This window comes from Pseudomonas sp. URMO17WK12:I11 (assembly GCF_007677725.1).
In the GTDB taxonomy this organism is placed as follows: domain Bacteria; phylum Pseudomonadota; class Gammaproteobacteria; order Pseudomonadales; family Pseudomonadaceae; genus Aquipseudomonas.
In genome coordinates, this window is the sequence record NZ_VEDF01000016.1 from 1 (window position 1) to 56279 (window position 56279).

A 56279-nucleotide genomic window follows, 5' to 3' on the forward strand; every position below is an offset into this window, starting at 1 on the left:
CCATGTGAGAGTAGGTCATCGTCAAGATTCATTTCGCAAAACCCCTATCTGCGCAAGCAGGTAGGGGTTTTGTCTTTCCTGCTCAGAAATCCTGCGATCTCGCTGCTGCCATCAAAGGTGTTTTGCCTGTAACCGCCTGTTCCTGCTGCAGCCGCGGTGCGACAATATTTCTCGCCCGTTGACGTGACTTGTTCGCGCCTAGGCTGCGTCAAGACTTTAGTTCGGGGCAATCCTGGCCCCCGAACCGAGCGATGCCAGCGTACCGTGCTGCGCATTTCTGGACTTCCACTGTCCGATCACTTGAGGTTACAAGCAAGATGGCCAAGGCCGCCGATGTCGTTGTGCAATGCCTGGAAAACGAAGGTGTCGAGTATGTGTTCGGCATTCCCGGTGAGGAAAACCTCGACCTGCTGGAATCCCTGCGCAAGTCGAAGATCAAGCTGGTCCTGACCCGTCACGAGCAATCGGCGGGTTTCATGGCTGCCACCTATGGCCGTCTGACCGGCAAGACCGGCGTCAGCCTGTCGACCTTGGGCCCTGGCGCGACCAACCTGGTGACCGCCAGTGCCTATGCCTATCTCGGCGGCATGCCGATGATGATGATCACCGGCCAGAAACCGATCAAGAAGTCCAAGCAAGGCCGTTTCCAGATCATTGACGTGTGCGGCATGATGGACCCCATCACCAAGTACACCCACCAGTTCGCTTCGGCCGACAACATTCCGGCCCGCATGCGTGAAGCGTTCCGCCTGGCTGAAGAAGAGAAGCCGGGTGCCGTGCACCTGGAGCTGCCAGAAGACATCGCCGCCGAGCAAACCGATGCGCTGCCGATCCCGCGCAGCCTGCACCGTCGCCCGCTGGCCGAGCACGTGGCCATCGAAGCAGCGGTCGAGAAACTGCAAAAGGCCCGCAGCCCGATCCTGGTAATCGGCGCCGGTGCCAACCGCAAGATGACCGCCAAGGTGCTCAAGCAGCTGATCGACAAGACCGGCATCCCGTTCGTCACTACTCAGATGGGTAAAGGGGTGGTCGACGAGCGTCATCCGCGCTTCCTGGGCAACGCTGCACTGTCGTCGGGCGACTTCGTACACCGCGCGATCGAAGCCGCCGACCTGATCATCAACATCGGTCACGACGTGATCGAGAAGCCGCCGTTCTTCATGGTCCGTGGCGGTACCGAAGTCATCCACATCAGCTTCCGCTCCGCCGAAGTCGATGCCGTGTACTTCCCACAGGTCGAAGTGATCGGCGACATCGCCAACGCCGTGTGGCAGATCAGCGAACAACTCGGTGATACCGCGCATTGGGACTTCAGCCGCCTGATGGCGATTCGTGAAGCCAACGAAGCGCAAATCGCCGAAGGCGGCGACGACGATCGCTTCCCGGTCTACCCGCAGCGCATGGTCGCCGACATCCGTCGCGTACTGCCCTCCGAGGGCATCGTTGCCTTGGACAACGGCATCTACAAGATCTGGTTCGCCCGTAACTACAAGGCGCACAAGCCCAACACCGTGCTGTTGGACAACGCCCTGGCGACCATGGGCGCCGGCTTGCCATCGGCCATGGCGGCGCACCTGGTGTACCCGGATCGCCCGGTGATCTCGGTGTGCGGCGACGGCGGCTTCATGATGAACAGCCAGGAGCTGGAAACGGCAGTGCGCCTTGGCATGCACATCACCGTGGTGATCCTGCGTGACGATGGCTACGGCATGATCCGCTGGAAGCAGGCCAACATGGGCTTCACCGATTTCGGCCTGGACTATGGCAACCCGGACTTCGTCAAATACGCCGAAGCCTACGGTGCCAATGGCCACCGCGTAGAAAGCGCCGAAGCTTTCCTGCCGCTGCTCGAGCACTGCATCAGGACCCCAGGCGTGCACGTGATCGACTGCCCGGTCGACTACAGCGAGAACGACCGCATTCTCAACAGCGAGCTGCGTGAGCGCGCGCTGGCCGTTTAACGCCTGACGTCCTGATCGCCGGCCCGTCAGTTCCCAGACATTGCCTGGGAGCTGACGGGCCGGCGATTGTTTTTGCCCAGGCAAAGTATTACCTCAGGCCTGGCATCGCTGTGCTAGGGTGCAGGCAAATCGTCATCCAGGATGCCCGCTCATGCTCCCCGCCCTCAGCGACAAAGAACTCGATCGCCTAGAAGATCTGCTGATCACCTATGGCAACGACTACTCGGTACTCAACCTCGCAGAGTTGCACGGTTTTCTCACGGCCCTGGCGAGCTCCCCGGTCAACGTCATTCCGGAAAAATGGTTGCCCGTGGTCGCCGGCGGCAAGGTGCCCAAATTCAAGCGGCCAGCCCACGCCGAGGCTTACACGGCACTGCTGCTGCGCTTCGCCAACGAGGTCACCGAAGACCTGGCCTACGACCTCGACCAGTTCGAGCCCATCTTCGAGCAGAGCACCAATGACGAGGCTCCGACCATCATCATGGAAGAATGGTGCTTCGGCTACATGCGCGGCACTCAGCTGGCAGGCTGGCAGGCGTTGCCGGCAGAGCAGGACGCGCTGCTCAAGGACATTTCCCTGCATGGGCTGGAGGACAACTTCGAGTTGCTCGATGCGTTGAGCTTCGACGAACACCAGGCTTACGCACCACGCATCGTCAAGGCAGCCCGTGCCTTGTACCGTTTTCACAAACAACCGTCGGCTTGACCTTCAACCCGCAGCATTATTTCGCCTGGCGAAATTATGGTTTCCCCGCTGCGCTGATTCTGCTGCCAGGCGTATCGGCGCACGATGGGCTCCACCCGACACCGCAAGGTGTCACCACCGGAGCCTCAGCCATGATCAAACTCTACACCTTCCCCAAATCCGGCCATGCCCACCGCATCGAACTGATGCTGTCGCTGCTGCAGCTGCCCACCGAACCGATAGTGGTCGACCTGGCCAAGGGTGAACACAAGCAAGCGCAGTTTCTTGCCATCAACCCGTTCGGCCAAGTGCCGGTCATCGATGATGACGGCACCGTGATCGCCGACTCCAATGCCATTCTGGTCTACCTGGCAGGCACTTACGACAAGACCGGCCAGTGGTTGCCGCACGCGCCAATCGCCGCAGCCAGGGTTCAACGTTGGCTCTCGGTTGCCGCCGGGCCGCTGGCCTTTGGCCCCGCCGCAGCGCGCCTGATCACGGTGTTTGGCGCCTCGTTCAACAGTGATGAAGTGATCGGCCGCGCGCACAGCCTGCTCAAGGTGATGGATGCAGCGCTGGCCACCTCCGCCTTTCTGGCCGGCGACCAGCCAACCATCGCCGATGTCGCCAATTACTCGTACACCGCTCACGCACCGGAGGGCAATGTGTCGCTGCAACCTTACCCGAACGTGCGCGCCTGGTTATCGCGGATCGAGGCATTGCCCGGCTTCGTCGCCATGCCACGCACTGTCGTAGGCCTGCAAACCAGTCTCTGAGTTGCCCCACGCGAGGACTGCCGCCATGACCGAACCCCTTGAGCAACGTCCCTCACCCTGGCATGCCGGTGAACGCCGCCTGCAAGCACAGGTGGGTGTTTTGGAGCGCATGCAAGCCTTCGGGCAGAAGGTCATCCGCGACCATATGCCCGAGCAGCACCGGACTTTCTACGCGCAACTGCCGTTCATCGTCGCCGGCGCCGTTGATGCCAGCGGCTCACCCTGGGCGACGCTGCTTGAGGGCGCCGAAGGCTTTGTCAGCTCGCCCGATCCTCGGCACCTGCTGATCGATGCGCGAGCGCGCGACGATGACCCCGCCGGCCCCGGCCTGACGAGCGGGCAGGCCATCGGCCTGCTGGGCATCGAACTGCATACGCGGCGCCGCAATCGCCTCAATGGCCTGATCGGTCAGGCAGCGGATGGTCGGCTCGAGGTCGTGGTCGAGCAGTCATTCGGCAATTGCCCGCAGTACATCCAGCTGCGCGAGTACACCCGCGTCCAGGCGCAGCCGCAGCCGCGAATCGATGCATCGACCCTGGATGCATACACCACCGCGATGATCAGCAATGCCGACACCTTGTTCGTTGCCAGCTATGTGGATCAGCCAGGCGGTCAGCGCGCGGTGGATGTCTCGCACCGCGGCGGCCGGCCGGGCTTCGTCAGGGTCGAGGGCAACCGCCTGAGCATTCCCGACTACGCCGGCAACCTGCACTTCAACACCCTGGGCAATCTGCTGGAGAACCCAGTGGCGGGGCTGCTCTTCGTTGACTTCGCCACCGGCGATGTCCTGCAAGTCAGCGGGCGCACCGAGGTGATTCTGCAAAGCCCGCTGATCAACGCCTTCGAAGGCGCCGAGCGTCTGTGGACGCTGGACATCGAGCAGGTGGTGCTCCGTCGCGCCGCCCTCGGCCTGCGCTGGGCCTTTGAGGAATATGCGCCAACCAGCCTGCACACCGGAACCTGGTCGGAAGCCGAGCTACGGCTGCAACAACGCGACCAACGAGGTCAGTGGCGAGACTGGCGAGTCGAGCGGGTCGAGCAGGAAAGCCGCGATATCCGCTCCTACTACCTGGCTGCCGACGGCCCGGTGACGTTCTTGCCGGGTCAACACATCCCGGTGCGCATCCCTCAGGCGGGCAGCGCACCGCTGATCCGCACCTATAGCTTGTCATCCGCCCCCTCTGACGGGTACCTGCGCATCAGCGTCAAAGCCCAGGGGCCGGCGTCGCGCTACCTGCATGCGCAGATCAAGGTCGGCGACAGCCTGCAAGTACGGGCACCGGTGGGCACTTTCACCCTCGACAGCAGCAGCGAACGGCCCATCGTGCTGATCGGCGCTGGGGTGGGCATTACGCCGTTGATGGCCATGCTGCGTGAACTGCTGGCCAGTGGGCAAGGCCGGCGCATCCATCTGTTCCATGGCGCCCGTAGCCTCGCTGACCTGCCGTTTCAACAGGAATTGGCGAGCCTTCTGCGCAACGCCCAAGGCCAGCTCACCGTGCACCGATCCCTGAGCCAGCCGCAGGCCGACGATGTGCCAGGCCACGACTACCAACACGCAGGGCGCCTCGGCATCGAGCACGTCAAGGCGGCGCTTAGGCTGGATGACTACGATTTCTACCTGTGTGGGCCGGCAAGCTTCACCCAGGACCTGTACGAAGGTTTGCGCGCGGTGCATGTGCCCGATGCCCGTATTCATGCCGAAGCGTTCGGACCGTCGACCTTGCGCCGCCATGGCGATGACCCGCAGCCCACGCTGCAACAGCCGCCAGCGGCCAGTGAAGCCGTAGCGGTAATGTTCGCCGACTCGGCCAAGGAGGCGCGCTGGACCCCCGGTGACGGCAGCCTGCTCGAGCTGGCCGAGGCGCGGGGGCTGTCGCCGCCATTCAGCTGCCGGGGCGGCTCTTGCGGCACCTGCACGACCAAGGTGTTGCAAGGGCAGGTGCATTACCCCAACCCGCCTGCGCAAATGCCCGAGCCGGGCAGCGCATTGATCTGCTGCGCGGTGCCGGCAGAAGCCCTGGTGCTGCAGCTCTGAGGTCGGTCAGCAAAAGCCGGCCAGATAGCCGATACTCCCTGCACCTTGTCGACGGCCTGGAATGCGCATGGATCAGATCCACCTGATGAAGGTTTTCGTTGCGGTTGGCGAGCTGGAGAGCTTTGCCGCCGCAGCGCGCAGCCTGGACCTCTCGCCAGCAGCCGTGACCCGCGCCGTCAGCGCCCTGGAAGCGCAACTGGGGGTCAGGCTGCTGCTGCGCACCACGCGCCACGTCCGCCTGACCGACGCCGGCAGCCGCTACCTCGAAGACACTCGGCACATCCTTGCCCGCATCCATGAGGCCAACGAAGCGGCCGCCGGAATCAACGCCACGCTCAAGGGTGAGTTGGCCGTCACCGCGCCGATCCTGTTCGGCAAGAAGTTCGTCATGCCGTGCATGGTGCGTTACCTGAAGCAGTATCCCGAGGTGGATGTGTCGGCGTACTTCCTCGACCGCGTGGTGAACATGGTCGAGGAGGGCATGGACGTGGCAGTGCGCATCGGTCCGCTGCCGGACTCGGGCCTCAAGGCGCTGCGCGTCGGCCGGGTACGGCGCATGTTGTGCGCAGCGCCCGAGTACCTGGCGCGCAAGGGCGAACCGCAGCACCCCGGCGAGCTGCCGGCCCATGACGTCATCGCCACCAGCAACCTGTCACCGCGTGCCGGCTGGCGCTTCGGCCTGGCCGATGACGCCACTACCGTACGCATGCAGCCGCGGCTGACCGTGACCAGTAACGACGGCGCGATCGCCGCTGCCGTCGGCGGCCTGGGCATCGCCCGGTTGCTGTCGTACCAGGTGGTCGACGAGCTGGCCAGCGGTCAGTTGCAGGTGGTTCTGGCCCAGTACGAGGAGGCGCCCTGGCCGATCCACATCCTGCACCGCGAGAGCAAGCATGGTTCGGCCAAGGTCCGTACCTTCATCGATATGCTGGCGGCAGATCTGCGTGCCCGTCAGCTGGACTGAGCGCCCCGACTCACAGCGCCTGATACTGCATGTGCCAGCTCAAGCCGGTCGCCTGGCCGGTTTCCAGCAAGCGCAGGCCCGGGCGCTGCGGCAGGTGATGGGCATTGACCGGATGACTCACCGGCTCGAAGCAGAAGAACGCCTGCTGCGGTGGGCAGTACAACATGAAGTGCTCGGCGCCGCTGGCGCGACAGCGCAAGCGATAGCCTGCCGTCGGTTGCTCGATCACGCAGTCTCCGGCCCAGCCGCTGAACGCGTGATCGACCAAGGTGCTGGGAAGCGCTGCGCCGTCGCCGAAGTTCCACGGCTCCGGCAGCGCGGCCTGACGGGTTGGCAGGCCATCGTCGTCGGCGAGCCAGACGCTGTCGGCGCCAACACGTAAGCGCGTATCGGGCAAGCGCGGAAAATACGGGTGCAGGCCCAGGCCGTACCAGGTTGGCATGGGCCCTTGGTGGATCACCTGCAGGGCCAAGCTCAGGCAGCCGCCGTGCAACTGCACGTCCAGCGTCGCCTGATAGGCGAAGGGCAGCATGCTGTCCAGGCACAGTCGCGCGCGGTCGACGCTGCACTGCTGCACTTGCCAGGCTTGTTGCCAGGCACTGCCGTGAATCGGGTAGGGATCGTGCGCGCTGTTGGCCTGCAGGGCCAACCAGCCCCCCGGACACTCGAAGCCGCCATGGGCGATTCGGTTCGACCACGGGGCCAGCGGATAACAGCCCAGCTGCCGCGGGTTGCCGCTGGCCAGCGCGGCGGCATCCGTCGGGCGCAGCAATGCCTGGCCGCTGGCCTTGAGCCGCCAGTTGACCAGGCTGGCACCAAGGCTCGGCGCAATGGTCAATTCGCTCAGTTGATCCTGCAGATGCAGCAACGGCACACTCATCACGGCCTCCGATAGGTCAGCAGGACGATAGCGCACACCACCACGGCGCCGCCGAGCAGCTGCAGGCCGCTCAGTTGCTGGCCCAACAGCGCCCAGCCCAGCAGCAGGGTGGCGATGGGCTCGACATTCATCACCGGTGCGTTCTGCGCCATGTTCAGGCGCGGCACGCAGACGAACAGCAAGGTGAAGGCCACGCCATACAACACCACCAGGCTGCCCAGGGCTATCCAGCCGCTGCTGCTGGCCGGCGGCGACAAGCCAGCCGGCATGACCCCGCTCAGGCCTGCCAGCAGCATGCTGACGAAGACGATCAGCAGGGTCAGCAAGCTGCGCACCGGGCCGCGCACCGCTGCCAGCTTGTGATCGGTGATCCACAAGGCGCAGGCGAACACGCACGCCGCGCCAAAGGCCAGGCCGATGCCCAGCGCCCAGTGCGGATTGCCATCGCCACCGTCGCCCAGGCGCGCCGGCACATCCAGTGCGAGCACCAGGCCACACAGGATCAAGCCCATGCACAGCAGGGTACGTGCGCTCGGCCGCGCACCCCCCAGGGCCCAGGTCAGCAGCGCCAGCAGCATCGGGAAGGTATTGCCCACCAACAGGGCCAGGGCCACCGGGATGCGCGCCACGGCCGAGTACAGACACAGGCTCTGGGTGGCGATCAGCAGGCCCAGGAGCAATTGCCAGCCGCCGCTGCCGGCGGGCAGGCCCAACGGTTGGCGTTGCCACAGCACCAGGCTGGCCAACACCAGCAGGGTGATACCGGAGCGGCACAAAATCGCCAGCAGCACGCCTGTGTCATCGTCAAAGGCGATGCGTGCGGCGATGTGGTTGCCGGCGAACGAGCAGGCCAGCAGCGCCAGCAGGGCGATGGCCAGCTGGCGCGGGAACAGGGGGGCAGCAGAAGAGGAAACAGCCATGTGCAGGATCCGTTTGCAGCGCAACGCAGGGCCGCACGGGCGGCCCCGGTCACTGGAATTACAACACCATGCTAGGCAGCCATAGCGAGATCGCCGGGATGTAGGTCACTGCCATCAACACCAGGAACAGCGCCACGTAGAATGGCAGCAGCGCCTTCACCGTGGCCTCGATGCTGACCTTGCCGATGGCCGAGCCGACGAACAGCACCGCGCCCACCGGCGGGGTGATCAGCCCGATGCCCAGGTTGACCAGCATGATCATGCCGAAGTGCACCGGGTCCACGCCGATGCCGGTGATCACCGGTAGCAGGATCGGCGTCAGGATCAGGATCAGCGGCGCCATGTCCATGACCGTGCCCAACAGCAGGAGCATGAAGTTGATGCACATCAGGATCACATAACGGTTGTCCGAGAAGGTCAGGAACGCCGTGGTGATCTTCGACGGGATCTGCATCAGGGTCATGACGTAGCCGAAGCTGGCTGCGAAAGCGATCAGGATCATCACGATCGAGATCGTCCGTACGGTGCGGTGCATCAGTTTGGGCAGGTCGCGCCACTTGTAGTCGCGGTAGATGAACATGGTCACGAAGAACGACCACACCACGGCCACCGCCGCCGATTCAGTCGCCGTGAACACCCCCGAAAGAATGCCGCCGAGGATAATGACCATGGCCATCAGCCCCCACAGCGCCTCCCCGGCGATCTTCAGTGCCTGGCGCAGCGGAATCACCTCGCCCTTGGGGTAGTTGCGCTTCTTGGCGAAGATCAGGCACAGGCCCATCATCACCGCGCTGAGCAACAGCCCTGGCATTACCCCGGCCATGAACAGCGAGGCAATCGATACGGTGCCGCCAGCGGCGAGCGAGTAGAGCACCGAGTTGTGGCTCGGCGGGGTCAGCAACGCCTGTACCGAGCCGCTGACGGTGACCGCCGTGGAAAACTCGCGGGGGTAGCCCTTGCGTTCCATCTCCGGGATCAGCACCGAGCCGACCGACGCCGTGTCAGCGACCGAAGAACCGGAAATCGCCCCGAAGAAGGTCGAAGCGGTGATGTTGACCAGCGACAGGCCACCGCGCACGAAACCCACCAGCACTCCGGCGAAGGCGACCAGGCGCCGCGACATGCCGCCTTCGGCCATGATCGCCCCGGCCAGGACGAAGAACGGGATGGCCAACAACGAGAATTTGTTAACGCCGCTGGCCACCTGGATCATCATCGCCTGCAGCGGGATGTCGATGTACCAGGCGCCAATCAGCGCGGACAGCCCCAGGGCATAGGCCACCGGCATGCCGAGCAGGATCAGGGCGACGAAACTGCCCAACAGAATCAATGCATCCATTTATGCCGCCCCCTCGTTTTCTTCCACCAGATCGAAGCGCACGACCCTGCGCTGGCTCTGATCGCCCAGCAGGAGTTTTTCCAGCACGAAAATCAACGTCAGCAGGCCGCCCACCGGGATGGGCGCGTAGCTCATGCCCACGCGCATGCTCGGCAGCGAGGCCATGTACTGATTCCAGGTGGTGGCGCACAGCTTGAAGCCATACCAGGTCATGAACAGGCACACCCCGACCATCAGCAGTTGGGTCAATACCGCCACCAGGCGCCGGGTGGGTTCGGGCATGCGATCGGTGACCATCGCCACCGCCATGTGCGCGCCGGCGCGGTAACTGGCGGCGGCGCCGATGAAGGTGAACAGCACCATCAGCAGGATCGACACCGGCTCCGGCCAGCTGGAGCCGGTACCCAGGACGTAGCGGGCGAAGATGCCCCAGGGAATGATCAGCGTCATGGTCAGGATCGACAGCCCGGCGACCCAGATACAGGCGCGGTAGAGCGCGTCGTTGACGCGCAGGAACAGCATTTTCATAGGCATCACCAGAGCGGCAGGGCGACGGGCGTCGCGCTGCCGCGGTCTTCTCGGAAGGGGGCCGGTGTTACTGGACGGCGTCGATACGCTTCATCAGGTCGGCGTATTGCGCACCGTATTTCTCGCGCACCGGGGCGGTGGCGTCATAGAAGGGCTTGGTGTCGACGGCGATGAACTCGACGCCGGCCGCCTTGAGCTTCTCTTCACTGGCGGCAGACTTGGCATCCCACAGCGCGCGCTCTTCCATCTGCGCTTCGCGGGCGACCTTCTTCACCAGCGCCTGTTGATCGGCGCTGAGCTTGTTCCAGGTGGTCTTGGACATCACCACAGGCTCAGGCAGGATCAGATGGTTGGTCAAGGTGAAGTACTTGGCGCTCTGGTAGTGGTTATGCTCGAGCAGGGTCGGCGGGTTGTTCTCGGCGCCGTCGATCACCCCGGTCTGCAGGGCGCTGAAGATCTCGCCGGTGTCCATGGCGATACCGTTGCCGCCCATGGCGTTCATCATGTCGATGAACAGCGGGTTGCCCTGTACGCGGATCTTCATGCCCTTGAGGTCTGCGAGGCTGCGCACCGGCTTTTTCGTGTACAGGCTGCGCGAGCCGCCATCCATCCAGGCCAGCGCCACCAGGTTGAATTCGGAATGGGTGATCTTGTCGAGGATCTCCTGGCCGATCTCGCCGTCGATGATCTTGCGCATGTGCGCATGGTCGCGGAACACGAACGGCATGTTGAACACGTTCACATCCGGCACCACCGGGCCGACGATGCCCAGGCTGACCCGGGTCATCTGCACGGCACCGATCTGCGCCTGCTCGATCACCTCTTTTTCCGAGCCCAATACGCCACCGGGGAACATCTTGAAGGTGATGTCACCGTTGCTGGCCTGTTCGAGCTTCTTGCCCATGTTCTGTTCGGCGACAACGGTCGGGTAACCGGCCGGGTGAATTTCGGCGAACTTGATGTCGAGGGCCGAGGCCGGCATCGACAGGCTGAAAGCGAATGGGAGTACGGCAAGAAGCAGCTTGCGTTTGAAGGTCATGGTGAAACTCCGTGGTTTTTATTATCTGGTTTCGCGTGTCAGTGGCAGGTAAAACAGGGCGCTTCAGCCGCGCCAGGCAGGTTCCTCCAGGCCTTGGGCGCCCGGGCGCAGGGCGAACACACCGCCCGCCAGGGGCTGGTCGGCAAGGTCGCTGTCGGCTGGGCGAATGGAGGTGACGAACAAAGTGTCGAGGTTGGCGCCGCCGAAGGCGCACATGGCCGGTTTCTTCACCGGCACCGTGAGCGAGCGGTCCAGGCGTCCATCCGGGGTGAAACGGTGAATCTGCCCGGCATCGTTGCCGCAGATCCAATAGCAGCCGTCGGTGTCGATAGCCGCGCCGTCGGGGCGCCCGGGAAACGCGCGCATGTCGACGAACAGCCGCTGGTTGTGGGGCGTGGCGCTGTCGATGTCATAGTCGAAGGCCCAGATCTTCTGCACAGCAGGGTGCGAGTCGGACAGGTACATGCGCGTGCCGTCAGGGCTGAAGGCCAGGCCATTGGGCACGATCATGTCCTTGAGCTGGCGGTGCAAGCGGCCTTCGCCATCGACCCGATACAGCGCCCCGACATGCGCGCCTTGTTGCATGTCCATGAGCATGCTGCCGGCCCAGAAACGCCCTTGGCGATCACAGCGGCCGTCGTTGAAGCGCATGCCCGGTTGCCCGTGCTCGACTGCCGCAATCAGACGACTGTGCAGGCTGCCATCGGCCTCGGCGCGGACCTGGTAGATGCCATCTTCCATGCCGGCCAACCAGCCGTTCGCAGCGCGCGCGATGCAGGCCAGCATCTGCTCACCCTGCCAGCGCTGGTGCTTGCCGCCGTGCCACCGGTGCAGCTGGCGCGCTGGAATATCGACCCAGTACAGGGCCTGCTCGGCGGGGTGCCACACAGGGCTTTCGCCTGTGCCATTGCGGGCGTCGACGATCAGTTCGCAGTGCATGCTCAGGCCTCCTGGCCGTGCGGGTCAGTTGAACGGGCCAGCTGCGACGAAGGCGCCGCCCTGATAGACCATGCTGGGGTCTTGCGCAGCGGGCGCAGGCTTGGCCTCTACCGCGGCGCGAAACACCTCGGAGGTGTCCTTGGGTTGGTAACCCAAGTGGGCGGCGTAGCGGTTGTCCCACCACACCGTGGCATTGTCGGAAGCGCCGTAGACCACGGTGTGACCGACGTCAGGGGTGAACAGGCTGCGCTCGATCAATTGGCTGAGGTCGTCGTAGCTCAGCCAGGTGCAGAGCATGCGCGGGTTCTGTGGCTGCTCGAAGGATGAGCCAATGCGCAGGCTGACGGTTTCGATGCCATAGCGATCGAAATAGAAGCTGGCGACGTCTTCGCCGTAGCATTTGGATAGGCCGTAATAGCTGTCGGGGCGGCGCAGGGCGTGCGCGTCGATGCGCTGATCCTGACGGTAGAAGCCGATCACATGATTGGAACTGGCGAAGACCACGCGCTTGACGCCATGCTTGCGCGCCGCTTCGTAGATATGGAACACGCCACAGATGTTCGGCCCGAGGATGTCTTCGAAGGCGTGCTCGGTGGACACTCCGCCAAAATGCACGATGGCATCGACACCTTCGACCAAGGCGTGGACTGCCGCTTTATCGGCCAGGTCGCAGCGGACCACTTCTTCGTGAGGGCCGGCAGCAGGGGCCATCGGCGCGATGTCGGAAAGGCGCAGGACTTCGGCACAGTCGCTCAGGCGCTGGCGTAGAACCTTGCCCAGGCCGCCTGCCGCTCCGGTGAGCAGCAGGCGCTTGAAGGGGGTTTTGGTCATGTCGGTCTACTTATTGTTAATTGTTGTAAGTTGTCGTATGACTTGGGCAATTATCGACAGCCTATTCCATGCTTGTCAATGCTGCATGTCGGTAGCGAGCGCTTGCCCAGATTGCCCATCGGCTCACAGCAACGACAGCGGATAGTTGAAGATCAAGCGGTTCTCATCGAACTCGTTGTTGCTGAAGCTGCGGCGAATGCTCGAGTTGCGCCACTTCACACTCAAGTCCTTGAACGCCCCGCTCTGGATGACATAGGCCAACTCCGATTCACGCACCCACTCCTTGCCGTCGCTGACCGCTGCGGTGTGCACATCGCGGCCGCTGATGTAGCGGTTCATCAGGGTCAGGCCGGGGATGCCCAGGGCCACGAAGTTGTAGTCATGGCGCACCTGCCAGGAGCGTTCGTTGGCGTTGTCGAAGCTTGCGTTGTAGCTGTCGTTGGCCAAGGTGCCGCCGCTGGTGCCGTTGACCCGCATCCAGGTGTCGCCGTCGACCTTCTGCAAGCCGATCCAGAACGTGTTGCCGCCGTATTTGGCGGAGAACATTCCGGAGTAGGTCTTGTTGTCCAGCTTGCCGGCGCGCTGCGAGCCGTCGTCATCGCCCTGGAAGTAACCGAGGTTGGCGCCCAAGGTCCAGGCGCCAGCCGGTTGAATGTGGTTCAACTGCAGGTACTGCTGCTGATACACATCCTTGAGCACCGCATTCCACAGGCCCACCAGCGTGCGCTCCTGGTTGAACTTGTACTCGCCGCCCACGAAATTGAACCGATCCGACAAGGCGCCGGCGTAGCTCATGTCGTCCATGCTCGCATCGTTGCGCGGGCTGTTGCCGCGGAACTGGCCGCCATACAAGGTCAGCCCGGCAATCTCGTTGGAGGTGATCTGCCCGCCCCGGAAGGTCTGCGGCAACGAGCGGCCATCGTCAGAGCGCAGGATCGGCAGCACTGGCATCCACTCGCCGATCTTCAGTTCGGTCTTGGAGATGCGCGCCTTGCCGGCGACGGCCAGGCGCCCGTAGTCATCGGCAGGGCGTCCGTCGTCGTGGCGCGGCAGCAGCGCGGTGCCATAGGTGCCGCCACCGCCATCGAGCTTGACCGACCATAAGCCCAGTACATCCACGCCGAACCCGACCGGGCCTTGGGTGAAGCCTGAGCGGGCGTCGAGGATGAAGCTCTGGGTCCATTCCTCGGCTTTGCTTTGCGGGTTGGCGGGGTTGGTGAAGTTGCGATTGATGTAGAAGTTGCGCAGCCCCAGGACGGCTTTGCTGTCTTCGATGAAACCTTGTGCAGCACCAACGCCAGGCACGGCACTGAGCAGGCTGACGCCGAACAGCGCGTAGGGGAGGGAGGTCTGGCAGATTTTCGACATGGGATACGTCCATTTTCTATTGTTTTTGTTATGCGTTGTCGTACAACCTCGGCGTTTTTATCAAGTGCGAAAACCTCTGTCAATGTGAGAAATATCCAGCTAAGCAAGGTGTCAAGTGAATCTTTTCTAGCGAAGGCTCTACTTCGCGCGTTAGCTATAGAGTACGGTCATACGATGACAGCAGCGGATTGTTACGATTAGTGCAAAGGGTTTGACGCGATTACTCAATGAGTCGCGGAATCATTTCGTAATACTATTCTTGGTCTCTGAACGGCTAATCGTTTCAGTCCCATGGATACGGAGATTTCGCGCATGAGCTCTACCCGTGCTTCACAACCCCCGCGCCTGTTACCCAGGCTATTGGGCGTGCTGTTCGCGCTGATGGGCCTGGCCCTGCTGGCGGGCGGCATCAAACTGGCGACCCTGGGTGGTTCGCTGTATTACCTGCTGGCCGGCGTCGGCCTGCTGATCACCGGTGGCCTGCTGTGGGGCCAACGCCGCGAAGCGCTGAGCGTCTATGGCATCGTGCTGCTGCTGAGCTCACTGTGGTCATTGATGGAAGTCGGGTTGGACTGGTGGCAACTGGTGCCGCGCCTGGCCCTGTGGTTCGTCCTGGGTGTGGTGTTGCTGCTGCCCTGGCTGCGCAAGCCACTGACCGTAGGCCAACCTTACCCGCTTGGCACGGGTGTGCTGGCAGCGGGCGTGGCGGTGGCGGGGCTGATGGCCGTGGCCAGCCAGTTCACCAACCACAATACCATTGTGGGTCGCCTGGACCGCGACACCGCAGGGACCGACAGCGCCGCGCCGCCGATGCCCGATGGCGACTGGCAGGCCTATGGCCGCACCGCCTTCGGCGACCGCTACTCGCCGCTCAAGCAGATCACCCCAGAGAACGTCGGCACCCTCAAGCCGGCCTGGACCTACCGCACCGGCGACCTGCCTGGCCCTAACGACCCGGCTGAAACCACAGCGGAGAACACCCCGCTCAAGGTCAACGACAAGTTGTATGTGTGCACCCCGCACAGCCAGGTGATCGCCCTCGATCCGGACAGCGGCAAGGAACTGTGGCGATTCGATCCCAAGTTGAGCACCCAGAACGCCGATAACTTCAAGGGCTGGGCGCACATGACCTGTCGCGGCGTGGCCTATTTCGACACCGCCCAGGCCCAAGCCAGTGCGGCGACCGGACAGGCCTGCGCCAAGCGTATCTACGTACCTACCGCCGACACCCGCCTGATCGCCCTGGATGCCGATACCGGCAAGCAATGTGAAGGTTTCGGCGACAACGGCCAGATCGACCTGACCCGCAACATCGGCACCTTCGCCGCCGGGGGCTACTACTCGACCTCGCCACCGGCGATTGCCGGCGGCCTGGTGATCCTCGGTGGCCACGTCACCGACAACGTCTCGACCGACGAGCCCTCGGGCGTGATTCGTGCCTATGACGCCATCACCGGCAAACTGGTGTGGAACTGGGACAGCGGCAACCCGGACGCCACCGCGCCGATTGCCGAGGGCCAGTTCTACACACGCAACTCGCCGAACATGTGGTCGGTGATCAGCGTCGACGAAAAGCTGGGCATGCTCTACCTGCCGATGGGCAACCAGATGCCTGACCAGTGGGGCGGCAACCGCACGCCAGAATCGGAGAAGTACAGCGCCGGTGTGGTGGCGCTGGACGTCGCCACCGGCCAGGTGCGCTGGAACTACCAATTCACCCACCACGACCTGTGGGACATGGACGTCGGCGGCCAGCCGAGCCTGATCGATATCAAGACCGCCGATGGCGTCAAGCCGGCGCTGATGGCCTCGACCAAGCAGGGCAGCATCTACGTGCTGGACCGCAGCAATGGCCAGCCCCTGGTACCGATCAAGGAGACGCCGGTACCGCAAGGTGCGGTCGAGGGTGACCACACTTCGCCAACCCAGCCGATGTCCGCGCTCAACTTCATGCCGCCGACCTTGCGCGAGCATGACATGTGGGGCGTGACCCCGTTCGATCAGTTGCTCTGCCGTATCGACTTCCGCTCGCTGCGCTATGAGGGCATCTACACGCCGCCGTCGTTGCAGGGCTCGCTGGTGTACCCGGGCAACTTCGGGGTGTTCGACTGGGGCGGTATCTCGGTCGATCCAGTGCGCCAGATCGCTTTCGTCAACCCCAGCTACATGGCTTTCAAGTCGCAGTTGGTACCGGCGGCCAAGATTGCCGGCCAGCCGGCACGCAAGAGCGAAACCGAAGGCATTCAGCCAAACAAGGGCGCGCCGTATGGTGTGATCATGAGCGCCTTCCTGTCGCCGATGGGCTTGCCATGCCAGGCGCCGTCGTGGGGCTATGTGGCCGCCGTGGACCTGACCACGCACAAGGTGATCTGGAAGCACAAGAACGGCACCGTGCGCGACAGCTCGCCAGTGCCGATCCCGCTGACCATGGGCGTGCCAAGCTTGGGCGGCAGCTTCACCACCGCCAGTGGCCTGGCGTTCCTCAGCGGCACCCTGGATCAGTACCTGCGGGCCTATGACGTGCGCGATGGCAAGGTGCTGTGGGAGGGGCGCCTGCCGGCAGGCGCGCAGACCACGCCGATGACCTACACCGGCAAGGACGGCCGCCAGTACGTGCTGGTGATGGCCGGCGGCCACGGCTCGCTCGGCACCAAGATGGGCGACTACGTCATGGCCTTCGCGTTGCCTGAGTAAGCCCCGCGACCTGACGCGGCCCGTGTGGGAGCGGCCGCGTGTCGCGAAAGGGCCGCGTAGCGGCCCCAGCAATTCGAGCTATCAGGCTGGAATCCTGGGGACGCTACGCGCCCCTTCGCCACACGCGGCCGCTCCCACACGTCCATCCTCTCAAGCCCTTCATCAAAGCATTCCTTGGATCCCGGTCAGTACCGACCAGGGTCGGCTTACCTGCTTTCTTCTAGTCCCTATATGTGGGATAGCATTTTACATATTGGAATTGTCCGCTCTTCAGGTTTATAGTCGCCCGCACTCACTGCCAAAAACAAAACAGGTGAAGCGATGCAAGCGCAATTGATCGCGCTCGACTGGGGAACCACCTCCCTGCGTGCCTACAAACTCGCCGCCGCTGGCCAGGTGCTGGAATCTCGCGCCTCGCCGCACGGCATCATGCAACTGCCCAGCACCCCACGGCTGATCAACGGCACGCTGTGCAGCGATGGTTTCGAACTGGCCTTCGCGCAGGCCTGCGCTGACTGGCTGGCGACCGACCCGGCCCTGCCGGTGATCGCCTGCGGCATGGTCGGCAGCGCCCAGGGCTGGCGCGAGGCGACCTACCGCGACACACCGGCCAACGTCGCCAGCCTCGGCGCTGCCCTGCAGACGCTGCGCAGCGTGTGCGGCGTCGACGTACACATCGTGCCTGGGGTGATGCAACGCTCGGCGCTGCCCAACGTCATGCGCGGTGAAGAAACCCAAGTGCTCGGCGCACTTGCCGAGCTGCCCAACGACGATGTGCTGATCGGCCTGCCAGGCAGCCATTCGAAGTGGGTGCAGGTGGCCGACGGGTGCATCGTGCAGTTCGACACCTTCATGACCGGCGAGCTGTTCGCCGTGCTCAGCGAACACAGCATCCTTGGCCGCACCCAGCAGCGCGGCGGCGCGTTCGATGCAGCGGCGTTCGACCGCGGCGTGCAGGTCGCGCAGTCGGCCGAGGGCAACAGCGGCCCGTTGTCGACCCTGTTCAGCGCCCGCACCTTGGGCCTGACGGGCGCACTCAGCGGCGCAGCCCAGGCTGATTACCTCTCTGGGCTGTTGATTGGCCATGAGCTCGCCGCCCTGGCCCAGCTGCAGCGTCAGCGCCGCCCTGGCGCGCCGTTGCCGGCCGTGCTGCTGATCGGCAATGGCCCGCTGTGCACCCGCTACTGCCGTGCCCTGCAGGCCTGCGGCTTCGGCCGTGTCAGCGTGGCCGCGCACGCCACCGAACGTGGCCTGTGGCAACTGGCAGTGGCCGCGGGCCTGATCCAACCCACCTGAAAGGAGTCCCGACATGCTCGAACAAGCACTGGCGCACAATGGCCTGATCGCGATCCTGCGCGGCCTGCAGCCGCACGAAGCGCCGTCGATCGGTCAAGCCCTGTATGACGCAGGTTTTCGCATCATCGAAGTCCCGCTCAATTCCCCCGCGCCCCTGGACAGCATTCGCACGCTGCGCAACTGCTTGCCCGCCGATTGCCTGATCGGCGCCGGCACCGTGCTGAGCGCCGCACAGGTCGGGCAGGTCAAGCAGGCGGGCGGGCAACTGATCGTCATGCCCCATAGCGATGCCCAGGTATTGCGCGCGGCCAAGGCAGCGGGCCTGTACCTGGCGCCGGGTGTCGCCACGCCCACCGAAGCCTTTGCCGCGCTGGCCGAAGGCGCCGACGTGCTCAAGCTATTCCCCGCCGAGCAGATGGGCCCGGCAGTGGTCAAGGCGTGGCTCGCCGTGCTGCCGGCCGGCACCGTGCTGGCGCCGGTGGGCGGCGTGACCCCCGACAACCTCCAGCACTTCCATGCCGCTGGTGCCAGAGGCTTCGGCCTTGGCTCCGGCCTGTACAAGCCAGGCATGACGCCCGAGCAGGTCGCCGCCACTGCCAAGGCGTACGTGACCGCTTGGCATGCCCTGAGCTGATCCCGCCCGACGCTGCACCCCAACAAGAGAGACAAGCAGATGAAAATTACCAAGTTGACCACCTTCATCGTTCCGCCGCGCTGGTGCTTCCTCAAGATCGAAACCGACCAGGGCGTGAGCGGCTGGGGCGAACCGGTGGTCGAAGGGCGGGCGCACACGGTCGCCGCCGCCGTCGAGGAGCTGGCCGACTACCTGATCGGCAAGGACCCGCGCAACATCGAAGACATCTGGACGGTGCTCTACCGCGGCGGCTTCTACCGGGGCGGCGCCGTGCACATGAGCGCCTTGGCCGGCATCGACCAAGCGTTGTGGGATATCAAGGGCAAGGCCCTGGGCGTGTCGGTCAGCGACCTGCTCGGCGGCCAGGTTCGCGACAAGATCCGCGTCTATTCGTGGATCGGTGGTGATCGCCCGGCCGATACCGCCCGGGCCGCGCAAGAGGCGGTAGCGCGGGGGTTCACTGCGGTGAAGATGAACGGCACCGAGGAGCTGCAATTCCTCGACACCTTCGCCAAGGTCGACCAGGCCTTGGCCAATGTCGCGGCGGTACGCGATGCGGTGGGGCCGAACGTCGGCATCGGCGTCGATTTCCACGGCCGGGTGCACAAACCCATGGCCAAGGTGCTGATGAAGGAGCTCGACCCGTTCAAGCTGATGTTCATCGAAGAACCGGTGCTCAGCGAAAACTATGAAGCGCTAAAAGAGCTGGCGCCGCTGACCAGCACGCCGATCGCCCTGGGCGAGCGGCTGTTTTCGCGCTGGGACTTCAAGCGCGTGCTCAGCGAAGGCTACGTGGACATCATCCAACCGGATGCTTCCCACGCTGGCGGCATCACCGAAACCCGCAAGATCGCCAACATGGCCGAGGCCTACGACGTGGCGCTGGCCCTGCATTGCCCCTTGGGGCCGATCGCCCTGGCCGCCTGCCTGCAACTCGACGCGGCTTGCTACAACGCGTTCATCCAGGAGCAGAGCCTGGGTATTCATTACAACGAAAGCAACGACCTGCTCGACTACGTGCGCGACCCCGGCGTGTTCGACTACGAGCAGGGCATGGTGAAGATCCCCAATGGCCCAGGCCTGGGCATCGAGATCAACGAGGACTATGTGATCGAGCGCGCCGCCATCGGCCACCGCTGGCGCAATCCGATCTGGCGGCATGCCGACGGCAGCTTCGCCGAATGGTGATGCCTGCGCCCTGACCGTGTTGCACCGACCTCAATAAACATAACAAGAGGCACGTCCCATGCACCCGCACACCCTCACTGGGCAGGCCGCCCTGGTGGCGCCCAGCCGCAAGCGTTTTTTCATCATGCTGTTGCTGTTCATCACGGTGGTGATCAACTACCTCGACCGCAGCAACCTGTCGATCGCGGCACCGGCGTTGACCAGTGAGCTGGGCATCGACCCGATTCACGTCGGCCTGGTGTTCTCGGCGTTCGGCTGGACCTACGCGGCCATGCAGATTCCAGGCGGCTGGCTGGTCGATCGGGTCCCGCCGCGTATCCTTTACAGCGCAGCGCTGGTGCTGTGGTCGTTGGCCACCGTGATGCTCGGATTCGTCTCGAGCTTCATCGCCCTGTTCGTCCTGCGCATGGCGGTGGGGGCGCTGGAAGCCCCGGCCTACCCGATCAACAGCCGGGTGGTCACCACCTGGTTCCCCGAGCGCGAACGGGCCACGGCCATTGGCTTCTACACCTCCGGCCAGTTCGTCGGCCTGGCTTTTCTAACGCCGGTGCTGGCCTGGCTGCAGCATGCCTTCGGCTGGCACATGGTGTTCGTCTCCACCGGCGCAGTGGGCATCCTGTGGGGTGTGATCTGGTACGCGGTGTACCGCGAGCCGCGTGATTTCAAGGGCGCCAACCCAGCGGAGATCGAGCTGATCCGCGAGGGCGGAGGGCTGGTGGACATGCAGCGCGAGCAGAGCCAGGCCAAGGCCCGCTTCAGCTGGCTGGACCTGGGTATCGTGCTGAGCAAACGCAAGTTGTGGGGCATCTACCTGGGGCAGTTCTGCCTGAACTCGACCTTGTGGTTCTTCCTCACCTGGTTCCCCACCTACCTGGTCAAGTACCGCGGCATGGATTTCATCAAGTCCGGCCTGTTGGCGTCGCTGCCGTTTCTCGCAGCCTTCGTCGGGGTGCTGTGTTCAGGCGTATTTTCCGACTGGTTGATCCGCCGCGGCGCCAGTGTCGGCTTCGCCCGCAAGCTGCCGATCATCAGCGGTTTGTTGATTTCCACCGCGATCATCGGCGCCAACTTCGTCGAATCCACGCCGCTGGTGATCGCGTTCCTGGCGCTCGCATTCTTCGGCAACGGCCTGGCATCGATCACCTGGTCGCTGGTTTCGACCCTGGCGCCTGCGCGCTTGCTCGGCCTGACCGGAGGGGTGTTCAACTTCATCGGCAACCTCTCGGCGATCGTCACGCCCATCGTCATCGGCGTACTCGCCAGCGGCGACTCCTTCGCCCCGGCGATCACCTACATCGCCGCCTTGGCGTTGATCGGCGCGCTGTCCTACATCTTGTTGGTCGGCAAGGTCGAGCGTATCGAGTTGTAGCGGCGCCCTGCGGGCGACCATAATGGCGCCCGCCCATTTTTGCTCAACGGTACAGGCTGCCCATGCAGGAAGACCCCGCAAAAACCGCCCCCACCGGCACCCAGACCCTGCTCCGCGGCCTGGCCGTGATGCAGGCCGTGGCCGCCGGCGCGCGCGACCTCAAGGACATCGCCCGGCACATCGGCACGACCCGCAGCACGACCCACCGGCTGGCCAGCTGCCTGGTCGAAGAGCGCTACCTGCGTGTGGTGCCGCAGGTCGGCTATCTGCTCGGCCCCAAGCTGATCGAACTCGGCTTCCAGGCCCGTGAAGAGCTTGCCCTGGTGACCCTGGCCGGCCCTTATCTGGATGAGCTTTCGGCGATGACCGGTGACACCATCCACCTGGCCATCCGCGAAGGGGACGAGGTGCTGTACCTGCACAAGACCCCCGGGCGCAACGGCCCGGAAATGCGCTCGCGAGTCGGCCATCGCATGCCGCTGGCGCGCACCGGCATCGGCAAGGCGCTGATGCTCGACGATACCGCGGCCGAGTGGCAGCGCTTGTATGAAACCAGCCTGCCGGCGGGCGGCAAGAGCGCGTTCTGGCCGCAGCATACCGAGCAGACCTGGGCGCAGTTCGAGCAACGCATGGCCGAGTATGTGGCGGGCGGCTACGCTTTTGACCTGGAAGACAACGAACCGTCGATCCGCTGCGTGGCCGCGCCGGTGCGCGACGCCAGCCGGCGGATCGTCGCCGGGATCAGTGTGGCCAGTACCGTGCCGTACATGTCGGAAGAAAAGATGCGCGCACTGATCCCGGTGATCCAGGATGTGGCTCTCAGACTGTCGGCAGAACTTGGCCTGAAGACCTGAGCGCCGCTCGCGATGCGTCGTGGGTGGGGCGCTCGATTTCACCTGCGCAAGAAAGTCGCTATGCCGAATGCAAAAAAGGCTGCCATATGGCAGCCTTTTCGATGCTTGGCCCGGACACTCAGTCCCAGCTCAGCGCACCACCGGTCTGATACTCGATCACCCGCGTCTCGAAGAAGTTCTTCTCTTTCTTCAAGTCCATGATCTCGCTCATCCATGGGAACGGGTTGGTGGTCCCTGGATACTCTTCCTTCAAGCCAATCTGGGTCAGACGACGGTTGGCGATGAACTTGAGGTAGTCCTCCATCATTGCCGCGTTCATGCCCAGTACGCCGCGTGGCATGGTGTCGCGGGCGTATTCGATCTCCAGCTGGGTCCCTTGCAGGATCATCTGGGTCGCTTCTTCCTTCATCGCCGCGTCCCACAGGTGCGGGTTCTCGATCTTGATCTGGTTGATCACATCGATGCCGAAGTTCAGGTGCATCGACTCGTCACGCAGGATGTACTGGAACTGCTCGGCAACGCCGGTCATCTTGTTGCGACGGCCCATCGACAGGATCTGGGTGAAGCCGCAGTAGAAGAAGATGCCTTCCAGGACGCAGTAATAGGCGATCAGGTTGCGCAGCAGCTCTTTGTCGGTTTCGACGGTACCGGTGTTGAATTCCGGATCGGAGATGGCGCGGGTGTACTTCAGGCCCCAAGCGGCCTTTTTCGCCACCGACGGGATCTCGTGGTACATGTTGAAAATCTCGCCTTCATCCATGCCCAGCGACTCGATGCAGTACTGGTAGGCGTGGGTGTGGATCGCCTCTTCGAAGGCCTGGCGCAGGATGTACTGGCGGCACTCGGGGTTGGTGATCAGACGGTACACGGCCAGGGCCAGGTTGTTGGCAACCAGCGAGTCGGCGGTGGAGAAGAAGCCGAGGTTGCGCATGACGATGCGGCGCTCGTCTTCGGTCAGGCCGTCCATGCTCTTCCACAGGGCGATGTCGGCGGTCATGTTGACCTCTTGCGGCATCCAGTGGTTGGCGCAGCCGTCCAGGTACTTCTGCCAGGCCCAGTCGTACTTGAACGGGACCAGCTGGTTGAGGTCGGCGCGGCAGTTGATCATGCGCTTTTCATCGACCGCAACGCGCGCGGCGGAGCCTTCCAGCTCGGCCAGGCCCTCGGCGACGTCGAGCGCATCGAGGGCGGCCTTGGCGCGCTTGACGGCTTCGGAGTCAGCAGCGGTAGCCGCACGGGCTTCGAGGGCGGCGGCACCGCCGGCGCTGTCGAGCTTGTCGAGGGTAGCGGCGGCATTGGCCTGCGCAGGGGTGTTGCCTTTGGCGGCGATTTCGCCGTCTTCTTCTTTGTCGAATTCGTCCCAGCTCAGCATGGTGAGATTCTCCTGCTTGAGGGCCATCTATGGAGTATGGCCGGTGGATCTTGGTTGCGGTGCGCTGCACGCAAATCTGGAGTGCCCAGAAGGGCTGGCCGAGGCTTGCAGCCACGGCTTATTGTGTCTGGCTGTGGGGGCGGCGGGCGTACCAGCCTCATTGCGGGTGAGCCCGCTCCCACAGGGTCCGCAGTCATGCGGAAAACGCGTTGAGGCTTCCCGAAGAAAGCCTCGGCCCAGCCTTACTGGCAGGCTTCGCAGTCAGGCTCGTCGATCGCGCAGGCCTTCGGCACTGGCGCGGGGCCCGCTGCCTGGACCGGGGCGCTGTCGCCACCGCTGGAAACGGCGTTGAGCTTGCCGGTGTTGATGGTCGACTTCTCGGTGCTGGTCGCGGCCAGGGCACGGAGGTAGTAGGTGGTCTTCAGACCACGGTACCACGCCATGCGGTAGGTCACGTCCAGCTTCTTGCCCGAGGCGCCAGCGATGTACAGGTTCAGCGACTGCGCCTGGTCGATCCACTTCTGGCGACGCGAGGCGGCGTCGACGATCCACTTGGTCTCGACTTCGAACGCGGTGGCGTACAGGTCCTTCAGCTCTTGCGGGATACGCTCGATCTGCTGCACCGAACCGTCGTAGTACTTCAGGTCGTTGATCATGACCGAGTCCCACAGGCCGCGGGCCTTGAGGTCGCGGACCAGGTACGGGTTGATCACGGTGAATTCGCCCGACAGGTTCGATTTCACGTACAGGTTCTGGTAGGTCGGCTCGATCGACTGCGACACGCCAGTGATGTTGGCGATGGTTGCGGTTGGCGCGATGGCCATGATGTTCGAGTTACGAATACCTTTCTGTACGCGGGCACGGACCGGTGCCCAGTCCAGGCTCTCGTTCAGGTCGACATCGATGTACTTCTGGCCACGGGCTTCGATCAGGATCTGTTGCGAATCCAGCGGCAGGATGCCCTTGGACCACAGCGAACCCTGGAACGTCTCGTAGGCGCCGCGCTCGTCCGCCAGGTCACAGGAGGCCTGGATGGCGAAGTAGCTGACCGCTTCCATCGACTTGTCGGCGAACTCCACGGCGGCGTCGGAGCCGTACGGGATGTGCTGCAGGTACAGCGCGTCCTGGAAGCCCATGATGCCCAGGCCGACAGGGCGGTGCTTGAAGTTCGAGTTGCGGGCCTGCGGCACCGAGTAGTAGTTGATGTCGATCACGTTGTCGAGCATGCGCACGGCAGTGTTGACGGTGCGCTGCAGCTTGGCGGTGTCGAGCTTGCCATCGGTGATGTGGTTCGGCAGGTTGATCGAGCCCAGGTTGCAGACCGCGATCTCGTCCTTGTTGGTGTTCAAGGTGATCTCGGTGCACAGGTTCGAGCTATGCACCACGCCCACGTGCTGCTGCGGCGAACGCAGGTTGCACGGGTCCTTGAAAGTCAGCCACGGGTGGCCGGTCTCGAACAGCATCGACAACATCTTGCGCCACAGGTCTTTGGCCTGGATGGTCTTGAACACCTTGATCTTGTTGTACTCGGTCAGGGCTTCGTAGTACTCGTAGCGTTCTTCGAAGGCCTTGCCGGTCAGGTCGTGCAGATCAGGCACTTCCGATGGCGAGAACAGGGTCCACTTGCCGTCATCGAAGACGCGCTTCATGAACAGGTCAGGGATCCAGTTGGCAGTGTTCATGTCGTGGGTACGACGACGGTCATCACCGGTGTTCTTGCGCAGCTCGATGAACTCTTCGATGTCCAGGTGCCAGGTTTCCAGGTAGGCACACACCGCGCCCTTGCGCTTGCCACCCTGGTTCACGGCAACGGCGGTGTCGTTGACCACTTTCAGGAACGGCACGACGCCCTGGGATTTACCGTTGGTACCCTTGATGTAGGAGCCCAGTGCACGCACAGGCGTCCAGTCGTTGCCCAGGCCACCGGCGAATTTCGACAGCATGGCGTTGTCGTGGATCGCGTGGTAGATGCCAGACAGGTCGTCCGGCACGGTGGTCAGGTAGCAGCTCGACAGCTGCGGGCGCAGGGTGCCGGCGTTGAACAGGGTCGGCGTCGAGGCCATGTAGTCGAACGAGGAGAGCAGGTTGTAGAACTCGATCGCCCGCGCTTCCTTGTCTTTTTCTTCCAGCGCCAGGCCCATGGCCACCCGCATGAAGAACACCTGCGGCAGCTCGAAGCGCACGCCATCCTTGTGGATGAAGTAGCGGTCGTACAGGGTCTGCAGGCCCAGGTAGGTGAATTGCTGGTCGCGCTCGTGGTTGATCGCCTTGCCCAGCTTTTCCAAGTCGAAGTCGGCCAGGGCAGGGTTCAGCAGTTCGAACTCGACACCCTTGGCGACATAGGCGGGCAGGGCCTTGGCGTACAGCTCGGCCATCTCGTGGTGAGTGGCGCTGTCGGCGACGTTGAGGAAACCCAGGCCTTCGGCGCGCAGGGTGTCCATCAGCAGGCGGGCGGTGACGAACGAGTAGTTCGGCTCACGCTCGACCAGGGTACGGGCGGTCATCACCAGGGCGGTGTTGACGTCCTTGATGGCCACGCCGTCGTACAGGTTCTTCAGGGTTTCGCGCTGGATCAGGTCGCCATCGACTTCGGCCAGGCCTTCGCAGGCTTCGCTGATGATGGTGTTCAGGCGCGCCATGTCCAGCGGCGCCAGGCTGCCGTCGGCCAGGGTGATGCGGATGCTTGGGTGCGGCTCGACCACCGAGTCGGTGCTGACCCGGGTGGCGCGCTCCTTGGCGCGCTGCTCGCGGTAGATCACGTAGTCGCGGGCGACTTTCTGCTCGCCGGCACGCATCAGGGCCAGTTCGACCTGGTCCTGGATTTCTTCGATGTGGATGGTGCCACCCGACGGCATGCGGCGCTTGAACGTGGCAGTGACCTGCTCGGTCAGGCGCGCGACGGTGTCGTGGATGCGCGACGAGGCGGCGGCGGTGCCACCTTCAACTGCGAGGAACGCCTTGGTGATGGCCACGGTGATCTTGTCGTCGGTGTAGGCGACGACAGTGCCGTTGCGCTTGATCACACGCAGTTGGCCCGGAGCGGTGGCAGCCAGATCCTGGTTGGACTCAGCGGCCTGCGGCGCCAAAGCCTGCTGGCTCTCGCGAGTTGTGTCGGTTTGCATGGGTGGGTGTCTCCACAGTTTCAATAGTGTTCAGGCGCCACGCTCGGCGCCCACCGTTCCGTCCACTTGCTCGATGACCGTTGCGGGGATGCGGCATGCACGCGCATCCGCCCGCTCGGGCGTACCGACTTCGGGACAGATCAGGAATAAGGGGCAATAACCTGCCGCTCCCTGGCCGAAGTCAAATGCTCAAGGGTTGACCCAAAAGCTGTTGCTCTCAATGCTTCCGCTGGAGCGGTTTGGCTGCTGAAACCACGTTTAGTTCTGCCAGAAAAATCGCTTGAATTTCTCCGCAGGGTGGTGTTGGTGATTGTGAGACAAACCCAACATGTAGTGGTTCGCTGCGATGGGGATACAAGATAATGCGGTCTTGGTGGCTTTGCAAGGCGAGCGCCTGTGGATAACGTGTGCGTACTTTGTGTGTGAAACGTGGCTGTCGGCTGTAGGCCTTATGCCTAGAGGTTTGCGCTATTTTTCACAGACTGATTGCCGCCCGGCAGAAATTTCAGGGGGCGCACCCTACCATAAAAAACCCAGAAGTCCAGGGGCCCTCGAGCGGCTTGGCAGGGTGGGGTGGCAGACGTAGTATCGGCCTGGGCATACCGACAATAACAAGCTCAAGGCAGGCGCCATGGACCCGATCAGCAACCGCATCCTTATCGTCGAGGACGACCAGCGCCTGGCCGAGCTCACCGCCGAATACCTGCAAGGCCAGGGCTTCGAGGTCAGCGTCGAAGGCGACGGCGCGCGCGCCGCGCGGCGCATCGTCGACAGCCAGCCGGACCTGGTGATCCTCGACCTGATGCTGCCCGGCGAAGATGGCCTGAGCATCTGCCGCCGCGTGCGCGGCCAGTACCCTGGCCCGATCCTCATGCTCACCGCGCGCAGCGACGAACTCGACCAGGTTCAGGGCCTGGACCAGGGCGCTGACGACTATGTCTGCAAGCCAGTGCGCCCACGCTTGCTGCTGGCGCGCATTCAAGCGCTGCTGCGGCGCAGTGAAAGCCCGGAGCACAAGCGCCACGACCTGGCCTTCGGCGCCCTGCGCATCGATAACCGCCAGCGCGAGGCCTGGCTCGGGGCGCAGCCGATCGAGCTGACCGGCGCCGAGTTCGACCTGCTCTGGTTGCTCGCCAGCAACGCCGGCCGGGTACTGTCGCGCGAACAGATCTTCACCGCCCTGCGCGGGGTCGGCTATGACGGCCAGGACCGCTCCATCGACGTACGCATTTCACGCATCCGTCCGAAGATCGGCGATGACCCGGTTCATCCGCGGCTGATCAAGACCCTGCGCAGCAAAGGCTACCTGTTCGTCGGCGAAGCGCCATGAAGCACTCGATCTTCCTGCGCATCTATGGCGGGATGCTCGCCGTGCTGGTGCTGGTGGCCCTGCTCGGTGCCCTGAGCCTGCACCTGGTCAACGAAGTGCGCGCCGCCCAGCACCGCGAGCGCCTGGCGCAAGGCACTTTCAGCCTGATGGCCGACAACCTGGCGCAGCAGAACGAAACCGAACGCAAGCGCTCGCTGCTGATGTGGGAACGCCTGCTCGGCGTGCCTCTGGACCTGCAGGCAATGTCGGCGCGGACCCTCGACGGCGGTCAGCGCGCCCGTCTGTATCGGGGCCTGGTGGTGGTGGAGAAAACCGGTCCGCATGCAGCCCAGGTGCTGCGCAAGGTCGGTCAGCAAGACCTGCTGCTGGTGGCCCAGGTCCAGCAGGTCAGTGAACAGTTGGCGCGCGCTACCCTGTATCTGCTGGCCGATGAGCTGGTGCGCTACCCGGTCACCGAACAGCCCCAGCGGCTGGCCGAGTTGCGGCAAAGCAAAGGCTTCGGCTTTGGTATCGCTCTGCAGCGCATCGAACGCGTCGGCTTGGACGACGACCAGCGACGCCGGGTGGAGGAGGGCGACACGGTCATGGCGCTGGGCCGCGACGGTGATTCGATCCGGGTTTTCGCCGGGCTGCCCGGCTCGCCGCTGGTGCTGGAAATCGGCCCGCTGTATCAACTCAACCCCTATCCGCCGCAATTGTTGGTGCTGATCGCCTTGCTCGGTCTGTGCCTGATCGGCCTGGTGGTGTATCTGCTGGTGCGTCAGCTCGAGCGCCGCGTGTCGGGCATGGAGATCGCGGCCACGCGCATCGCCCAGGGCAGCCTCGACACCCGCGTGCCGGCAGGCGACGCCGACTCGGTGGGCCGCCTGGCGGCGGCCTTCAACCGCATGGCCGAGCATCTGCAACGCTCGTTGAACATGCAGCGCGAACTGGTGCGCGCCGTGTCCCATGAGCTGCGCACCCCGGTGGCACGGTTGCGCTTCGGTCTGGAGATGATCGAAAGCGCCAGCACCGAGCAGGCCCGTGCCAAGCACCTGGCCGGCATGGATGACGATATCCAGGACCTGGACAAACTGGTCGACGAGATGCTCACCTACGCCCGCCTGGAGCAGGGCGCGCCAGCGCTGAAGTTCCAGCGCATCGAGCTCGACGCCTTGCTGGCGCGGGTGATCGACGAGTTGGCGCCGCTCAACAGCAAGGTGCGCTTGCTGCGCGGTGTGTGTGTGGCCAGAGACGGTTGCTGGGTCGAGGCCGAGCCGCGCTACCTGCACCGAGCCCTGCAGAATCTGGTCGGCAATGCCCTGCGCCATGCCGGCAGTGAGGTGCGGGTGAGCTATCAGCTCGACCTGCAGCGCTGCCGCATCGATGTCGAAGACGACGGGCCGGGCATTCCCGAGGGGGTCTGGGATCGCATCTTCACGCCGTTCACCCGCCTGGACGACAGCCGCACCCGCGCCTCGGGTGGGCACGGCCTGGGTCTGTCGATCGTGCGGCGGATCATCTATTGGCATGCCGGGCGCGCCACGGTGGGGCGCAGCGAGGCGCTCGGCGGCGCCTGTTTCAGCCTGGCGTGGCCGCGTGAGCAAGCAGCCCAGTAGCGGCTATACGCAGACCAGGCTCAACAGCTGGCCATCCTCGAGGCAAAACTGGCCCTGCAACTCGGCGCCGTGGCGCCACTGCGCCGACAGGTCGGTCAGCAGGCGCAGGCGCGCCAGGCCATCGGCCGACCACTGCAGCACTTCGGCGTGTTCGAAATAGAAACGCTGCAAGGTCAATGGGTACAACGCCTTGAACAGGCTTTCCTTGAGCGAAAAGGTCAAGGTCACGCTCAAGCCCAGCTCGCTGCGGTCCAGGCGCTCACGCTCGGCAGGGGTGAGGATCTCGCCCATCAGTCGCTCGGCGCGCTCGTCGTCGAGCAGGGCTTCCTGGTCCAGCCCCAGGCCCTTGCAGGCGCCATCGGCGGCGACCACGGCGGCAGCCCAGCCTTTGCCATGGGTGATCGAGCCGCGAATGCCGGCCGGCCAGATCGGCGCGCGGTCTGCGCCGCTACCGGGCACGTAATCGCGGCCATCCAGGCGTTGCAGCGCGGCGCGCGCGCAGACGCGGCCGGCCAGGTATTCGGCCTGGCGCTTGGCCACCGAGCGCTGCAGGCTGGCGCTCGGCACAATGCCGGCGCGTTGGAAATCGTCGGCAGCCAGATTGGCCGGGTCGAATGCGCAACTGGCCAGCACCGCACCGGGAACCGGGCGGGGCAGGGGCCAGTGGTAACGCAGTGGCGTGCAGCAAGCGGGAAGTCTGTTCATGGCGCTATTGTGCCAGCCGCGGCCGTGCTGCGGGAGATGGCGCGCGTGGGCAGTCCGAGCGCGGCTCAGTCGAATGCAGTCTTGAAGAAGGCCTGCATGTCCTGCCAGGCGCTTTCATCTGCGGCCTTGTCATAGCCGATGTCTGGCCCGCCATGCTCGCCGTGGCTCAGGCGATCGGCATCGGGATTGGTGAAGCCATGCTTGGCGCCGGGGATGGAGACGAATTTCAGGTCGGCGCCGGCGTTGCGCATTTCCTGCTTGAAGGCCGCTACTTGCTCAGGCGGCACCATGCTGTCGGCTTCGCCATGCTCGACCAGGATCTTGGCGCGGATCACGCCAGGCTTGGCCGGCGTCTGGGTGGCCAGCGCGCCATGGAAACTCACCACGCCATCGAGTTTTTCACCGCGACGGGCGGCATCGAGCACCACCTTGCCGCCAAAGCAGTAGCCCACCGCAGCCAGCTGGTGCTTATTGGTATTGGGTTGCAGCTTGAGCAGCTCGAGCCCGGCGTCGAAGCGCTTGGCCGCAGCCTTCGGGTCCTTCATCGCCGCCGCCATGAACGCCTGGGCGTCCTGCGGGTGCTCGGTGTGCTTGCCGTCGCCGTACATGTCGATGGCCAGGGCGTTGTAGCCCAGGGCCGCCAGGTTGCGGGCGCGGCGCTTGGCGTAGTCATTCAGGCCCCACCATTCATGGACCACCACCACCCCAGGGCGTTTGCCTTGCACGGCATCGTCGTAGGCGTAGTAGCCGATCAGGGCGGTGCCGGTGGCGTCTTGATAACGAATTTCGCGGGTTTGCACTGCCGCTTGGGCGAGGGCGGCGCTGCACATCAGGGTCACAGCCAGCAGGGCGCGCATGTCACTACTCCTTGGGTTTGCCAACCAATCGTTCAGCCGTGGTTCAGGCAGGGTTCAGCCGCGGTTCAGGGCATCGTGCTTACTCTAGCTTCCACAGCGCGACAGCGCCTTCATCTGGAGAAATACGCCATGAAAACTCTCAATACCCTGCTCGCCGCCATGGCCGTCTGCGCCGCTGGCATGACCACCGCCCAGGCTGCCGATGACAACTTCGCCAGCTTGACCTATGGCCAGACCAGCGACAAGGTGCGCAAATCCGGTCTGCTGCAGCGCAACACCGACCACCTGAACAGCGACGGCATCATCGGCAAGGACGATACCTGGGGCGTGCGCCTGGGTAAGATCAATGACCAGGGTCGCTACTACATGACCTACGACAACGTCTCGGGCGATCACAGCGGCCTGAAGCTGCGCCAGGAAAACCTGCTTGGCAGCTATGACCTGTTCCTGCCCGTGGGCGATACCACCAAGCTGTTCGGCGGCGGCACCCTGGGCATGACCAAGCTGACCCAGGATTCCCCAGGCGCCAGCCGCGATACCGACTACGGCTACGCCTACGGCCTGCAGGCTGGCGTGATTCAGGACATCACCGACAAGGCGTCGGTCGAGCTGGGCTATCGCTACCTGCGCACCAACGCCGCGACCGAAGTAGGCCCCAGCGGCGGTGCCAAGGCCGGGACCCTGCGCCTGAGCAGCAGCGCCCAGACCTACCTGGCGGCAAACTACAAGTTCTGATCGGCAAGGCGGGTTATCCTGTACCGGGCACTTTGCGCTGGCGAGCGCTGCGCGAAGTGCCCGGCGCGGGCATAGCTGAAAATCAAGGAGCACTACATGAAATTGCTGGTGGTCGAGGATGAAGCCTTGCTGCGGCACCACCTTCATACGCGTCTGGGCGAAAGTGGCCACGTGGTCGAGGCGGTGGCCGATGCCGAAGAGGCGCTGTACCAGGCCGAGCACTTCCATTTCGACCTGGCCATCATCGACCTGGGCTTGCCTGGCATCAGCGGCCTCGAGCTGATCGGCCGCTTGCGCAGCCAGGGCCAGACCTTTCCGATCCTGATCCTGACCGCGCGCGGCAATTGGCAGGACAAGGTCGAGGGCCTGGCCGCCGGCGGCGACGACTATCTGGTCAAGCCATTTCAATACGAAGAGCTCGAAGCGCGCTTGAACGCGCTGCTGCGCCGCTCCAGCGGCTTCACCCAGTCGACCATTGCCGCCGGCCCGCTGCTGTTGGACCTCAACCGCAAGCAGGCGACGCTCGATGAGCAGCCGTTGGCGCTGACCGCCTATGAATACCGCATCCTCGAATACCTCATGCGCCACCACCAGCAGGTGGTGGCCAAGGATCGGCTGATGGAACAGCTCTACCCAGGCGATGAAGAGCGCGATCCCAATGTCATCGAAGTGCTGGTCGGCCGTTTGCGCCGCAAGCTCGAGGGCGCCAGTGGCTTCAAGCCGATCGACACGGTACGCGGCCTGGGTTACCTGTTCACCGAGCGCTGCCGATGATCCGCTCGCTGCGCGTGCGCCTGATGCTCGCGGCCGCAGTGCTGGCGCTGTTGTTCATGCTGGCGTTGCTGCCGGCATTGCAGAAGACCTTCAGCCTGGCCCTGCAGGAGTCGATCGAACAGCGCCTTGCTTCAGACGTCACCACCTTGATATCGGCCGCGCGCATCGAGCATGGCCAGTTGCAGATGCCCGACCTGCTGCCCGACGAGCGCTACAACCTGCCGTACACCGGGCTGCTCGGTTATATTTTCGACCGTGACGGCAATCTGGTCTGGCGCTCGCGCGCCACCGCCGACCGGCACATCAATTACCGCCCGCGCTACGATGGGCGTGGCAACGAGTTCGCCCGCATTCGCCAGAACGATGGCGAAGAGTTCTTCGTCTACGACGTCGAGATCAAGCTGCTCGGCGGCAAGAGCGCGGCCTACAGTATCGTTGCGCTGCAGCCGGTCAGCGAGTACACCGCGACCCTCGACGGCCTGCGCGAAAAACTCTCGCTGGGCTTTGGCGCTGCCTTGCTCGCTTTGCTGGCGCTGCTGTGGGCTGGCTTGACCTGGGGCTTGCGCTCGTTGCGCCGGCTCAGCCATGAGCTGGACGAGGTCGAGGCCGGCGCCCGTGATGGCTTGAGCGGCGATCACCCGCGCGAGCTGTTGCGCCTGACCGGGTCGTTGAACCGCTTGCTGCGCAGCGAACGCGAACAGCGCCGGCGCTACCGCGATTCGCTGGATGACCTGGCGCACAGCCTGAAGACCCCGCTGGCGGTGCTGCAAGGGGTCGGCGAGAGCCTGCAGCAACGTGACGGTGAGCGCGAACAATCGCGGGTACTGCAAAGCCAGATCGAGCGCATGAGCCAGCAGATCGACTATCAATTGCAGCGCGCCAGCCTGCGCAAGAGCGGCCTGGTGCGCCACAGCGTGGCCTTGCTGCCGGTGCTGCAGAGCCTGTGCAGCACCTTGGCCAAGGTCTACCGCGACAAACAGGTCGAGGCCGTGCTGGAGGTGCCCGCCCAGGCTCATGTGCCGATGGAGCAGGGCGCGCTGCTGGAACTGCTCGGCAACCTGCTGGAAAACGCCTATCGCCTGAGCCTGGGCCAGGTGCGGGTGAGCCTGCAACACGCCCCTGGCTTGCTCACGGTGTGTGTCGAGGACGACGGCCCGGGTGTGCCAGCCGATCAACGCAAGCGCATTCTCGAGCGCGGCGAGCGCCTGGATCGTCAGCATCCTGGTCAGGGCATCGGCCTTGCGGTGGTCAAGGACATCGTCGACAGTTATGACGCCGCGCTGAGCCTGGACGATTCGGCGCTGGGCGGCGCCGCCTTCTGCATCACCTTCCACCTCGACTGACCGGACCAGGTTGGGCGGATTCCCGCCATCGACGTTGTACATTTCCCGCCACCGGGCGGAAATCCGCCATGGTTTCTCAGGCAAATCGCCCCGTCATAGCGCACCGAGTCCAGGTAAATAAAGGCTTTGCACCCAAGATGGGCACTTTGGCATCGCCTTTGCTATCTGTCTTGGCAGAGGCCTGCCCAGGCAGCTCGAACACAACGACAAATCCCTCCAGGTGCAGGAGGGTTAGCGATTCAGGTGCCGCTACGCCCTAGAGAGGGTGAACCGGCACACTTGAGGAAATTTAGCCATGACGACACGTCAGCCGCTGTACAAATCCCTGTATGTCCAGGTGTTGGTCGCCATCACCATCGGTATCCTGCTCGGCCACTTCTATCCAGAGACCGGCGTCGCCCTCAAGCCGTTGGGCGATGGCTTCGTCAAACTGATCAAGATGGTCATCGCGCCCATCATCTTCTGTACCGTGGTCAGCGGCATCGCCGGCATGCAGAGCATGAAGTCGGTCGGCAAGACTGGCGGCTACGCGCTGCTGTATTTTGAAATCGTCTCCACCGTGGCCTTGATCATCGGCCTGATCGTGGTCAACGTGGTGCAGCCAGGCGCTGGCATGCACGTCGACGTCAGTACCCTGAACGCCAGCAGTGTCGCCGCCTACGCGGCCGCCGGTGCGCAGCAGACCACCGTTGGCTTCCTGCTCAACATCATTCCCAACACCGTGGTCGGTGCCTTCGCCAACGGCGATATCCTGCAGGTGCTGATGTTCTCGGTGATCTTCGGCTTTGCCCTGCACCGCCTGGGCAGCTACGGCAAGCCCGTACTGGACCTGATCGATCGCTTCGCGCATGTCATGTTCAACATCATCAACATGATCATGAAGCTTGCCCCGGTCGGTGCCTTCGGCGCCATGGCCTTCACCATCGGCCAATACGGCGTGGGTTCGCTGGTGCAGCTGGGCTACCTGATGGCTTGCTTCTACATCACCTGCCTGCTGTTCGTGCTGGTGGTGCTCGGCGGTATCTGCCGCGCCCACGGCTTCAGCGTGCTCAAGCTGATCCGCTACATCCGTGAAGAGCTGATGATCGTGCTGGGCACCTCGTCCTCGGAATCGGCCCTGCCACGCATGCTGGCCAAGATGGAACGCCTGGGTGCGAAGAAATCGGTGGTGGGTCTGGTGATCCCGACCGGCTACTCGTTCAACCTCGACGGTACCTCGATCTACCTGACCATGGCGGCAGTGTTCATCGCCCAGGCCACCGACACGCACATGGACATCACCCACCAGATCACCCTGCTGCTGGTGCTGCTGGTGGCCTCCAAGGGTGCTGCAGGGGTCACCGGCTCCGGCTTCATCGTCCTCGCCGCGACCCTGTCGGCGGTTGGCCACCTGCCGGTTGCCGGTCTTGCGCTGATCCTCGGCATCGACCGCTTCATGTCCGAAGCCCGCGCCCTGACCAACCTGGTCGGCAACGCCGTGGCCACCGTGGTCGTGGCCAAGTGGGTCAAGGAAATGGACAACGACAAGCTGGCCTCCGAGCTGGCCTCCGGTGGCGCGCCGCTGGAGCTGGCAGTGCCTACCGATGACCTGGGCGTGGCAGAAACCCCGGTGCGTTGATAGTCCTGTGCGGTAACGCGAAAGGCGACCCTCGGGTCGCCTTTTTAACGCCTGCGTTGCGCCAGTTACTCCACCCGCGTCTCGCCGCTGTACTGCAAAATCGCCCGGCACCGCCGGCACAGGTAGCGCCGCCCCTGGCGCACCAGCTTGTGCCGCTGGGCAGTGAAGGCAAAATCGCTTTCCGGGCATGGGCAGCGGTAGATGTAACGGGTCACCGCGCGCCGCTGCACGGCATAGTTGTGGCAACGACTGGGCGGCAGTTCGTAGACCCCGCGCATGATCAGTTGCCACTCTTGGCCATGGGCCTGGATTCGCTCGCCGAACAGCTGATGGGCGACCAGGTGCGCCACCTCGTGCGCGACGGTCTGGCGCAGGAAATCGTCCTGGTTTTCACGGTACAGCTGCAGGTTGAAGCGCAGTAGATTCTGATGCAGGTGGGCGACGCCAGCCTTCTGCCCGCGCAGCTTGAAACTGACTTCAGGGCGGGGAAAGGGGCGTTTGAAGAAGGCTTCAGCTTGCTGGTAACAGGTTTCGACGCGTTGTTTGAGCAGCTCGGGCATGGCGGGATGGTTCTCCTGGCCGTTCATTATGCCGCAAGCATCACCGCGCTGCCGAGCCACCGGTCAGCGGGGCAGGGCTGCACGCCCCACCTTCCATGCAGACCAAGGCCGCCTTGCGGCGGCCCAGCCCGATGCCCCATGTTGGCCACAACGGATCTAGTTGGTGTACACGGGCCCCACGCCCAAACCCCAGATGATCACGGTTGCCGCCATGATTGCCACCAACACCACCAGACCCACCGCCAGCACCGAGCTTGAAAACAGAAAGCCCTCATCCGACGGAATGTTCATGAAGGTCGGCAAGCCCACGTACAGCAGGTAAACGGTGTAACAGATCGCCGCGGTGCCCACCACCATGCCCAGCCACAGGTGCGGGTAGAGCGCGACCAGGCCAGCGATGAACAATGGCGTAGCGGTATAGGTGGCAAAGGCGATGCACTGGGCCATGGAGGGGTTGGCATCGTAGGTGCGCGCCATCCAGTGGATGAACGCACCCATGACCGCCACGCCGCCGAGCATCGCCAGATAAGACATGACGCTCATCCACAGCGCGCTTTCCAGGGTCAGCATCACCGCAGGCCGCTCACCGATCACCCAGCCGACCTGGGTTGTGCCGATGAACGCGGAAACCGCCGGGATGGCAGCCAGGATCAGCGTATGGGTCAGGTACATGTGGCTGATGCTTTCGTCCTCGCCACGGATTTCCCGCCATTCCTGGCCAGGATGGGTGAACAACCCCACAACGTGATGAATCATGCCGGTCGCTCCTATCGTTGCCGAACGCCCCTTGCTGAGGCGCTCGTGGCCCGAGGCCAGGACACCGACACCCGCGGTAATGTGGCCTTATGTCGCAGTATAGAAAGCACAGTTGCGCTCACAGCTCGGTTTTTAGAGCAAATCGCGCTGTCTTGCCGGTTGTTGATTCCCTCGAAGTCTTTATCGGAATCCCTACAGGCGGGCGCGGTTTGTGCGTAAAATAGCCCGCTTTTGTCACACCTCGCGGATCCAAGCGCTATGGGCACCCTCTCGGTCAACCAGAACAAACTGCAAAAACGCCTGCGTCGCCTCGCCGGCGAAGCCATCACCGACTACAACATGATCGAGGATGGCGACAAGGTCATGGTCTGCCTGTCTGGCGGCAAGGACAGCTACACCATGCTCGACGTTCTGTTGCACCTGCAGAAGGTGGCACCGATCTCGTTCCAGATCGTGGCAGTGAACATGGACCAGAAGCAGCCGGGCTTCCCCGAGCACGTGCTGCCGGCCTACCTCAAGGAGCTGGGGGTCGACTACCACATCGTCGAGAAGGACACCTACTCGGTGGTCAAGGAGCTGGTGCCCGAGGGCAAGACCACCTGCTCGCTGTGCTCGCGCCTGCGCCGCGGCACCTTGTACACCTTCGCCGATGAGATTGGCGCGACCAAGATGGCCCTGGGGCACCACCGCGATGACATCGTCGAAACCTTCTTCCTCAACATGTTCTTCAACGGCGCGCTCAAGGGCATGCCGCCGAAGCTGCGCGCCGACGATGGGCGCAACGTGGTGATCCGCCCGCTGGCCTACTGCAGCGAAAAGGACATCCAGGCCTACTCGGACATGAAGGGCTTCCCGATCATCCCGTGCAACCTGTGCGGCTCGCAGGAAAACCTGCAGCGCCAGGTGGTCAAGGACATGCTGGTGGAATGGGAGCGCAAGCACCCAGGCCGTACCGAGAGCATTTTCCGCGCCCTGCAGAATGTGGCGCCTTCGCAGTTGGCCGACCGCAACCTGTTCGATTTCACCAGCTTGCAGATCGACCAGAACGCCACGCCACGCTTTCTCGACGTCTTGAATATCTGAGCCCATGCGCGATTACCAATGGCTACATGAGTATTGCCTGAACCGTTTCGGTTCGGCCCAGGCCTTGGAAGCCTTCCTGCCGCAGCCGCGCACCCCTGCGCAGCTGCGCGACATCACCGACGACCGCTACCTGTCGACCTTGGCTCTGCGGGTGTTTCGCGCAGGCCTCAAGCACAGCCTGGTGGATGCCAAGTGGCCGGCCTTCGAGCAGGTGTTCTTTGGCTTCGACCCTGAAAAGGTGGTGCTGATGGGCGCCGAGCACCTGGAGCGGCTGATGCAGGACACGCGCATCATCCGCCACCTGGGCAAGCTCAAGAGTGTGCCGCGCAATGCGCAGATGATCCTCGACGTGGCCCAGCGCGAGGGCAGCTTCGGTGCTTTCATCGCCGACTGGCCGGTGACCGATATCGTCGGGCTGTGGAAATTCCTGGCCAAGCAGGGTAACCAGCTAGGCGGCCTGTCGGCGCCCCGCTTTCTGCGCATGGTCGGCAAGGACACCTTCGTCCCGACGGACGACATGGCCGCCGCGCTGATCGCGCAAAAGGTCATCGACAAGCAGCCGACCAGCCAGCGTGACCTGGCCGTGGTGCAGCAGGTGTTCAATGAGTGGCACGCCCAAAGCGGACGACCGCTGTGTCAGTTGTCGGTGATGCTGGCGCACACCGTCAACCACTGACGTCGCAGCCGCCTTCGCCGGCCAGCCGGCGTTCATACTGAAAACGCCAGCGCACATACAGCAGCCCGGCCACGAACAGCCCTAGGCTCAGCGCCACCTCGATCCAGCCAAACAGCGCCCGTGCCGGGTCGAACGCAGCCAGCACGCCCTTGATGAAATAGATGTTCACCACGAAACAGGCCCAGGCATGCGCCCGGGCACTGCCCATCAGCATGCCCGGCAGCACCAGCAACAGCGGCACCAGCTCGATGGCCAGGATCACCGACACCCGCGCCCCGTGCAGATTGGCGAACCACAGGTTGTTGACCAGCAGCAGGGCCATCAGGCCGAACAGCGTGGCCAGGCTCAGGGCTCGGCTCAGGCGCACGCGCGGCGCCAGCCAGTGCAGCGCCGGCAAGGCCTTGGGCTTTTTAGCCACGCGAGCTCTCCAGGGCCTTGGCGGTGCTCGCCAACCGCTGGCCGAGCGCGCGGCACAGGGCGATTTCGTGCTGGTCGAGCTCACGCTTGCCGTCGGCGCCGGCATGGTGGCTAGCACCGTACGGGGTGCCGCCGCCACGGGTTTCCAGCAGCGCCGACTCGCTGTAGGGCAGGCCCATCACCAGCATGCCGTGGTGCATCAACGGCAGCATCATCGACAGCAGGGTAGTCTCCTGGCCGCCGTGCAGGCTGGCGGTGGAGGTGAATACGCCAGCCGGCTTGCCGACCAGCTCGCCGCCCAGCCACAGGCTGCTGGTGCCATCGAGGAAATACTTGAGCGGCGCCGCCATGTTGCCGAAGCGGGTCGGGCTGCCCAGCACCAGCCCTGCGCAGTGACGCAGGTCGTCGAGGGTGGCGTACAGCGCGCCGCTGGCCGGGATGTCCGCAGCCACCGCTTCGCATTCGGTGGAGATCGCCGGCACCGTGCGCAGGCGCGCTTCCATGCCGGCCAGCTCGATGCCCCGGGCGACATGCCGGGCCATCTCGCTGGTGGCGCCGTGACGGCTGTAGTACAGCACCAGGATATAAGGTGTGTTCACGGCAGAATCTCCAGAACGTTCTCAGGTGGACGACCGATCACCGCCTTGTCACCGGCGACCAGGATTGGCCGCTCGATCAGTATGGGGTGCTCGACCATCGCTTCGATCAATTGCGTCTCGCCGAGCGCCGGATCGCTCAGGCCGAGGGTTTTGTAAGCCTCTTCGCCGCTGCGCAGCAGCTGGCGTGCGCTGATACCCAGCTTGCCGAGCACGTCCGTGAGGGTCTTGGCGTCGGGCGGGGTTTCCAGGTAGCGCACGATGGTCGGTGCCAGGCCGCGTTGCTCGAGCAATTCCAGCGCCGCGCGGGATTTTGAGCAGCGCGGGTTATGATAGAGCGTCAAATCAGTCATGTCGGGTCGCATCCAGCTAGGTGTGACGGGTATTCTAACCGCAGCGACTGACCTATTTGCTGGTAACTTCAAGAAGGATTGACCCATGGCAAGGCGTCTGGCAGCAGTACTGGCCATCACCGCGAGCCTGTTGCTCGCCGGTTGCGGTGCCGATTACGGCGTGGACCAAGAGGGCAACACGGTAAAGGCCGAGCAGCTCGATGGCCATTGGCTGGTGCTCAATTACTGGGCCGAATGGTGCGGCCCGTGCCGCACCGAGGTGCCGGAACTGAACAAGGCTGCCAAGCAATGGGCTGCCGAGGGCATCAAGGTGGTCGGGGTGAATTTCGACGGCTTGCAAGGCGCGGACCTGAAGCAGGCGGCCGAGACCCTGGGCATCGAATTCACCGTCCTGGCCCAGGACCCGGCCGAGCGCTACGACTTGCCGCGCAGCGAGGCGTTGCCGGTGACCTACCTCATCGACGACAAGGGCAAGGTGCGTGAGCAGTTGCTCGGCGAGCAAACCCTTGAAGGCCTCCAGGCCAGGATCAAGGCGCTCCGCTGACGCGGAGCGTCAAGCTGCAGGCTTCGCCACTAGCCCTCTTCGGGCCAGAAGCGCAGGGGTTTGCCTTCGGCGGGCCAGAAGCGGAGCTGGCCGATGGGCGAGACGTCCCAGCGTTGGACCGTTTCAAGCGCCTGCAAGAAGCGCTTTTCCTGCTCCATCAGGGCAGGGGCGCAGAGCTTGCGGGTTTTGCCGACTTTGCCAAACGTCAGCTGCTCGCCGTCGAGCGTATACGGGGCGAACCAATGGTTGCAGCCGGCGTTGCCGTAAGCGCGGCCATCGCTGGCCAAGGTCAGGGTCAGGTGGCTGTAGTCCATCAACGGCCGTTCACCGATCCACTCCAGCACATAGCTGCGCTCCTGTTCGAGCTTCGATGGCTCGGCGGCGCAGCCAAGCAGGCCAGCGGCGATCAGCGCAGCGCTCAGCAGATGCTTCACTCGGCACGCTCCTGGCAACGCGGGCACAGGTGCTTGTCAGCGCGGCTGGCCCAGCCCAGCTCGGCGATGCGTGCGCTGGCAGCCGGCTGGCGGGCGGCCTTGCCCAGCTTGGCATCGACGGCAAATTCGAAGTCCAGCACCGCCTCGCAGGCGTCGCATTCGACTTTCCAGCTGAGGATCTCCAGCTCGTTGAACACCGGCCCGCTGGCCACGGCCACCCACTGGCCGCGTGGGTTGATCAAATGCCGTACGCTCTCCACGGTCAGGCGCATGGCCAGGTCCTTGCTGCCCTTGAGGGTCACGATCAGCACGTCGCCCTTGTGCATCGAGCCACCGTTGCCAGTGACCTGGTAACGGCCCGGCACCAAGGCGCGGCATTCAATCAGGGTGTGTTGCGGGTTGAAAAGGGTGTAGCGGAAATCGTGCTCGACCATGGGTCCTCCAGAAATGCCGCGTATCCTAGCATCAACCGTCGACCAGATTGTGCGGATTACCGGCCGCCCAGCGGACGATGTTGTCCAAGGTGGTGGCAGCGATCGCGGCCAGCGCCTCGCGGGTCAGAAAGGCTTGGTGCGCCGTGACGATGACGTTGGGAAAGGTCAGCAGGCGCGCGAGCACATCGTCCTGCAGCGGCAAGTCGGAACGGTCCTCGAAGAACAGCTGCGCTTCCTCCTCATACACATCCAGGCCAAGGTAGCCGAGTTGACCGCTTTTCAGGGCGTCGACCAAGGCTGGGGTGTCGACCAGGGCACCGCGACCGGTATTGATCAGCATGGCGCCTGGCTGCAACTGACCCAGGCTTTGCGCGTTGATCAGGTGCCGGGTATGTGCGGTGAGCGGGCAATGCAAGCTGATGATCCGCGCCTGGCCGAGCAGGTCAGGCAATTGCACGTAGCGAGCGCCCAGCGCCAGCATCTCGGGGTTGGGGTAGGGGTCATAGGCCAGCAGTTGGCAGCCGAACCCGGCCATGATGCGCGCGAAGGCCAAGCCGATCTGACCGGTGCCGATGACGCCGACGGTCTTGCCATGCAGGTCGAAGCCAGTCAGCCCATGCAGGGTGAAATCGCCGTCGCGGGTGCGGTTGTACGCCCGGTGCAGACGACGGTTCAGGGCCAACACCAAAGCCGCGGCATGCTCGGCCACTGCGTGTGGCGAGTACGCCGGGACGCGCACCACTGCCAAGCCCAGGCGCTGCGCGGCGGCCAGGTCGACGTGGTTGTAACCGGCCGAACGCAGCGCGATCAGGCGCGTGCCGCCAGCGGCCAGGCGCTCGAGCACCTGGGCATTAAGGTCATCGTTGATGAACGGGCAGACCACCTCGAAGCCCTCGGCGAGGGCGACGGTATCGAGGGTCAGGCGCGCGGGCTGAAAGTGCAGCGCCAGCGCGCAGTCGCCGGCGGCCTGGGTGAAACTCTCCTGGTCGTAGTGCTGGCTGCTGAACAATAGAACGCGCATGGCTTCAATCCTCAGTTGATCGGGCGCTGCCTGGCTCAAGCGTTGAGCCGCGCTTGAGCGGCCAGGCGGTTGATCGCCGCATCGAGTTCATCGAGCGCCTGCTGCGCCTGCGGGTTGTCTTGCTTGAGCAACGTCTCGCTGCGCTGGCAGGCTGCACGTAGCTGCGGCACCCCGCAATAGCGCGAGGCGCCGTTGAGCCTGTGGACCTGGGCAATCAAGCTCGCCTGGTCGTTGGCCTTGCGCGCGGCGGTGATGGCCTGGCGGTCGCTCTCCAGCGAGGCCAGCAACATCGCCAGCATGTCGGCGGCCAGGTCAGGCTTGCCAGCGGCCAGGCGCAGCCCCTCGGCGGGGTCGAGCACCGGCAGCTCGTGGCTTACCGGCGGTTGCTCGCCCGCAGGCTCGAGCGGCGCCGCGCCAAGACTCAGCCCGGTCCATTTGAGCACCACCTGGGCCAGCTGGCGTTCGCTGATCGGCTTGGTCAGGTAGTCGTCCATGCCACTGTGCAGCAATGCGCGCTTCTCGTTGGCCATGGCATGCGCCGTCAGGGCCACGATCGGCAGCGGATGGCGGCTTTGGGATTTTTCCCACTGGCGGATCTGCTCGGTGCAGGCGCGCCCGTCCATGCCAGGCATCTGCACATCCATCAACACCAGGTCGAAGGGTTCGCTCTGCACCGCCTGCACGGCCGCGTAGCCGTTGTCGACCGCCAGTACTTCTGCGCCCAGGTCTTCGAGCAGCGTTTGCACCAACAGCAGATTGGCCGGGTTGTCGTCCACGCAAAGGATCCGCGCCCGGCGCTGCGCTGAGCTGGCCAGCGCCGGCCCTGGCAGCGCCCGGCGTGGTTGCACCAACTCCAGCAACAAGCGGCGCAGCTTGCGCGTGCAGGTCGGCTTGGACAGCAACTGCCCGTGGCCGTTGGGCAGGTACGGGTGATACAACGCCTGCTCGGTGGTCGGGCAAAGCACCACGCATTGGCAATGCAGGCGCTCCAACTCCTGGTTGTATTGGCCCAGCTGTTCTGGAGAGAGCACGCCGAGGTTGGCGCCCAGCACCGCCAGCTCGAACGGCATACCCGCCTGCGCGCCGGCCTGAACGCCCTGCAGCAACTGATCGAAAGAGGCGAACGAGCTGACGCTCAAGCCGCAGTCTTCGAGTTGATGTTGCAGGGCCTGACAGGCCAGCTCATGACCGTCGACAATCGCCGCCCGGCGACCTTGCAGGGGTTGCAGCGGCTGCTCCTCGGCGTCGTCATGGGCCTTGGGCAGGCTCAGGCTGATCCAGAACTGCGAACCTTCTCCCGGTGTGCTGTCGACCCCGATTTCGCCGCCCATCTGCTCGATCAAGCGCTTGGAAATCACCAGCCCCAGGCCGGTGCCGCCTGGCTGGCGGGCCAGCGAGTTGTCGGCCTGGCTGAAGGCCTGGAACAAGGTGCGCACGTCCTGGGGCGACAGGCCAATGCCGGTGTCTTGCACGCTGATACGCAGTTGCGCGCTGTCCTGCTGTTCGTCATCGAGCATCGCCCGTACGACGATGGTGCCTTCGCGGGTGAACTTGATGGCATTGCTCACCAGGTTGGTGAGGATCTGCTTGAGACGCAACGGGTCGCCGATCAGCGACGAGGGGGCGTCGCGGTAGACCAGGCTCAGCAGTTCGAGCTGCTTGGCGTGCGCGGCCGGGGCGAGGATGGTCAGGGTGTCCTGGATGAGGTCGCGCAAATTGAATGGAATGCTGTCGAGCACCAGCTTGCCGGCCTCGATCTTGGAGAAGTCGAGAATCTCGTTGATGATGCCCAGCAGGTTGTCGGCGGATTTCTCGATGGTGCTCAGGTAGTCCAGTTGACGCGGCGTCATCTCGCTTTTCTGCAGCAAATGGGTGAAACCCAGAATGCCATTGAGCGGGGTACGGATCTCGTGGCTCATGTTGGCCAGGAACTCCGACTTGATCCGGCTGGCCTCCAGGGCCTCCTTGCGCGCCATGTCCAGTTCGATGTTCTGGATCTCGATGGTTTCCAGGTTCTGGCGCACGTCTTCGGTGGCCTGGTCGATGCTGTGCTGCAGTTCCTCGTGGGCGCCTTGCAGGGTTTCGGCCATGCGGTTGATGCCATGGGCCAGCTCGTCGAGTTCGTGGCTGCCCATCGCCGGCAGGCGTTCTTCGAGGTGACCGTCCTTGAGCTGATTGACCGCATGCTTGATGCGCGCGATCGGGTCGTTGATCGCACGGCTCATGCGCATCGCCAGCAGGCCGCTGAGGGCCAGGCAGGCGAAGATCAGCAGCACGCTGGTGAACAGGTTGCGATAGCCGCGCAGCAGCGTGCCGTCGTGGGACAGCTCGATCTCGACCCAGCCGAGCAGGCGTTCGGCTTCGGCCGGTACCGCATCGGTGGCCAGGTCGCGGTGGTGGCCGAAGACCGGCATCAGGTAGCGCGTGGCGTCGTTGCCAGTACGTTGCAGCAATTGCGTGCCGGTGCCGCCGCTGGGCGGCTGGTTGATCATGCTGGGGCCGGCATGCGCCAGGCGGGTGCGGTCGGGCGCCAGGAAGGCCACTGCGCGCACGTCGGTCTGCTCGAGGGTCTGGGCGGCGATGCGCTCGAGCTGCACCGCGGTGCGGCGGGCCAGGGCCGGGGCGGCCAGGGGCGCCAGTTGCTCGGCGAGCATCTTGCCGCGCTGCAACAACTGCGTGCGTAGCTGGTCTTGCTGCAGCCAGGTGAAATAGCTGCCCAGTACCACGGCCATCAGGCTGGCCGGCAACAGTGCCAGCAGCAGCACCCGGCTTCTGATTCCCAAACGATCGAGCACACTCGCCTCCTGTGATGTGCCTGGCCACCGTCGAGGTTGCGACGGACCACTGGGGAAGGTACTCCGCTGGCTGCGCCATTGCACCTTTTCTGAATGTGCGGCGTACGCGCAGCGCTGGTCGCCGGGTAGTTGCCTGGATGGCGGGCATGCTCAATAATTGCGCGACTGAGAATGAGTGGCAGTTGCCAATGAATCCTGTAACTAATTATGCCTCGAGGGTCCTGGCCATCGAGGACGACCCGGTGCTCGGTGCCTACCTGCACGAAGAGCTGCAGCGCGGCGGTTTTCAGGTCACCTGGTGTCGTAACGGCCAGGAGGGTTTGGAAACCGCGGGGCGGCAAGCCTTCGATGTGGTGCTGATGGACATCCTGCTGCCCGGGCTCAACGGCCTGGATGCCTTGGCCCGGCTGCGCCAGCACAGTGCCACGCCAGTGATCCTGATGTCGGCCCTGGGCGCCGAGGCCGATCGCATCAGTGGCTTCCAGCGTGGCGCCGACGACTACCTGCCCAAGCCGTTCAGCATGGCCGAGCTGCAAGTGCGCATCGAAGCGATTCTGCGCCGCGTCGCCCTGGAGCGTCGCTACCAGGCGCCAATCGAGGCCAGCGCCGGTGAGCTCAAGTTCGATGAAGGCCTGTGCGACGTCGCCTGGCGTGGCCAGCTGGCCGGGCTGACCCCAAGCGAGTTTCGCTTGCTGGATGTGCTCTACCGCCATGTCGATGAGGTGCTGAGCAAGCCGTTTCTCTATCAGCAGGTCTTGCAACGCGGCTATTCACGGCATGATCGCAGCCTCGACATGCATGTCAGTCAGATCCGTCGCAAACTCAAGGGCATCGGCTACCACGACCGGAGTATCCGCACCGTGTGGGGCAAGGGCTACGTGCTCAGCGCCAGCGAAGCGCAATAGCCATGCTCGATCGCCATTCGTTGTTCTGGAAGCTGGCCATCCTGTTGATCGGCTTCTGCCTGCTGATGATCGGCCTGAGTTACACCTGGGGCCGGCACATGGAAACCCAGAACGCCTTTCTCGCCGAGCCGGCCCGCCAGGTGCTGCGCGGCTACGCGGCCGAGGCCGAGCGCGCCTGGCGCACCGGCGCCCGCGCAGGGCTTGATCGCTGGGTGGCCGAGATGCACCAGCGTGAGCGCGGCTGGATCGGCGTGCTCGACCCGCACCTGCAGCCGCTCGACAGTGCCGTGCTTGGGCCTGAGCTGATGCAGCGCCTGACCCGCCTGCGCGGCGTCGACTGGCCCATGAGCCGGCGCAGTGTCGATCAGCCGTGGTTGGGCATACCGTTCCCGCAAGCACCACAGCAAGGCATGCTGGTGATCGAGTTGCCGCAACGCTTCAACCCCGGCCAATACCGGATGTTTTGGCGCATCGTCACCAACGGCATCATGCCCGGGTTGTTTACCTTGCTGCTGTGCGTGGGCTTGTACCGCATGCTCATCGTCCCGCTCAACCAGCTGCGCGAGCAGGCCAAGGCCTGGCGCGCCGATCAGCTCTCGGCGCGGCTGGATGCCCGCACCACGGCCCGCCAAGACGAACTGGGCGAGCTGGCCCGGGCCTTCGATCACATGGCCGAGCGCCTGCAGGGCACGGTGCTGCTGCAACAGCAGCTGCTGCGCGATCTGTCCCACGAACTGCGCACGCCGCTCAGCCGCCTGCGTGTCGCCTGCGAGGGTGAAACCGACCTGACGCGCCTGCGTGAACGCTTGAGCCGCGAGGTTGACGGCATGCAGCAGTTGGTCGAGAACACCCTGCAACTGGCCTGGCATGATGCCGAGCGCGCTCCGCTGCAACTTGAGCCGATCCAGGTCCAGGCGCTGTGGGACTTGCTGGCCGAAGACGCCTGCTATGAGAGCGGCTGGTCGCCGCAGCGGCTGCGCTGCGAAGTGCCTGGTGATTGCTGGGTGCAAGGCAATCTCAACCACCTGGCCCAGGCCCTGGAAAACTTGCTGCGCAATGCCATCCGTCACTCTCCGGCCAATGGCCTGGTACGTCTGGGCGCAGAACGCGAGGGGCAGCGCTGGCGGCTGTGGCTGCAAGACCAGGGCGGCGGCGTGCCTGAGCCTGACCTGCAACGAATCTTCGCCCCGTTCACCCGCCTGGACGGCTCGCGCCCAGGCGACGGCGGCTTCGGCTTGGGCCTGAGCATTGCCCGCAGTGCCGTCGAGCGCCAGGACGGCGCACTCTGGGCAGAAAACGCAGAACACGGCCTGCGCGTCACCTTGCGCCTGGCCTGCGCGCAACCTGTGCAGGTTGCGCACGCGCTTGAAGCTTGCCGCTTATAGCGTGTAGCTATAGTCACCATAGATTGCGTGATATGGCCGCAGGATGTTTGCCGGTATGATAGGCGCCCCTGCCGTCCGGATTGTGAACTACGCCATGACCTTGCAGTACCCAACCATCGCCGATTGCGTCGGCAATACGCCACTGGTTCGCCTGCAGCGCCTCGCCGGCGACACCAGCAATACCCTGCTGCTCAAGCTCGAGGGCAACAATCCTGCCGGCTCCGTGAAGGACCGCCCGGCGCTGTCGATGATCACCCGCGCCGAGCTGCGCGGCCAGATCAAGCCCGGCGACACGCTGATCGAAGCCACCTCAGGCAATACCGGTATTGCCTTGGCAATGGCCGCAGCGATCAAGGGTTACAAGATGATCCTGATCATGCCTGACAATTCCACCGCCGAGCGCAAGGCGGCGATGACGGCCTATGGCGCCGAATTGATCCTGGTGAGCAAGGAAGAAGGCATGGAGGGCGCCCGTGATCTGGCCGAAAAGCTGCAGGCCGATGGCCGTGGCCTGGTCCTGGACCAGTTCGCCAACGGCGACAACCCGATTGCGCACTACAACAGCACCGGCCCGGAGATCTGGCAGCAGACCCACGGCAGCGTGACCCATTTCGTCAGCTCCATGGGCACCACCGGCACCATCATGGGCTGCTCGCAGTACCTCAAGGAACAGAACCCCGACGTGCAGATCATCGGCTTGCAGCCCATGGAAGGCTCGGCCATCCCGGGCATCCGCCGCTGGCCAGAGGAATACTTGCCGAAGATTTTCGATGCCAGCCGGGTCGACCGCGTGGTCGACATGACCCAGCAGGAAGCCGAGGACACCACGCGGCGTCTGGCCCGCGAAGAAGGCATTTTCTGCGGCGTGTCGTCCGGCGGCGCGGTGGCAGCGATGCTGCGCCTGTCCCGCGAAGTGGAAAACGCCGTGATGGTTGCGATCATCTGCGACCGCGGCGACCGTTACCTGTCTACCGGCCTGTTCGATCCGAGCTAAATGTCCAAGAAAAAAAGCAATGGCGGCCTGCGCTTTCAGCCGGCTGGCGGCAATCGCACTCCCCAAGTCCCCGTGGGCAAGAAACAGCGCCTGGACATCGAGCGCCTGGCTGGCGACGGCCGTGGCATCGCGTTCGTCGAAGGGCGCACCTGGTTCGTCAGCGGCGCCCTGGCAGGCGAAAGCGTCGAAGCGCGGGTGCTCAATGCCCGTGGCAAGGTGGTCGAGGCGCGTCTGGAACGCGTCCTGCAGGCCAGCCCAGAGCGTCGCGCGGCGCCGTGTCGGCACTACGCCCGCTGCGGCGGCTGCAACCTGCAGCACCTGCCGCACGAGGCGCAGTTGCTGCTCAAGCAACGCACCTTGGCCGAGCAACTGCAACGGGTCGCAGGCATTCAACCGCAGAGCTGGGCGACGCCGCTCAGCGGGCCCGAGTTCGGCTATCGACGCCGGGCACGGGTGGCCGTTCGCTGGGACGTCAAGCGCAGGGAACTGGACGTCGGTTTTCGTGCCGAAGCCAGCCAGGACATCGTCGCCATCGATGAATGCCCAGTGCTGGTACAGCCCTTGCAAACGATTCTGCGCCATTTGCCGACCGTGCTGCGCGCCTTGAGCAAGCCTCAGGCGATTGGCCATGTGGAACTGTTCAGCGGGACCGCCGAGGCCGTGTTGCTGCGTCATGTGGCGCCGCTGCCGGAAGACGACGTGGAGCGCCTGCGCGCGTTTTGCGCGCAGGCCAATGCGCAGTTGTGGCTGCAGGGCGAGGGCGATCCGGCACCGCTGGATCCTGAAGCGAAACTGGGCTTCGTCCTGGCACCATGGCAGCTGGAACTGGCTTGGCGGCCGGGCGACTTCGTGCAGGTCAACGCCCAGGTCAATACCGCGATGGTCGAGCAGGCGCTGGCCTGGCTTGCCCCGCAAGCTGACGAGCGAGTGCTGGACCTGTTCTGCGGCCTGGGCAATTTCGCCCTGCCGCTGGCTCGCCAGGCGCGCGAAGTGGTCGCGGTAGAAGGGGTGCAGGCCATGGTCGAGCGGGCCGCGGCCAATGCGCGCAACAACGATGTGCATAACGCGGCCTTTTTTCAGGCCGATTTATCGCAGCCTTTGGCTGGCGCCGGATGGGCCGCCGAAGGCTTTTCTGCGGTACTCTTGGACCCACCACGCGATGGTGCCTACGAGGTGGTGCAAGGCATCGCCCGGCTCAACGCCAAGCGCCTGGTGTACGTATCGTGCAATCCGGCCACGCTGGCGCGAGACGCCCAGGTGCTGGTTGGCCAAGGGTACCGGTTAAAAAGGGCCGGGATTCTCGACATGTTTCCTCAGACGGCGCATGTCGAAGCCATGGCGTTATTCGAAGCGGACTAGGCGACTGGTCCCTTGGTGCGGCTTCCACGGAAGCGAAGCTGCACGGTGATAGCCAGTGCACCCGTGTGGTGCGCTGTATGGAAAGGTAAAACAAGATGGTACAGGTGAGAGTGCACCAGCCGGTCAATACCGACGGCAGTATCAATCTCGATGCATGGCTCGATCATGTGGTGAGCGTCGATTCGGCACTGGATCGCGTGGCGCTCAAGGAGGCGTGTGATTTCGCCCAGGAGATCGAGAAGAAAGGCAACCCGGCCAAGCATTCCTGGGCCGACGGTACTTCGAGCTTCCAGGCAGGCCTTGAGATCGCCGAGATCCTTGCCGACCTCAAGCTCGACCAGGACTCGCTGGTCGCGGCGGTGATCTATCGCTCCGTGCGCGAAGGCAAGGTCACCCTGGCCGAAGTTGGCCAGCGTTTCGGCCCGGTGGTATCCAAGCTGATCGACGGCGTGCTGCGCATGGCGGCCATCAGTGCCAGTCTGAGCCCGCGGCAGTCGCTGGTGCTCGGTTCGCAGGCGCAGGTCGAGAACCTGCGCAAGATGCTCGTGGCCATGGTCGACGACGTGCGCGTGGCGCTGATCAAACTGGCCGAGCGTACCTGCGCGATCCGCGCGGTGAAGTCCGCCGATGATGAAAAGCGCCTGCGCGTCGCGCGCGAGGTGTTCGACATCTACGCGCCTCTGGCCCATCGGCTGGGCATCGGCCACATCAAGTGGGAGCTGGAGGACCTGTCTTTCCGCTACCTGGAACCCGATCAGTACAAGCAGATCGCCAAGCTCTTGCACGAGCGCCGGCTCGACCGTGAGCGCTTCATCAGCGATGTGATGAACCAGCTGCAGAACGAGCTGTTGGCCACAGGGGTCAAGGCCGATATCAGCGGCCGGGCGAAACACATCTATTCGATCTGGCGCAAGATGCAGCGCAAAGGCCTGGAATTCAGCCAGATCTACGACGTGCGTGCGGTGCGCGTGCTGGTGCCTGAGGTACGCGACTGCTACACCGCGCTGGGCATCGTACACACCCTGTGGCGGCACATTCCCAAGGAGTTCGACGATTACATCGCCAACCCCAAGGAAAACGGCTACCGCTCGCTGCACACCGCGGTGATCGGCCCGGAAGGCAAGGTGCTGGAAGTGCAGATCCGTACCCACGGCATGCACGAAGAAGCGGAACTGGGGGTCTGCGCCCATTGGCGCTACAAAGGCACCGACGTCAAGCCAAGCTCCAACCACTATGAAGAGAAGATCTCCTGGTTGCGCCAGGTGCTGGAGTGGCATGAGGAGCTCGGCGACATCGGCGGCCTGGCCGAGCAACTGCGGGTCGACATCGAGCCCGACCGGGTCTACGTGTTCACCCCCGATGGCCATGCCATCGACCTGCCCAAGGGGGCCACGCCGCTCGACTTTGCCTACCGCGTGCACACCGAGATCGGCCACAACTGCCGGGGCGCGAAGATCAACGGGCGCATCGTGCCGCTCAACTATAGCCTGCAGACCGGCGAGCAGGTCGAGATCATCACCAGCAAGCACGGCAATCCAAGCCGCGACTGGCTGAACTCGAACCTTGGCTACGTGACCACGTCGCGGGCCAGGGCAAAGATCGTGCACTGGTTCAAGTTGCAGGCGCGCGACCAGAACGTCGCTGCCGGCAAGACCTTGCTCGAGCGCGAACTCAGCCGCCTGGGCCTGCCCCAGGTGGATTTCGAGCGCCTGGCCGAGAAGACCAACGTCAAGACCGCCGAGGACATGTTCGCCTCGCTCGGTGCCGGTGACCTGCGCCTGGCGCATCTGGTCAACGCCGCGCAGCAGTTGCTCGAGCCTGAGCGCATCGAGCAGATCGAGCTGGTGCCGCGCAAGCCGAGCGGTCCGCGCACGGGCAAGCGCGGCGATATCCAGATCCAGGGCGTCGGCAACCTGCTCACGCAGATGGCCGGCTGCTGCCAGCCGCTGCCGGGCGATGCGATCGTCGGCTACATCACCCAGGGTCGTGGGGTCAGCATCCACCGCCAGGACTGCGCCTCGGTGCTGCAACTGGCCGGGCGTGAGCCGGAGCGGATCATCCAGGTCAGCTGGGGGCCGATTCCGGTGCAGACCTACCCGGTCGACATCGTCATTCGTGCCTATGATCGACCAGGGTTGCTGCGCGACGTCTCGCAGGTGCTGCTCAACGAGAAGATCAACGTGCTCGCGGTCAACACCCGCTCGAACAAGGAAGACAACACCGCGCTGATGTCGCTGACCATCGAGATTCCTGGCCTGGACGCGTTGGGGCGTCTGTTGGGCAGGATTTCGCAGTTGCCGAACATCATCGAAACGCGGCGTAATCGTACCCCTTGAACCGCGGCGCCTGCCGTCCCAGGTTCCGTGCACCGCGTGGTAGGTGCACGGCTGCTGGTGGCGGCGGGGCTGTTCGCCAAGCGCCTGCCATCGAAGGACCCGCCTGACATGACCTACTCCCTCGACGACCTGCTGCACCTCATGGCCCGGCTGCGCGACCCGCAGTACGGCTGCCCATGGGACTTGAAGCAGAACTACGCCAGTATCGTCCCGCATACCCTCGAAGAGGCCTATGAAGTGGCCGATACCATCGAGCGAGGCGATTTCGAGCACCTGCAGGGTGAGCTCGGTGACCTGCTGTTCCAGGTGGTCTACTACAGCCAGCTGGCCCGCGAAGAAGGCCGCTTCGAATTCGCTGGCGTGATCGATGGCATCACCCGCAAGTTGATCCGTCGTCATCCCCATGTATTCCCCACCGGCGAGCTCTACGCCCCGCTGGATACACCGAGCCTGAGCGAAGCCCAGGTCAAGTCTCGCTGGGAAGAGATCAAGGCCCAGGAACGCGCGGAAAAGACCACCCCCGAGCAGCTTTCATTGCTCGATGATGTGCCGGCGGCATTGCCTGCATTGGCGCGGGCAGCCAAACTGCAGAAGCGCGCGGCCACCGTCGGCTTCGACTGGCCCGCGGCGTTGCCGGTGCTGGACAAGGTGCGCGAGGAACTCGACGAGGTGTTGCAGGCCATGGCCGACAACGACGCCGATGCCCTCGAAGATGAAGTGGGCGACCTGCTGTTCGCTGCAGTCAACCTTGCCCGACACCTCAAGCAAGACCCGGAACACGCCCTGCGCCGTGCCAACCGCAAGTTCGAGCGGCGCTTTCGCTTCATCGAACAGGCCCTGCGTGACAGCGGACGGGCGATCGAACATTGTGACCTTGACGCGTTGGATGCCCTTTGGGGCGAAGCCAAACGTCAGGAAAAGAACCTGCCCAGCTGCGGCTGAGCTGTTGCATAAGTGAGTGAACATTCATGAGCCTTTCCCTTCGCGACCAATTGCTCAAAGCCGGTCTGGTCAACCAGAAACAAGTCTCGCAAACCAACAAAGCCGAGAAGAAACAGAAACGCCTGCAGCACAAGGGCCAGGCCGAGGTCGACGATACCCAGCAGCGGCTGGCCAAGGAAGCCATGGCCGAAAAGGCCAAGCGTGACCAGGAGCTCAACCGCCAGCAGCAGGAAAAGGCCGAGCAAAAGGCCCGCGCCGCGCAGATCAAGCAGTTGATCGAAGCCACGCGCCTGCCCAAGCTGACTACCGAGGACTACTACAACTTCGTCGACGACAAGAAGGTCAAGCGCATCGCCGTCAACGCCCTGATGCGCACGCGCCTGAGCAACGGCGCTTTGGCTATCGTCTCGCACGGCGGCGGTTACGAAGTCATCCCGCGGGAAGCGGCAGTGAAGATCCAGGAGCGCGATGCCAACCGCATCCTGCTGCTCAATTCCCATGTCGAGGAGGCCGATGAAGACGATCCGTATGCGGCCTACAAGATCCCTGACGATCTGATGTGGTAAACGAAGAAACCCCGCCTCGGCGGGGTTTTCTTCATAAAGACGGTGTCACTGCGTGGTGCGCTGGTTTTCCTGGGTTTCCAGCTCCGCTCGGTACTGATGGGCTTCGTGTTCGTTATGGAACATCCCCACCAATTGGCCCTGCTGGTGCACATCCCAGATCCGCACGCCAGCGGCCAGGCCTTCGTGGGACATTTTCGATTCGTCGCGTTCGGTTACTTGGACTGTCATCGGTAAACTCCACTTTTTCAGTTGGCTGCGACACTCTGTCGCACACCCCCTTTATAGAGTTTGTTAGCAGCCTAAGTAAATAAAACGCCCATGAAACAAGTTTCATGAAGCCCGCGCAAAAGAAAGCCCCGCACTGAGCGGGGCTGTCTAGGAAGGGGCTTGCGCGGTATCAGTTGCCTTTGACCGACTTGCCGTCGACCGTGCCATCCTGCAACACGATCACGTATTCCTTGCCGTCAGTCTCGACCTGGCGCAACTGCACCAGTAGGTAGTCCCAGTCCTTGGCGAACCACAGTTCGGTGATGCGCTTGCTTTGGCTTGGGTCGCGCACACGTTCGACTTTCACCGCCTCGACCTGACCGGTCTTGGTGGTGACCTTCTCCGTGCCCAGCACGCGGAAATCGTAGTTGTCGATTTCGTCACCATCGACCACTTGGTAGGTCATGCTCTTCTTGCCGGCCGCCACGTCATGCTGCAACGCCAGCTGATAGGACGACTTGTCCAGCACGCCACGGTTGAGTGGCAGGGTGACGGCATCGCCGCGGTCGCTGCCGGTGACCTTCTTGGCGTTCCAGTCGAAGGTCAGGTCGACCTTCTTCGCCTTGCCCAGCCCGCCACGTTCGAAGTGATACTTCTGCGGCAGCAGGGTGTCGTTTTCAAGGCGCAGGGTGCTTTGCTCGGTCAGGCTGGCGATCATCATCGACGCCTTGAAGTTCAGGTCCCAGGTGCCGTTGGCATTCTTGACCAGGCTGCGCTCGGCAGTGCCGCTCATGGGCAGTTGCTTCCAGTCGGCGGTGTAGCTTGCCGAGAAGGGCTTCAGGTCAGCTGCCTGGAGGGGCAGGGCAAGCACGGCGAGAGCCATTAGCAGGGCACGACGCATAAATTCTCCTAGGGACGGATCATGTGACCACTGGCCGGCAGCGGTTGGTCATCCAGTAACGCACCCTGTTCACCCAGGCGCAAGCGGCCTTGGGCAAACCAGTGCACTGCCAGCGGGTAGACCTGGTGTTCCTGATGATGAACCCGTTGGGCCAGGCTTTGAACCGTGTCATCAGGCAGTACCGGTACTACAGCCTGTACGACCAAAGGCCCGCCATCGAGTTCCTCGGTGACGAAATGCACGCTGCAGCCGTGCTCGGCATCGCCTGCCTCAAGGGCCCGGCGATGGGTGTGCAGGCCCTTGTAGCGCGGCAGCAGGGAGGGGTGGATGTTCAGCAGGCGGCCCTGGTAGTGACGCACGAACTCGCCACTGAGAATCCGCATGAAGCCGGCCAGTACCACCAGGTCCGGGGCGAAGCCATCGATGCGCGCCATCAGCGCGGCATCGAAGGCTTCACGGCCGTCGAACTGGGTGTGGTCGAGCACCACGCTGGCGATACCGGCCGCCTCGGCCCGTTGCAGGCCATAGGCATCGGCGCGGTTGGACACCACGGCGACGATGCGCAGCGGAGCATCCGCCGCGCGGCAACTGTCGATCAAGGCTTGCAGGTTGCTGCCGGAACCCGACAGCAGTACCACTACATTGCACGGCTCGCTCGGCATCAGTGTGCCTTGAGGTTTTGCAGCTCGACCTGGGCGGCGCCTTCGGCGGCTTCGGCGATGTGGCCGATCACCCATGGCTGCTCACCGGCGGCGCGCAGTTCGTTCAGGGCAGCATCGACCTGATCCTGGGCCACGCAGATGACCATGCCGACGCCGCAGTTGAGCACGCGGTGCATTTCGTGTTCGTCGACGTTGCCTTTTGCCTGCAGGAAGTCGAACACCGCCGGGCGCTGCCAGCTGGCCACGTCGACCACGGCCTGGGCATTTTTCGGCAGCACGCGTGGGATGTTGTCGAGCAGGCCGCCACCGGTGATGTGGGCCATGGCCTTGACCGCACCGGTGTTCTTGATCAGCTGCAGCAGTGGCTTGACGTAGATGCGCGTCGGGGCCATCAGCAGGTCGGCCAGCGGCGTGCCATCGAGCTGGGTGTTGTCGATGTCGGTGGCGGAGACTTCGAGGATCTTGCGGATCAGCGAGTAACCGTTGGAGTGGGGGCCGGAGGACGGCAGGGCGATCAGTGCATCGCCAGTGGCAACCTTGGAGCCGTCGATGATCTCGGCCTTTTCCACCACGCCGACGCAGAAACCGGCCAGGTC

Annotated in this window: 52 protein-coding genes (1 of these 52 running past the window's edge); 27 read left to right on the top strand and 25 right to left on the bottom strand. The window is 64.0% G+C overall.

Annotated features, from left to right (window positions below):
- Window positions 1-317: 317 nt before the first annotated feature.
- From FS665_RS21785 to FS665_RS21805, 5 genes are all read left to right on the top strand, one after another.
- Complete coding sequence (locus tag FS665_RS21785; protein ID WP_145193208.1) at window positions 318-1961, top strand: acetolactate synthase large subunit; 1644 nt, start codon at window positions 318-320, stop codon at window positions 1959-1961.
- 151 nt (window positions 1962-2112) lie between these two features.
- Window positions 2113-2667, top strand: coding sequence for a UPF0149 family protein (locus FS665_RS21790; RefSeq protein ID WP_145193210.1), 555 nt, complete (start codon window positions 2113-2115; stop codon window positions 2665-2667).
- A gap of 131 nt (window positions 2668-2798) precedes the next feature.
- Entirely contained in the window at window positions 2799-3422 is a 624-nt protein-coding gene (locus FS665_RS21795; RefSeq protein ID WP_145193212.1) for a glutathione S-transferase family protein, read from the top strand.
- Between the two features lie 25 nt (window positions 3423-3447).
- Complete coding sequence (locus tag FS665_RS21800; RefSeq protein WP_145193214.1) at window positions 3448-5460, top strand: pyridoxamine 5'-phosphate oxidase family protein; 2013 nt, start codon at window positions 3448-3450, stop codon at window positions 5458-5460.
- Between the two features lie 67 nt (window positions 5461-5527).
- Complete coding sequence (locus tag FS665_RS21805; protein ID WP_145193216.1) at window positions 5528-6424, top strand: LysR family transcriptional regulator; 897 nt, start codon at window positions 5528-5530, stop codon at window positions 6422-6424.
- A gap of 10 nt (window positions 6425-6434) precedes the next feature.
- Here the strand turns inward: FS665_RS21805 and FS665_RS21810 are convergent, their stop codons facing one another.
- The 8 genes from FS665_RS21810 to FS665_RS21845 form a co-directional block, all read right to left on the bottom strand.
- On the bottom strand, window positions 6435-7304 hold the full coding sequence (locus FS665_RS21810) for an aldose 1-epimerase (RefSeq protein ID WP_145193219.1): 870 nt from the start codon (window positions 7302-7304) through the stop codon (window positions 6435-6437).
- Window positions 7304-8224 (bottom strand): DMT family transporter, encoded by a 921-nt coding sequence (locus FS665_RS21815; protein WP_145193221.1) that lies wholly within the window; start codon window positions 8222-8224, stop codon window positions 7304-7306. The genes FS665_RS21810 and FS665_RS21815 overlap by 1 nt, the downstream gene beginning before the upstream one ends.
- A gap of 58 nt (window positions 8225-8282) precedes the next feature.
- A complete protein-coding gene (locus FS665_RS21820; RefSeq protein ID WP_145193223.1) occupies window positions 8283-9563 on the bottom strand; it encodes a TRAP transporter large permease in 1281 nt (426 codons plus the stop codon).
- On the bottom strand, window positions 9564-10091 hold the full coding sequence (locus FS665_RS21825; RefSeq protein WP_145193224.1) for a TRAP transporter small permease: 528 nt from the start codon (window positions 10089-10091) through the stop codon (window positions 9564-9566).
- A 67-nt stretch (window positions 10092-10158) separates the two neighbouring features.
- A complete protein-coding gene (locus tag FS665_RS21830) occupies window positions 10159-11130 on the bottom strand; it encodes a TRAP transporter substrate-binding protein (RefSeq protein ID WP_145193226.1) in 972 nt (323 codons plus the stop codon).
- 63 nt (window positions 11131-11193) lie between these two features.
- Entirely contained in the window at window positions 11194-12069 is an 876-nt protein-coding gene (locus FS665_RS21835; protein ID WP_145193228.1) for an SMP-30/gluconolactonase/LRE family protein, read from the bottom strand.
- Between the two features lie 24 nt (window positions 12070-12093).
- The gene (locus FS665_RS21840) at window positions 12094-12900 is read right to left on the bottom strand and encodes an NAD(P)-dependent oxidoreductase (RefSeq protein ID WP_145193230.1); all 807 of its coding nucleotides are present in this window, start codon (window positions 12898-12900) and stop codon (window positions 12094-12096) included.
- Window positions 12901-13023: 123 nt separating this feature from the next.
- A complete protein-coding gene (locus FS665_RS21845) occupies window positions 13024-14268 on the bottom strand; it encodes an OprD family porin (RefSeq protein ID WP_145193232.1) in 1245 nt (414 codons plus the stop codon).
- Window positions 14269-14580: 312 nt separating this feature from the next.
- Between FS665_RS21845 and FS665_RS21850 the strand changes: the two genes are divergently transcribed.
- The 6 genes from FS665_RS21850 to FS665_RS21875 all read left to right on the top strand — a co-directional run bounded on the left by FS665_RS21850 (window position 14581) and on the right by FS665_RS21875 (window position 22303).
- Entirely contained in the window at window positions 14581-16962 is a 2382-nt protein-coding gene (locus FS665_RS21850; protein ID WP_145193234.1) for a glucose/quinate/shikimate family membrane-bound PQQ-dependent dehydrogenase, read from the top strand.
- A gap of 321 nt (window positions 16963-17283) precedes the next feature.
- The gene (locus FS665_RS21855) at window positions 17284-18258 is read left to right on the top strand and encodes a 2-dehydro-3-deoxygalactonokinase (RefSeq protein ID WP_145193236.1); all 975 of its coding nucleotides are present in this window, start codon (window positions 17284-17286) and stop codon (window positions 18256-18258) included.
- Window positions 18259-18271: 13 nt separating this feature from the next.
- Complete coding sequence (locus FS665_RS21860) at window positions 18272-18892, top strand: 2-dehydro-3-deoxy-6-phosphogalactonate aldolase (RefSeq protein WP_145193238.1); 621 nt, start codon at window positions 18272-18274, stop codon at window positions 18890-18892.
- A 39-nt stretch (window positions 18893-18931) separates the two neighbouring features.
- Complete coding sequence (gene dgoD, locus FS665_RS21865) at window positions 18932-20080, top strand: galactonate dehydratase (protein ID WP_145193240.1); 1149 nt, start codon at window positions 18932-18934, stop codon at window positions 20078-20080.
- A gap of 58 nt (window positions 20081-20138) precedes the next feature.
- Window positions 20139-21449 carry an MFS transporter gene (locus FS665_RS21870; RefSeq protein ID WP_145193242.1) on the top strand — a complete coding sequence of 437 codons (1311 nt, stop codon included), beginning with the start codon at window positions 20139-20141 and terminating at the stop codon, window positions 21447-21449.
- Between the two features lie 62 nt (window positions 21450-21511).
- Window positions 21512-22303, top strand: coding sequence for an IclR family transcriptional regulator (locus FS665_RS21875; protein ID WP_145193244.1), 792 nt, complete (start codon window positions 21512-21514; stop codon window positions 22301-22303).
- 118 nt (window positions 22304-22421) lie between these two features.
- Here the strand turns inward: FS665_RS21875 and FS665_RS21880 are convergent, their stop codons facing one another.
- A complete protein-coding gene (locus FS665_RS21880; protein ID WP_145193246.1) occupies window positions 22422-23675 on the bottom strand; it encodes a ribonucleotide-diphosphate reductase subunit beta in 1254 nt (417 codons plus the stop codon).
- A gap of 242 nt (window positions 23676-23917) precedes the next feature.
- A complete protein-coding gene (locus FS665_RS21885) occupies window positions 23918-26797 on the bottom strand; it encodes a ribonucleoside-diphosphate reductase subunit alpha (RefSeq protein WP_145193248.1) in 2880 nt (959 codons plus the stop codon).
- 631 nt (window positions 26798-27428) lie between these two features.
- On the opposite strand from FS665_RS21885, the gene FS665_RS21895 reads away from it, so the two are divergent.
- The gene (locus FS665_RS21895; RefSeq protein WP_145193250.1) at window positions 27429-28127 is read left to right on the top strand and encodes a response regulator transcription factor; all 699 of its coding nucleotides are present in this window, start codon (window positions 27429-27431) and stop codon (window positions 28125-28127) included.
- Window positions 28124-29725: an ATP-binding protein gene (locus FS665_RS21900; protein ID WP_145193252.1), complete on the top strand. Its 1602-nt coding sequence runs from the start codon at window positions 28124-28126 to the stop codon at window positions 29723-29725. The genes FS665_RS21895 and FS665_RS21900 overlap by 4 nt, the downstream gene beginning before the upstream one ends.
- A 3-nt stretch (window positions 29726-29728) precedes the next feature.
- Here the strand turns inward: FS665_RS21900 and FS665_RS21905 are convergent, their stop codons facing one another.
- Together FS665_RS21905 and FS665_RS21910 are read right to left on the bottom strand one after the other, a co-directional pair.
- Window positions 29729-30430: a 4'-phosphopantetheinyl transferase gene (locus tag FS665_RS21905; RefSeq protein WP_145193253.1), complete on the bottom strand. Its 702-nt coding sequence runs from the start codon at window positions 30428-30430 to the stop codon at window positions 29729-29731.
- Between the two features lie 65 nt (window positions 30431-30495).
- The gene (locus FS665_RS21910) at window positions 30496-31287 is read right to left on the bottom strand and encodes a dienelactone hydrolase family protein (RefSeq protein WP_145193254.1); all 792 of its coding nucleotides are present in this window, start codon (window positions 31285-31287) and stop codon (window positions 30496-30498) included.
- Between the two features lie 129 nt (window positions 31288-31416).
- On the opposite strand from FS665_RS21910, the gene FS665_RS21915 reads away from it, so the two are divergent.
- From FS665_RS21915 to FS665_RS21930, 4 genes are all read left to right on the top strand, one after another.
- On the top strand, window positions 31417-32022 hold the full coding sequence (locus tag FS665_RS21915; protein ID WP_145193256.1) for an outer membrane beta-barrel protein: 606 nt from the start codon (window positions 31417-31419) through the stop codon (window positions 32020-32022).
- A gap of 96 nt (window positions 32023-32118) precedes the next feature.
- Window positions 32119-32796 carry a response regulator gene (locus FS665_RS21920; protein WP_145193258.1) on the top strand — a complete coding sequence of 226 codons (678 nt, stop codon included), beginning with the start codon at window positions 32119-32121 and terminating at the stop codon, window positions 32794-32796.
- Window positions 32793-34139 carry an ATP-binding protein gene (locus tag FS665_RS21925; protein ID WP_145193260.1) on the top strand — a complete coding sequence of 449 codons (1347 nt, stop codon included), beginning with the start codon at window positions 32793-32795 and terminating at the stop codon, window positions 34137-34139. The genes FS665_RS21920 and FS665_RS21925 overlap by 4 nt, the downstream gene beginning before the upstream one ends.
- A 295-nt stretch (window positions 34140-34434) precedes the next feature.
- The gene (locus FS665_RS21930; RefSeq protein ID WP_145193262.1) at window positions 34435-35757 is read left to right on the top strand and encodes a dicarboxylate/amino acid:cation symporter; all 1323 of its coding nucleotides are present in this window, start codon (window positions 34435-34437) and stop codon (window positions 35755-35757) included.
- A 65-nt stretch (window positions 35758-35822) separates the two neighbouring features.
- On the opposite strand, the gene FS665_RS21935 is transcribed toward FS665_RS21930, so the two are convergent.
- Window positions 35823-36317 (bottom strand): SprT family zinc-dependent metalloprotease, encoded by a 495-nt coding sequence (locus tag FS665_RS21935; RefSeq protein ID WP_145193264.1) that lies wholly within the window; start codon window positions 36315-36317, stop codon window positions 35823-35825.
- Window positions 36318-36473: 156 nt separating this feature from the next.
- Window positions 36474-37073: a Yip1 family protein gene (locus FS665_RS21940; protein ID WP_145193266.1), complete on the bottom strand. Its 600-nt coding sequence runs from the start codon at window positions 37071-37073 to the stop codon at window positions 36474-36476.
- A 258-nt stretch (window positions 37074-37331) separates the two neighbouring features.
- Here FS665_RS21940 and ttcA point away from each other — a divergent pair, with 258 nt between their 5' ends.
- Window positions 37332-38156, top strand: a complete 825-nt coding sequence (ttcA, locus tag FS665_RS21945; protein ID WP_145193268.1) for a tRNA 2-thiocytidine(32) synthetase TtcA — start codon at window positions 37332-37334, stop codon at window positions 38154-38156.
- Window positions 38157-38160: 4 nt separating this feature from the next.
- Window positions 38161-38832 (top strand): DNA-3-methyladenine glycosylase I, encoded by a 672-nt coding sequence (locus FS665_RS21950; RefSeq protein WP_145193270.1) that lies wholly within the window; start codon window positions 38161-38163, stop codon window positions 38830-38832.
- Here FS665_RS21950 and FS665_RS21955 read toward each other — a convergent pair.
- From FS665_RS21955 to arsC, 3 genes are read right to left on the bottom strand one after another with little or no spacing between them, the layout of a single operon-like run.
- Window positions 38822-39250, bottom strand: coding sequence for a DUF2069 domain-containing protein (locus tag FS665_RS21955; RefSeq protein ID WP_145193272.1), 429 nt, complete (start codon window positions 39248-39250; stop codon window positions 38822-38824). The genes FS665_RS21950 and FS665_RS21955 overlap by 11 nt on opposite strands.
- Window positions 39243-39848: an NAD(P)H:quinone oxidoreductase gene (gene wrbA, locus FS665_RS21960; RefSeq protein ID WP_145193274.1), complete on the bottom strand. Its 606-nt coding sequence runs from the start codon at window positions 39846-39848 to the stop codon at window positions 39243-39245. Before wrbA ends, FS665_RS21955 begins: the two co-directional genes overlap by 8 nt.
- Window positions 39845-40198: an arsenate reductase (glutaredoxin) gene (gene arsC, locus FS665_RS21965; RefSeq protein ID WP_145193276.1), complete on the bottom strand. Its 354-nt coding sequence runs from the start codon at window positions 40196-40198 to the stop codon at window positions 39845-39847. Before arsC ends, wrbA begins: the two co-directional genes overlap by 4 nt.
- Before the next feature lie 85 nt (window positions 40199-40283).
- On the opposite strand from arsC, the gene FS665_RS21970 reads away from it, so the two are divergent.
- Complete coding sequence (locus FS665_RS21970) at window positions 40284-40742, top strand: TlpA disulfide reductase family protein (protein ID WP_145193278.1); 459 nt, start codon at window positions 40284-40286, stop codon at window positions 40740-40742.
- 29 nt (window positions 40743-40771) lie between these two features.
- On the opposite strand, the gene FS665_RS21975 is transcribed toward FS665_RS21970, so the two are convergent.
- The 4 genes from FS665_RS21975 to FS665_RS21990 are packed head-to-tail and all read right to left on the bottom strand — an operon-like array spanning window position 40772 to window position 45426.
- On the bottom strand, window positions 40772-41176 hold the full coding sequence (locus FS665_RS21975) for an META domain-containing protein (RefSeq protein WP_145193280.1): 405 nt from the start codon (window positions 41174-41176) through the stop codon (window positions 40772-40774).
- Complete coding sequence (locus FS665_RS21980) at window positions 41173-41610, bottom strand: hypothetical protein (protein ID WP_145193282.1); 438 nt, start codon at window positions 41608-41610, stop codon at window positions 41173-41175. Before FS665_RS21980 ends, FS665_RS21975 begins: the two co-directional genes overlap by 4 nt.
- 31 nt (window positions 41611-41641) lie before the next feature.
- Window positions 41642-42631, bottom strand: coding sequence for a 2-hydroxyacid dehydrogenase (locus tag FS665_RS21985; protein WP_145193284.1), 990 nt, complete (start codon window positions 42629-42631; stop codon window positions 41642-41644).
- Window positions 42632-42666: 35 nt separating this feature from the next.
- Window positions 42667-45426 (bottom strand): response regulator, encoded by a 2760-nt coding sequence (locus FS665_RS21990; RefSeq protein ID WP_145193286.1) that lies wholly within the window; start codon window positions 45424-45426, stop codon window positions 42667-42669.
- A gap of 188 nt (window positions 45427-45614) precedes the next feature.
- Here FS665_RS21990 and FS665_RS21995 point away from each other — a divergent pair, with 188 nt between their 5' ends.
- From FS665_RS21995 to FS665_RS22025, 7 genes are all read left to right on the top strand, one after another.
- Window positions 45615-46331, top strand: a complete 717-nt coding sequence (locus FS665_RS21995) for a response regulator transcription factor (protein WP_145193288.1) — start codon at window positions 45615-45617, stop codon at window positions 46329-46331.
- Window positions 46332-46333: 2 nt separating this feature from the next.
- The gene (locus tag FS665_RS22000) at window positions 46334-47716 is read left to right on the top strand and encodes a sensor histidine kinase (RefSeq protein ID WP_145193290.1); all 1383 of its coding nucleotides are present in this window, start codon (window positions 46334-46336) and stop codon (window positions 47714-47716) included.
- Between the two features lie 94 nt (window positions 47717-47810).
- The gene (gene cysM / locus FS665_RS22005) at window positions 47811-48710 is read left to right on the top strand and encodes a cysteine synthase CysM (protein ID WP_145193292.1); all 900 of its coding nucleotides are present in this window, start codon (window positions 47811-47813) and stop codon (window positions 48708-48710) included.
- A complete protein-coding gene (rlmD, locus tag FS665_RS22010) occupies window positions 48711-50069 on the top strand; it encodes a 23S rRNA (uracil(1939)-C(5))-methyltransferase RlmD (RefSeq protein WP_145193294.1) in 1359 nt (452 codons plus the stop codon).
- Between the two features lie 95 nt (window positions 50070-50164).
- Window positions 50165-52405: a GTP diphosphokinase gene (gene relA, locus FS665_RS22015; protein ID WP_145193296.1), complete on the top strand. Its 2241-nt coding sequence runs from the start codon at window positions 50165-50167 to the stop codon at window positions 52403-52405.
- A 108-nt stretch (window positions 52406-52513) separates the two neighbouring features.
- A complete protein-coding gene (gene mazG / locus FS665_RS22020; RefSeq protein ID WP_145193378.1) occupies window positions 52514-53347 on the top strand; it encodes a nucleoside triphosphate pyrophosphohydrolase in 834 nt (277 codons plus the stop codon).
- A 26-nt stretch (window positions 53348-53373) separates the two neighbouring features.
- Window positions 53374-53913: a DUF2058 domain-containing protein gene (locus FS665_RS22025; protein WP_145193298.1), complete on the top strand. Its 540-nt coding sequence runs from the start codon at window positions 53374-53376 to the stop codon at window positions 53911-53913.
- A gap of 45 nt (window positions 53914-53958) precedes the next feature.
- On the opposite strand, the gene FS665_RS22030 is transcribed toward FS665_RS22025, so the two are convergent.
- The 4 genes from FS665_RS22030 to purM all read right to left on the bottom strand — a co-directional run.
- Window positions 53959-54141: a hypothetical protein gene (locus FS665_RS22030; protein WP_145193300.1), complete on the bottom strand. Its 183-nt coding sequence runs from the start codon at window positions 54139-54141 to the stop codon at window positions 53959-53961.
- Window positions 54142-54310: 169 nt separating this feature from the next.
- Window positions 54311-55021: a DUF3108 domain-containing protein gene (locus FS665_RS22035; RefSeq protein ID WP_145193302.1), complete on the bottom strand. Its 711-nt coding sequence runs from the start codon at window positions 55019-55021 to the stop codon at window positions 54311-54313.
- A gap of 8 nt (window positions 55022-55029) precedes the next feature.
- Window positions 55030-55683: a phosphoribosylglycinamide formyltransferase gene (purN, locus tag FS665_RS22040; protein ID WP_145193304.1), complete on the bottom strand. Its 654-nt coding sequence runs from the start codon at window positions 55681-55683 to the stop codon at window positions 55030-55032.
- Window positions 55683-56279 carry the 3' portion of a phosphoribosylformylglycinamidine cyclo-ligase gene (gene purM / locus FS665_RS22045; protein ID WP_145193306.1) on the bottom strand. Its footprint extends 462 nt past the window's final position, so only the last 597 of its 1059 coding nucleotides appear in the window; its start codon lies off the right edge, out of view; its stop codon occupies window positions 55683-55685. The genes purN and purM overlap by 1 nt, the downstream gene beginning before the upstream one ends.

What these genes read in the sequence shown, in the direction of transcription:
- FS665_RS21785 (WP_145193208.1), top strand. Translation starts at nt 318, where the DNA reads ATGGCCAAGGCCGCCGATGTCGTTGTGCAATGCCTGGAAAACGAAGGT.
- FS665_RS21790 (WP_145193210.1), top strand. Translation starts at nt 2,113, where the DNA reads ATGCTCCCCGCCCTCAGCGACAAAGAACTCGATCGCCTAGAAGATCTG.
- FS665_RS21795 (WP_145193212.1), top strand. Translation starts at nt 2,799, where the DNA reads ATGATCAAACTCTACACCTTCCCCAAATCCGGCCATGCCCACCGCATC.
- FS665_RS21800 (WP_145193214.1), top strand. Translation starts at nt 3,448, where the DNA reads ATGACCGAACCCCTTGAGCAACGTCCCTCACCCTGGCATGCCGGTGAA.
- FS665_RS21805 (WP_145193216.1), top strand. Translation starts at nt 5,528, where the DNA reads ATGGATCAGATCCACCTGATGAAGGTTTTCGTTGCGGTTGGCGAGCTG.
- FS665_RS21810 (WP_145193219.1), bottom strand. Translation starts at nt 7,304, where the DNA reads ATGAGTGTGCCGTTGCTGCATCTGCAGGATCAACTGAGCGAATTGACC.
- FS665_RS21815 (WP_145193221.1), bottom strand. Translation starts at nt 8,224, where the DNA reads ATGGCTGTTTCCTCTTCTGCTGCCCCCCTGTTCCCGCGCCAGCTGGCC.
- FS665_RS21820 (WP_145193223.1), bottom strand. Translation starts at nt 9,563, where the DNA reads ATGGATGCATTGATTCTGTTGGGCAGTTTCGTCGCCCTGATCCTGCTC.
- FS665_RS21825 (WP_145193224.1), bottom strand. Translation starts at nt 10,091, where the DNA reads ATGAAAATGCTGTTCCTGCGCGTCAACGACGCGCTCTACCGCGCCTGT.
- FS665_RS21830 (WP_145193226.1), bottom strand. Translation starts at nt 11,130, where the DNA reads ATGACCTTCAAACGCAAGCTGCTTCTTGCCGTACTCCCATTCGCTTTC.
- FS665_RS21835 (WP_145193228.1), bottom strand. Translation starts at nt 12,069, where the DNA reads ATGCACTGCGAACTGATCGTCGACGCCCGCAATGGCACAGGCGAAAGC.
- FS665_RS21840 (WP_145193230.1), bottom strand. Translation starts at nt 12,900, where the DNA reads ATGACCAAAACCCCCTTCAAGCGCCTGCTGCTCACCGGAGCGGCAGGC.
- FS665_RS21845 (WP_145193232.1), bottom strand. Translation starts at nt 14,268, where the DNA reads ATGTCGAAAATCTGCCAGACCTCCCTCCCCTACGCGCTGTTCGGCGTC.
- FS665_RS21850 (WP_145193234.1), top strand. Translation starts at nt 14,581, where the DNA reads ATGAGCTCTACCCGTGCTTCACAACCCCCGCGCCTGTTACCCAGGCTA.
- FS665_RS21855 (WP_145193236.1), top strand. Translation starts at nt 17,284, where the DNA reads ATGCAAGCGCAATTGATCGCGCTCGACTGGGGAACCACCTCCCTGCGT.
- FS665_RS21860 (WP_145193238.1), top strand. Translation starts at nt 18,272, where the DNA reads ATGCTCGAACAAGCACTGGCGCACAATGGCCTGATCGCGATCCTGCGC.
- dgoD (WP_145193240.1), top strand. Translation starts at nt 18,932, where the DNA reads ATGAAAATTACCAAGTTGACCACCTTCATCGTTCCGCCGCGCTGGTGC.
- FS665_RS21870 (WP_145193242.1), top strand. Translation starts at nt 20,139, where the DNA reads ATGCACCCGCACACCCTCACTGGGCAGGCCGCCCTGGTGGCGCCCAGC.
- FS665_RS21875 (WP_145193244.1), top strand. Translation starts at nt 21,512, where the DNA reads ATGCAGGAAGACCCCGCAAAAACCGCCCCCACCGGCACCCAGACCCTG.
- FS665_RS21880 (WP_145193246.1), bottom strand. Translation starts at nt 23,675, where the DNA reads ATGCTGAGCTGGGACGAATTCGACAAAGAAGAAGACGGCGAAATCGCC.
- FS665_RS21885 (WP_145193248.1), bottom strand. Translation starts at nt 26,797, where the DNA reads ATGCAAACCGACACAACTCGCGAGAGCCAGCAGGCTTTGGCGCCGCAG.
- FS665_RS21895 (WP_145193250.1), top strand. Translation starts at nt 27,429, where the DNA reads ATGGACCCGATCAGCAACCGCATCCTTATCGTCGAGGACGACCAGCGC.
- FS665_RS21900 (WP_145193252.1), top strand. Translation starts at nt 28,124, where the DNA reads ATGAAGCACTCGATCTTCCTGCGCATCTATGGCGGGATGCTCGCCGTG.
- FS665_RS21905 (WP_145193253.1), bottom strand. Translation starts at nt 30,430, where the DNA reads ATGAACAGACTTCCCGCTTGCTGCACGCCACTGCGTTACCACTGGCCC.
- FS665_RS21910 (WP_145193254.1), bottom strand. Translation starts at nt 31,287, where the DNA reads ATGCGCGCCCTGCTGGCTGTGACCCTGATGTGCAGCGCCGCCCTCGCC.
- FS665_RS21915 (WP_145193256.1), top strand. Translation starts at nt 31,417, where the DNA reads ATGAAAACTCTCAATACCCTGCTCGCCGCCATGGCCGTCTGCGCCGCT.
- FS665_RS21920 (WP_145193258.1), top strand. Translation starts at nt 32,119, where the DNA reads ATGAAATTGCTGGTGGTCGAGGATGAAGCCTTGCTGCGGCACCACCTT.
- FS665_RS21925 (WP_145193260.1), top strand. Translation starts at nt 32,793, where the DNA reads ATGATCCGCTCGCTGCGCGTGCGCCTGATGCTCGCGGCCGCAGTGCTG.
- FS665_RS21930 (WP_145193262.1), top strand. Translation starts at nt 34,435, where the DNA reads ATGACGACACGTCAGCCGCTGTACAAATCCCTGTATGTCCAGGTGTTG.
- FS665_RS21935 (WP_145193264.1), bottom strand. Translation starts at nt 36,317, where the DNA reads ATGCCCGAGCTGCTCAAACAACGCGTCGAAACCTGTTACCAGCAAGCT.
- FS665_RS21940 (WP_145193266.1), bottom strand. Translation starts at nt 37,073, where the DNA reads ATGATTCATCACGTTGTGGGGTTGTTCACCCATCCTGGCCAGGAATGG.
- ttcA (WP_145193268.1), top strand. Translation starts at nt 37,332, where the DNA reads ATGGGCACCCTCTCGGTCAACCAGAACAAACTGCAAAAACGCCTGCGT.
- FS665_RS21950 (WP_145193270.1), top strand. Translation starts at nt 38,161, where the DNA reads ATGCGCGATTACCAATGGCTACATGAGTATTGCCTGAACCGTTTCGGT.
- arsC (WP_145193276.1), bottom strand. Translation starts at nt 40,198, where the DNA reads ATGACTGATTTGACGCTCTATCATAACCCGCGCTGCTCAAAATCCCGC.
- FS665_RS21970 (WP_145193278.1), top strand. Translation starts at nt 40,284, where the DNA reads ATGGCAAGGCGTCTGGCAGCAGTACTGGCCATCACCGCGAGCCTGTTG.
- FS665_RS21980 (WP_145193282.1), bottom strand. Translation starts at nt 41,610, where the DNA reads ATGGTCGAGCACGATTTCCGCTACACCCTTTTCAACCCGCAACACACC.
- FS665_RS21985 (WP_145193284.1), bottom strand. Translation starts at nt 42,631, where the DNA reads ATGCGCGTTCTATTGTTCAGCAGCCAGCACTACGACCAGGAGAGTTTC.
- FS665_RS21995 (WP_145193288.1), top strand. Translation starts at nt 45,615, where the DNA reads ATGAATCCTGTAACTAATTATGCCTCGAGGGTCCTGGCCATCGAGGAC.
- FS665_RS22000 (WP_145193290.1), top strand. Translation starts at nt 46,334, where the DNA reads ATGCTCGATCGCCATTCGTTGTTCTGGAAGCTGGCCATCCTGTTGATC.
- cysM (WP_145193292.1), top strand. Translation starts at nt 47,811, where the DNA reads ATGACCTTGCAGTACCCAACCATCGCCGATTGCGTCGGCAATACGCCA.
- rlmD (WP_145193294.1), top strand. Translation starts at nt 48,711, where the DNA reads ATGTCCAAGAAAAAAAGCAATGGCGGCCTGCGCTTTCAGCCGGCTGGC.
- relA (WP_145193296.1), top strand. Translation starts at nt 50,165, where the DNA reads ATGGTACAGGTGAGAGTGCACCAGCCGGTCAATACCGACGGCAGTATC.
- mazG (WP_145193378.1), top strand. Translation starts at nt 52,514, where the DNA reads ATGACCTACTCCCTCGACGACCTGCTGCACCTCATGGCCCGGCTGCGC.
- FS665_RS22025 (WP_145193298.1), top strand. Translation starts at nt 53,374, where the DNA reads ATGAGCCTTTCCCTTCGCGACCAATTGCTCAAAGCCGGTCTGGTCAAC.
- FS665_RS22030 (WP_145193300.1), bottom strand. Translation starts at nt 54,141, where the DNA reads ATGACAGTCCAAGTAACCGAACGCGACGAATCGAAAATGTCCCACGAA.
- FS665_RS22035 (WP_145193302.1), bottom strand. Translation starts at nt 55,021, where the DNA reads ATGCGTCGTGCCCTGCTAATGGCTCTCGCCGTGCTTGCCCTGCCCCTC.
- purN (WP_145193304.1), bottom strand. Translation starts at nt 55,683, where the DNA reads ATGCCGAGCGAGCCGTGCAATGTAGTGGTACTGCTGTCGGGTTCCGGC.